This is a genomic window from Paenibacillus sp. AN1007 (genome assembly GCF_040702995.1).
Taxonomy (GTDB): Bacteria; Bacillota; Bacilli; order Paenibacillales; family Paenibacillaceae; genus Paenibacillus.
Genome location: NZ_CP159992.1, coordinates 4,686,830 through 4,744,500 on the forward strand (window position 1 = coordinate 4,686,830; position 57,671 = coordinate 4,744,500).

A 57,671-nucleotide genomic window follows, 5' to 3' on the forward strand; every position below is an offset into this window, starting at 1 on the left:
CACTCTCCTAAAGCCAGTAAACACAATATATGCCCATACTATTTCTTTTGTACATGTGGTGAGTGTGCCCACCGCCCAGGATTCCATCATTAGATTGGAACTAAATATGCACTCTAACCAGATACCATCCAGCTGCATAGAATAAAAGAAAAACAGGTCAAGAAAGGTGTTATCTCACCATAATCAACCTGTTTTTGAATCGGAATTATCATTTAGTTTTACACCGAAAAGAAGATAAACATTTAATCAATTTCTAAAATGAGTTTAATACTAAAATTCAGAATCATCGGTTACAACGGGTGTTAATGGTGACAAAAATGGGTCATGTTTTTCTTCAACATTACCTCTTTTAAGAACATATACATTAAACTCATTAAAATGTATTGGGTGTTCATCATTATACACATAGAGCATACCGTATGAGCCGGGGGCTTGGATTCCTACATTCTTCATTATTTCCACCGGATGAAATTTGGATGAAGGCTCATGATTCCATAGTCCACTCATCCAAAGATGGTATTGTCCATTGATCACCTTCATATCTAAAACATCTACATTCGGCTGTACATCCTCAATGTATTGTTCAATTGTTTCGAAAACAAAATCATGATGATACCCGATCATAATCAACTTGCTTGCTGTATCAGGATAGCGTTATTTATGGTATAGAATTAAAGCACTTGATGCGTGTATAACCGAAATGATGAAATCTTAATATGAGTATTACAAAGGTTTATTATTAGTTGAATAATGGGTGGTTCATTCGCACTGGACAGTCTCACCCTTATTTTATTGAAATTATTAATCTACCTTCAAACCTAGAATATACTCTACTCTAGATTTTGCGGAATCACTTGTTTCCCTAATTTTGTATCCCTCTATATCATCAATTAACTTTTTACATGTTTGAATGTCTCTCGTTAGCATTTCAATGTCATTTTTATCGATATGCTCTTCAAATTTATCATTTTCCAAATAACTATTCAGTTTAGAGTATATAAAATCAGCAATTTCTTTATATTTCAAACTCTCTATTGCAATAGAAACAAAATATAGTGTTTCAGTATACAAACTATTGTTTACTATTCTCCAATCTTCTTCGAGTATCTTTGCTGAAACCTGTGCTACATTTAATCCATCTTCCTCAATATATTCCTCAAAGTCTAACACAATAGATGATTTTATTGATTCATAACTTGCTAAGTTCATGTCCAACACTCCTTATTTCATACTTTTAGAATAAACATTCAACTCAATATTCGGGAACTTACGTCTAAATTCCATGATTAGATTGGAACAACTTTGACACGCATCTAATTCTGTAAACAAATCAATTCGCCCTTTAACATTAGGGTCTTTTATTTGAGAAGCAATATCTTCGAGAATTTTTGCTTCCGTGTCATTAAATCTTGGAAATTCATCATCTACATAACTTTTTAATGACTTATCAACTTTAGAATAACTGAAATCCCCGATATTACTACCAACGCTATCAGCAGAATGGATCTGACTGTGTGCTTGAAATTCTTTTTTAATACCAGGCATACTCACATCTGCCACTGCGACATTTCCATTACTTAATTTTCTTAGTTTTCTATCAAGTTTATCTCTCTGTGTTTTTGAAAGATCTTTATATTCGTCGGAATTTCTTATTTTTTCTATTTCTCTGTTAATATCACCTCTTGCATTTTGAACCTTTTCATGTAGGCTGTCTATTTTACGATTAGGTAATTTAGTATTACCCGTTCCCTCTTTCCCACTCCCCTTCTCCGGTTCCTTCTTACTTTCCCATGACCCACTTGATCCACCCGATCCGTGATGATCCTTCGAATGCAAAGCCTTGCCAAAGAGAAAATAAGAAAGTGCTTGGCCTACTACTGCCCCTTTATAGTACCCTGACTCGTCCTGACCCAGCTGTTTTTTCTGCTCGTTTACAAACTGCTCGATGTCGGATCTTGCTGTTCCTGTGCCCCACGCGGTATCCCAGGCAAATCCTATTCCGCGTCCAACGTCGATGATTTTACCAACCGTCAGATTATAGCCCAGGCTGCCCAATGTACTGAATGGATTATAGAGGAATGCCTCTATGGTCTCGCCAATGCCTGTAACCGTATCGCCAATGGCTTTATCAATCAATCCCGCAGCAAAATTGGGCTCCAGCTTATCCGGAATTTGCAGCATTTCCGGGATTTGCAGCATTTCCCCTTCTGAATGGTCTGCTTTTTTGAATGCACTTAATGTCTTCTTTATCTTATTCTGAAATATATCCAGCAGCCCAAGTGTAGAGGGAAATACATGCTCTTTAATATTCATAAAATCCCAAAAAAACTTCTCGCTGGTCACACCCGACCATTCCGATTGTAACAAATACATCGTCTTGTCCAATTCATAGACAATTTTGCCGAGCTGCTGTTTACTCTGCTGCAGCAGACGGGCGTTTTTTTCAGCTCATCCGGGTGCACCTGAATCCGTGTCATGCCATCCCACCGCCAACCTGATCATAGTCGTTTTACCTAAATTTTAACAAACTCAAATTAACATTGGAATTGAACAGAAGAAGCATTTTTCCTTCATCTATTCGGTATTTAGGTAACTACTTCAGGCAGCCAAGCTTGCACATGTGCGCATACTATAATCTACTTGCTTCAAGAATAAACTATAAACTCCTTATCAGAAAATAGAGCCCTAGTATCGTTATCGCCCATTACATATTTTTCACACGGATCACTCAATAATAGAATAACTTTTCAATTGCAAGTTGAATTATTATAGGCAAAAAAACGGCTTCTATCACAGATAGAAGCCGTACAATGCTTTTTTTAAATCACTACAACCAATCCTTATGACACTACAAATTGTACAACAATGGGAGTACCATCATTTAATGCATCTCCACCCGGGATTGTAAGTGTAGTGGTGGTAACCGAGGATGTGTCTGCTGTCTGCATAAGGCCATTAATGTAGAGATTATAGTAATTGAACGTGCCTGGAAAAGCTGTTGCGGCCGTACCTGCATCGTCTGTAAAAGCTGTCGCAGCAATGGCAAACGTTGCTCCGGTTCCTGTTCCATCACCAATAGTCGCAGCAAATCTCAAACTGTTCTGAAATGGTGTAACAAGCGGCATGTTTCTCACCTCCTACCTGACATAGTATATGTAGTAGATTTGAGAGTAGTGAAGGCAGAGGTAAGAGGTAATATAACCATTTTCAATTGTTAAGGATCACCGCCGTTAATTGAACAATTTCAATAATGACAGGTGTTTCAGCAAACAGGACACCGATTTGAGATGGAATGAATAAACCATCCGCAGTTAACACATACGAATTGCCAGGCTGTACGATCCCATTAATATAAAGATTGTAGTAACTCGTCATGCCGATCCCTGCAAATTGAGATATGCTTCCTCCCTCATCATTAACAAATTCAGCAGCAGCAACCGTAAGCGAGTTCGACAAATCCAAATCAGTGTCAGGAAAATAAAAGTAGCGGTCTGATGTAGGAATGATCTGAATTCCGGGGACACTGCCCGGTGGGCCTTGCTCACCCGGAGGCCCCGTTGGTCCCTGCACTCCGGGAGGCCCCTGCTCACCGACGACACCTTGAGGACCAACCGGACCTTGGGCTCCCGTGCTTCCCGGTTCGCCTTGTTCACCACGAGGACCAGCAGGTCCCTGCACTCCGGGAGGCCCCTGCTCACCGCCGACACCTTGAGGGCCAACCAGACCTTGAGCTCCCGGACTTCCCGGTTCGCCTTGTTCACCACGAGGACCAGCAGGTCCCTGCACTCCAGAGGGGCCTTGCTCACCTGCGACACCTTGAGGGCCAATCAGGCCGTGGGCTCCCGCTCTTCCCGGTTCACCGCGTTCGCCGCGAGGACCAGCGACACCTTGTACTCCTGAACTGCCTGCTTCCCCCTGCTCACCCCGCGGGCCTGCCAGGCCTTGGGAACCTTGTTGTGAGATCAGTCCCTGTGTTTCGGGAGGAGTGAATGTACTATTTCTGTGTCTGCGGGATACCTTCTTTTGTCTCACACGCTGCTTACAAGCACATTTTGTTCTTCCCAAAGCTTTACGTATCGCATACCGTTTCTTACGTTTTCTCGGAATATTATTACAGCGTTTAGCTGAAGAATGTCTCTTTCTTAATGAGTGAAGAGTCGTTTTCACCTTGTTCGTATGCTTCAAAGTCGCCACCCTCCTTAGGCCAGTAAACCACAGTATATATGCCCTATACTATGTCTTCAGTAATTGCGGAGAGTGTGCGAATAACTATGACCACAGCCCAATAAAAAAGAACTACAGCTTCTGCTATAGTCCTCCCTCTTACCTATTCCACCCTTATTTTCTTTAATCGTACCTGGGATTCAACGCATCTCTCCAAACGTCATCTTCCACGAAATCAACATTTTTCGCCTTAAAATAAGATCGTGTCTCTTGCTCCAGATCATATAGGATCTGAGGCCAGTCCTTCTCTTCGATCACTGTCGTTTCAAAGTCTCCGACGAGATTCAACCACCGATGATTTAACTCCTGGTAGTCCTGTATTCTGTCTTTTAGTTCAGCGGATACAGGATAATTGCTGATATCCAGCCTTTCGAATGTCATCTGCATCCGGCGAAGCGCCTGCGGCCATATGTCTCCTACTTCTATATGATTGATAAATAACGGCGCAGGTTTAGCCAGCCAATTCGCTTCCTGACTTAAAGTGAGATTCATAAAGTTATATTTATTGATGATTTGCATCATATCTATTAGACCGTAATAGACTTGCCTTGCCTGCTCTCCGTCCTCAACCATCTCGTTTATGATTTTGCCATCCTCCAGTATGCGGTTAAACATACGATCATTCGTGATAATCGCACTTTTCATATCAACCAGATCTTGACGGATATTCGAGGTCAGGTATTGTTCATACATTCTTTTTTCTCTATAGAAACTGTAGGTTAGAACAAGCAAGATCACAAACGCAAGGCAGCAACCGATCTTGAAAATCCGTTTTTTAAAGATCATGGCGAAATATTCTCCTTGGATTTTATAGTAAGAAGCACCTCTACGTTTATGTGGTAGAAGTGCCTTAAGTCTTTCAAAATTTCAGTTGTGAAATTTCATCTAGATGTTTCTCGGATCCATGTAACACCAACGATTACTTCGTTATCTTGTATTTGATCAGATGATATTGGCCGTCGCTAACCACGGTACGATAGACCACATTTTCAGACGCGTCATATGTGAAGTTACTCTTATGCACATCATCTAAAACAAAGTATGTACTAAGCAACATGTCTCCATTATCTTTCATTAGTGTATACCTCTCTCCCCATTTGCCATTAATGGTTCCAAAGTCAATGTACTCAATATAGCCATCGTTACGATAGAAGCTCATTAAATGGTTAGCATTAAGCTCTCCTTCGTAATCATGTGAAAACAGCTTTTTGAAGTTATGGTCGTACACCGTGAAATTGTGTTCAGATTGGTTATCAATTAAAAGTTTACTTCCGGTTGAGTGCGTAGACATGCTCATGTTTCTATCCAGCACGGTGTCCCATTTGAGTTTACCATTCAATCCATAAGCCATTAATTTCTGTCCACCATCTGAATTGTTTCTAGCATATTCTATAATCAGTGTACCGCCACTTAATTGATGATACTTCGTAGCGTAGAATCCACTAAACTTTTGAGTGTTTATCGTAAATAATGGCTTTTTCAACGATGTTACATCTTTGAAAACCTCGATTTTATTCTCACCTTTAAAATGAAGTACATAACCGGAATTCAATACCTTCGTTTTATAACCTAATACCGTTTCGCTTGTCGTTATTCCTTTGGAATTTAATGTAATAAAACGAGATTGATCTTTAAGACTATCCGTTTGTTGCAGAACAATTCCATTTTTATACGGATAGATATTGGAGAAACCTATATCCTTCTTCTCGAATAGACGCTTTCCTTTCCCATCTAAACTGAGAATGTTAAACGTTTTTCCGCGATTCGTAGAATACTGATAGAATATACTGCCGCTTCCGTTATAGAACCAAGTATGATTCAGAGGGTAAAAATTCTTCACTTTATTTTTAATGTCATATGTCCAAGCTAGTTTCCCTGTCTTCTTATTTATCGTGTATAGGCTGAAGTTATTACCAGATACCTTGGCGGGATTTAACATCACAAGTTGAGCAGCACGATTAACAATGTCTAGTGGAGTGTAACCCAGATCAAAGCTCAGATAATCAATTTCTTTCGGAAACGTATGTATCCATTCCTGCTGCAACCCTCCATGCTCTTCTAAACTTAATTCGTTAAATGCTGCATACATCTGATTTGTACTGGCTAAATACAATGTTAAAACTACGAAAATCGCTATTAATCTTTTGGTTACTTTACCTTTCAATACGACACAGCCCTTCTCTTATTTTATGTTTACTTTCATGTACACGAAGAAAAATGAATTCATACTAATCCATTTTCAGATCACGTGTTGCATTTATACATTCAAATACGATAAAAGATGAGATACTCATTCATTCTCCATCCCTCTTAACTCAAATAACTTTTTCACTACACCACTTAGGGTTATAAGGTCTTTGACTTAGTCTAAAGATATCATCAGCCTTGTAGCACCACTCAGCATCATCAAACCACAAGTAATCTTCTGGATTATCTTTAAAATACTCCACTACAAACTTGTACATGAATTCCTATTGATGATTGATATTCACAATATCCATCGCCCAAAAATAATCCGTTGATTGTGTGAGCCACGTGAAACTATCATATGAATTTTCAACAACTTTGTTTACGTTAAACGTAAAGTACCTAATTGTATCTTCATTTTTTCAGAACTTAATAAGGTCTCTTCATCTACTTTGGATAAGGTGCCTTCTGCAGATTGAAAGTTCTGATCTGTATCAAGTACTGTAATGTGAAAATAGTACATATTCGCTCTCCGCGCTGCCTTCTTGAAGTTCTCTATATCTCCTGATAGTTTCGAATTTGAATGAACGTTCTGTACTCTTCCCGATTCCAAAATCCCTCTTCGTTATTAATTCTCAGAATTCCGTCAATTCTGTAGAGACATTCATTATCGTTATGGAGGAAAAGTAGATTACGATCTGTGAATCAATGATTTCGAAGTAATGCTATCCCACTCATTATCTAGGCAAAAATTTAAATTCTGAGTATATTCAAAGTCACTAGAGAGGAATTTTGACTCGTATCCAAAGGGATCATATGACGTATCAATTAAAGAATTAGAGAAGCCATATCTGCTAATCGTTTCATCAATCTCAATTCCTTTCTTTAACTGGATCACCTCGTTACAAATAAACCCAATCTTATTTAATTTCTTTATTAGCGCTTCATCTATAAATACAACGTACAGACATTCAACACAAGAAGTCCCTCTTACATTTACATGGCAGAAGTGCCTTTAAATCTAACTTTAACGTTCCATAAAGTTCTCATATTCAATATGCTCAAGAAGCTCTCCATAATTCGTCTGAAGCATTTCAAGATAAGTTATGTTAAACGTATACGTTCCTTCTGCATAAAAAAATATTTCCTCTCCCGATGTGTGATAGAATATTCCACTTACTTGGAGCGATTCTAGAATTGCAAATGAGATTTCGTACATCATTTTATAACAGATTTCATAATGTTGATTGTTTTTTAATTCGTAAGATATAGTCTGTTCATATATAAAATCCTCTTCTTGGAACATCGTTTCATAAGAAGCGGCTGGATGATTTGGCGGAAAATGATTATCATATATATTTATTTTCAAACCATTGCCCAGATCATACTCATCATTGATTTCATTTTTTTTATAACTCACCTTAAGATTTTTACTTATTAATAGATTCTTCATCCGTAAGGCATTTTGTTTTCCGTTTAATTTAAGTGAATACTCCATAGACTTGTCTCCTCTACTTTTTATGTAGTAGAAGTTATTCACTGATATTATAAGGCTCCGTTGTTGAAAACGTATCATACCAGTTGTTTAATGGTATATACTTCACATTTTGTATTTCTAATTCTTGTGGCCTAAGGACGAAAAATCCTCCTTTTTCCAATATTCTGATTAATGGCTCATATACATGTAAATAAACAGTGTATTCCGGTTTTTTTTCAACAAATATTGATAATTGTATATAAAATTCAAATATTTTTTTTAAATACTGGTAATCATCAATAAATTCCAGAACCTCTGGATTGCAATACATGGCAATCGGAAATTCATTCTCAGTATCACCAAGTAATTTGGCTATATTAGTAAACATCGGTGGTTGGGGTCTAAGACCCTCATTTTTATAAAATAAAGCCAACCTTCTTAGAAATTCATAGCCTAAATCTGCATCTTCATTAGACACAATAGTACCAACTTTTCCCCAGTTAATTTCGTTTATTCTGCATACCGTATCATTTAAGTACATTTTTTTCACCTCTAAATTTAATAGTCCAGGTCCTTATCAATATTCTCTTCATATTCCTTATACTTGTCATAACCCGGGAAATCACGTGTAGGTTGTTTATCAGTTAAATTTGCCTTATCATGTGCATTCTTCTCAGGTTGTATATCAAACCCTTTTCCATTCCAAGTGGATGGGTCTCTTAAAGGCATACCTCCATCCATTAGTTCTTTTTCTTTCAATTCATGGTTCGCAAGCTCTCTAAACCAGGTTTTCTGTTTGTCATTTAGTTCTCCCTTTTGAGCTAACTGCCATGCATGTGCAACATCAGGATCTGCTTGGAAATATAAGTTTTCATAAGGCTTACCACCTACAGATAAATCCTTTGTATCTAAAAACAAATGCTTCTTCATGTTCAATACCTGTTCGTCTGCCAATCCTGTATTTTTAGCTACTGTGCTAATATCTTCAATCCCTGATTTTCGTATATCAATATACTTCCTCTCAAGAAATGCTTGAAATCCATCTTCTGGTGAGATGATGTGCTTTTTCATTTCAGCAGGATTGGTTATATAACTTGATTTACCCGTTCCCTCTTTCCCACTACCTTTCTCCGACTCCTTCTTACCTTCCCCTGACCCACTTGATCCACCCGATCCGTAATGATCTTTCGAATGTAAAGCCTTGCCAAATAGAAAATAAGAGAGGGCTTGGCCTACTACCGCTCCTTTATAGTACCCTGACTCATCCTCACTCAGCTGTTTTTTCTGCTCGTTTACAAACTGCTCGATGTCGGATCTTGCTGTTCCCGTCCCCCATGCGGTATCCCAGGCAAATCCTATTCCGCGTCCAATGTCGATGATTTTACCAACCGTCAGATCATAGCCCAGGCTGCCCATTGTACTGAATGGATTATAGAGGAATGCCTCTATGGTCTCGCCAATGCCTGTAACCGTGTCGCCGATGGCTTTATCAATCAATCCCGCAGCAAAATTGGGCTCAAGTTTATCCGGGATTTGCATCATTTCCCCTTCTGAATGGTCAGCTTTTTTGAATGCGCTTAATGTCCCCGTTATCTTATTCTGAAATTTATCCAACAGCCCAAGTGCAGAGGGGAACACACTCTCTTTGATATTCATAAAATCCCAAAAAAACTTCTCGCTGGTCACACCCGACCATTCCGATTGCAACAAATACATCGTCTTGTCCAATTCATAGACAATCTTGCCGAGCTGCTGTTTACTCTGCTGCAGCAGACGGGCGTTTTTTTCCAGCTCATCCGGGTGCACCTGAATCCGTGTCATGCCATCTCACCGCCAACCTGATCATAGTCGTTACCCCTAAATTTTAACAAAACCAATTTCACATTGGAATTGAACAGAAGAAGCATTTTTCGCTTCATCTATTCGGTATTTAGGTAACTACTTCAGGCAGCCAAGCTTGCACATGTGCGCATACTATAATCTACTTGCTTCAAGAATAAACTATAAACTCCTTATCAGAAAATAGAGCCCTAGTATCGTTATCGCCCATTACATATTTTTCACACGGATCACTCAATAATAGAATAACTTTTCAATTGCAAGTTGAATTAGTATAGAGTAAAAAAACGGCTCCTATCACAGATAGAAGCCGTACAATGCTTTTTTAAAAATCATTTCAGCCAATCCCTATGACACTATAAATTGTACGACAATGGGAGTGCCATCATTTAATGCATCTCCGCCGGGGATTGTAAGTGTAGTGGTGGTAACCGAGGATGTGTCTGCTGTTTGCATAAGGCCATTAATGTAGAGATTATAGTAATTGAACGTGCCTGGAAAAGCTGTTGCGGCCGTACCTGCATCGTTTGTAAAAGCCGTCGCAGCGATTGCAAACGTTGCTCCGGTTCCTGTTCCATCCCCAATAGTCGCTGCAAATCTTAAACTGTTCTGAAATGGTGTAACAAGTGGCATGTTTCTCACCTCCTACCTGACATAGTATATGTAGTAGATTTGAGAGTAGTGAAGGCAGAGGTAAGAGGTAATATAACCATTTTCAATTGTTAAGGATTACCGCTGTTAATTGAACAATTTCAATAATGACAGGTGTTTCAGCAAACAGGACACCGCTTTGAGATGGAATAAATAAACCCTCCGCAGTTAACACATACGAATTGCCAGGCTGTACGATCCCATTAATATAAAGATTGTAGTAACTGGTCATGCCTATTCCTGCAAATTGGGATATACTTCCGCCCTCATCATCAACAAATTCACCAGCAGAAACCGTAACCGAGTTCGATAAATCCAAATCAGTGTCAGGGAAATAAAAGTAGCGGTCTGACGTAGGAATGATCTGAATCCCGGGGATACTGCCCGGCGGGCCTTGCTCACCCGGAGGCCCTGTTGGCCCCTGTACTCCAGGAGGTCCCTGCTCACCAGGCACACCTTGAGGGCCAACCGGTCCTTGGGCTCCCGGACTTCCCGGTTCGCCTTGTTCACCCGGAGGCCCTGTTGGGCCCGACACTCCAGGAGGTCCCTGCTCACCAGGCACACCTTGGGGGCCAACCGGACCTTGGACTCCCGAACTTCCCGGTTCACCTTGTTCACCCCGAGGGCCAGCAGGTCCCTGCACTCCGGGAGGTCCCTGCTCACCAGACATACCTTGAGGACCAACCGGACCTTGGGCTCCCGGACTTCCCTGTTCGCCTTGTTCACCCCGAGGGCCTGCCAAGCCTTGGGAACCTTGTTGTACGATCAGCCCCTGCGCTGCAGGCAGACTGACTGTTTTTGTTTCTTCAATTTTAGCTGGGCCAGATTCAAAACCAAGCTCAGGACAGGCCGGATGAACATCGCTTCTTCCAGGGAAGGCAGTAATTTTGCGGCTGCGGCATGCTTTCTTTTGTCTCACGCGCTGCTTGGAAGCACTTCGCTTTCCTCCCAAAGCTTTACGTATCGTATACCGTTTCTTACGTTTTCTCGGGTTATTGTTACAGCCTTTCGTGGAGGAATGTCTCCTTCTTAATGAGTGAAGAGTCGTTTTTGCTTGGTTCGTATGCTTCAAAGTCGCCACTCTCCTTAGGCCAGCAAACACAGCATATATGCCCTATACTATGTCTTTTGCACATGTGGAGAGTGTGCGAATAACTATGACCACCGCCCAATAAAAAAACTACAGCTTCTGCTGTAGTCCCCCCTCTTACCTGCTTTACTTCAGCAGTTACCCATTTCCCTTCATATCTTGCATCGATCCTCTCGTTCCGTTTCATATCCATATCCTTATTTTCTTCAATTATACCTGGGATTCAGCGCATCTTTCCAAACGTCATCCTCTACAAAATCAACTTTTTTCTCCTTAAAATAAGCACGTGTCGCCTGCTCCATATCATTTAAGATTCGAGGCCAGTCCTTCTCTTCGATCACTGTCGATTCAAAATCTCCGACGATATTCAACCACCGCTGATTTAACTGCTGGTACTCCTGTATTCTGGCTTTTAGTTCAGCGGATACAGGATAATTAGTTATATCCAGCCTTCCGAACGTCATCTGCATCCGATGAAGCGCCTGCGGCCATATGTCTCCTACTTCCAAATGATTGATAAATAACGGCGCAGGTTTCGCCAGCCAGTTCGCTTCCTGACTTAAAATGAGATTCATGAAGTTATATTTATTGATGATCTGCAGCATATCTATGAGACCGTAATAGACCTGACGTGCTTGTTCTCCGTCCTCTACCATCTCATTTATGATTTTGTCATTCTCCAATATACGATTGAAAATAACGTCATTATTGATAATTGCACTTTTTAGATCAACGATATCTTGACGGATATTCGAGGTTAGATATTGTTCATACATTCTTTTTTCTTTGTAGAAACTGTAAGTCAGAAGAAGCAGCATCACAAATGCAAGGCAGCAGCCGATCAAGACAAGTCGCTTCTTTAAGATCAAGGCAAGATGTTCCCCTTTCTTTTATAATAAGAGACACCTCTACGTCTGTGTGGTAGAAGTGCCTTAAGTCGCTCATAGTTTTAGTAGTAGGATGTTATCTAGATCGTTTGGGATCAGTATAACACCAATTACTACTGTATGAACTTTTTATCCTATTAAGTTAGCCTACAAACCTATAAATGAACTCAGATTCGTCGTTTTTTATATTTTAGTTTCTTTATCAGTTCCTCTGTTAAAACATTTTCCTCGAACTTAGAAGAACAGTCCGTCGCCATTGAAATTTCTCAACAGGTAACACAGGAATTTGCGTAAAATCATATTCTGTTTCAGCTAATACTTTTGCTGCTTATTCGCACCAACTGAGGCTATAGCTCCCTACTATTCTTCAATTATATAGACTTTACTAACAGTATTATCCTCGTTAAAAACATAAATTCTACCACAATTAATACATCTCCATACTTCCTTCTTCGGGTCGGGTATTGAAAGCGGGTCTATAGAATCTCCCATGTTTATAATACAATCCCACTCTCGGTCAGTATAAACATGCAATTGAACATCATTTGGAGCTTCTACAGTGGACAAATACTCCCCACATTTACATTGAAATCTAGCCATACCTTAAATACCTCCTAGTTAGTTATCTTCCCATCTTTTATCCATATTTCTACTTTTCCCGGAATCTGCTTATCAGCATAAGTCCCCTTAGCACGATTAAGAATCTGCTCTGCTTGTTCTTTCGTAAGTCCGGCTTCCCTACCATCAATAACAACTATTTCAGCATGTTGTTTAAATCCTTCTTTAATCCTTCCTACCCCAGTATTAACATTAGGGTTTTGAAGAGATTTAAGCTCTGTTAAAACTCCATCTACTTTAAAATCAGGAGTCTTTTCGCCATGTTTTGTTGATTCTGGAATCCTTTCAACCGTCTTGCCTTCTGCAATTAAATCATTTGCAACTTTTCTTTCTGCTGGTTTTAATTCGTGAATATCCCCTACAAATTTCCCTTGAACCCCTGATGCTCTATTCGTACTTTCTTTTCCCCCACCCGATCCGTGATGATCTTTCGAATGCAAAGCCTTGCCAAAAAGAAAATAAGAAAGTGCTTGGCCTACTACTGCTCCTTTATAGTACCCTGACTCATCCTCACTCAGCTGTTTTTTCTGCTCGTTTACAAACTGCTCGATGTCGGATCTTGCTGTTCCCGTCCCCCATGCGGTATCCCAGGCAAATCCTATTCCGCGTCCAACGTCGATGATTTTACCAACCGTCAAATTATAGCCCAGGCTGCCCAATGTACTGAATGGATTATAGAGGAATGCCTCTATGGTCTCGCCAATGCCTGTAACCGTATCGCCGATGGCTTTATCAATCAATCCCGCAGCAAAATTGGGCTCCAGCTTATCCGGGATTTGCAGCATTTCCCCTTCTGAATGGTCAGCTGTTTTGAATGCGCTTAATGTCTGCTTTATCTTATTCTGAAATATATCCAGCAGCCCAAGTGTAGAGGGGAATACATGCTCTTTAATATTCATAAAATCCCAAAAAAACTTCTCGCTGGTCACACCCGTCCATTCGGATTGTAACAAATACATCGTCTTGTCCAATTCATAGACAATTTTGCCGAGCTGCTGTTTACTCTGCTGCAGCAGACGGGCGTTTTTTTCCAGCTCATCCGGGTGCACCTGAATCCGTGTCATGCCATCTCACCGCCAACCTGATCATAGTCGTTATCCCTAAATTTTAACAAATAAAATTCACATTGGAATTGAACAGAAGAAGCATTTTTCGCTTCATTCATTCGGTATTTAGGTAACTACTTCAGGCAGCCAAGCTTGCACATGTACGCATACTATACTCTATTTGTTTCAAGAATAAACTATAGATTAAAACTAAATACGTACTCTAACCAGATACCATCCAGCTGCATTGAATAAAAGAAAAACAGGTAAGAAAGGTGGTATCTCACCATAATCAACCTGTTTTTGAATCGGATTTATCATTTAGTTTTTTCCACCGAAAAGAAGATAAACATTTAATTATTTTCTAAAATGAGTTTAATACTAAAATTCGGAATCATCGGTTACAACGGGTATTAATGGAGACAAAAATGGGTCATGTTTTTCTTCAACATTACCTCTCTTAAGAACATATACATTAAACTCATTAAAATGTATTGGGTGTTCATCATTATACACATAGAGCATACCGTATGAGCCGGGGGCTTGGATTCCTACATTCTTCATTATTTCCACCGGATGAAATTTGGAAGAAGGCTCATGATTCCATAGTCCGCTCATCCAAAGATGGTATTGTCCGTTGATCACCTTTATGTCTAAAACATCTACATTCGGCTGTAAATCCTTAATATACTTTTCAACTGTTTCAAAAATAACTACTTCTTCATAACACGTCTCATCACCTGTACTTGCTAAAACAACTGCCCAACCATGGTATTGATACATACTTTCACCTCTTTAATTCTTATTGAATGGTGAGATATCAATTATAATCTCAACGTTGTATCTCTTCTCATATTCTCTTAATTGTCTAATTACTTTATCAGCTGGGGCTGTCTCGAAATGAAAGTATGCCTTTCTACCTGTTTCCACAGCAGCCTCAATAGTGGCCTTTGCCTGTTCCCTAAATTGAGAGCTTAGATTATTCATTGATGTTTTAGTCTGACCGATGTATTGGTCAGAAACTGTATCAAATTCTCGATTTTTGGGGTCATTATTAAATATCATACGCGACTGTCCACCAAGTTTTTCTGCAAGCAAATCGGCTCCAGCATCTTCTTTAGACGCCTGCTTTAGTCCACCTGAATACTGCGTATAGACACCTGAACCCGTAACTAATCTTGAAGCAGCGTCACCCGCCCCCTCTTTCCCACTCCCCTTCTCCGGCTCCTTCTTACCATCTCCTGACCCATTTGATCCACCCGATCCATGATGATCCTTCGAATGCAAAGCCTTGCCAAAAAGAAAATAAGAGAGGGCTTGGCCTACCACCGCTCCTTTATAGTACCCTGACTCGTCCTCACTCAGCTGTTTTTTCTGCTCGTTTACAAACTGCTTGATGTCGGATCTTGCTGTACCTGTGCCCCATGCGGTGTCCCAGGCAAATCCTATTCCGCGTCCAACGTCGACGATTTTACCAACCGTCAGATCATAGCCCAGGCTGCCCAATGTACTGAATGGATTATAGATGAATGCCTCTATGGTCTCGCCAATGCCTGTAACCGTATCGCCGATGGCTTTATCAATCAATCCCGCAGCGAAATTGGGCTCCAGCTTATCCGGGATTTGCAGCATTTCCCCTTCTGAATGGTCTGCTTTTTTGAATGCGCTTAATGTCTCCGTTATCTTATTCTGAAATTTATCCAGCAGCCCAAGTGCAGAGGGAAATACATGCTCTTTAATATTCATAAAATCCCAAAAAAACTTCTCGCTCGTCACACCCGACCATTCGGATTGTAACAAATACATCGTCTTGTCCAATTCATAAACAATTTTGCCAAGCTGTTGTTTACTCTGCTGCAGCAGACGGGCGTTTTTTCCCAGCTCATCCGGGTGCACCTGAATCCGTGTCATGCCATCTCACCGCCAACCTGATCGTAGTCGTTATACCTAAATTTTAACAATTCTAAATTCACATTGGAATTGAACAGAAGAAGCATTTTTCGCTTCATTCATTCGGTATTTAGGTAACTACTTCAGGCAGCCAAGCTTGCACATGTACGCATATTACATCCAATAGATATAGCTTCTAATTCTTCTGTTTTTGTTTAAAATACTGCATGATCTCTTCGGGCCGCTGCGTCTCTAAAGTGATCTGACCGTTCTCAAACAGGATCATGTACGGATACGTGTGCAGATCAAAAATGTCCTCATAATCAAATGGATGTTTGTCTCTAACATTATAAAAGTTAACGTTGGTAATAGGTCCCTCGGCTCTCCAATGGTTATTGTTCACTTCATTCAGCTGCGTTTGTAAATCCACGATAAACGGCCGTTCTGCTGTCTGATCGGTAAATACAGCCAACGAAGCACCACTGCTCTCATGTTGAGTCAGCTCCTCAATTGCTTTCTCTCTATTGTGCTGCCCGCATCCTGTGATTACGAGAATAAACGTACATAACAGTACTAACTTCTTCATTAATAGGAACCCCCACAATATGGTACACTACCTCACTAGGCATATCCTGATTTTTATTTTCTATGATTCTCCACAATCTTCTATCTGAAAGGAGCATCCGTCTTGAACAAAAAAGGAATCATTATCATTATGGCTATCCTGCTTGGCATGATCATTTTTGCACTTCCGATTATTCTCTATCTCACTGTCGCCATGAGTACATGAATTGCTGCATACCTTCAATCTCCGCCGCCGCCCGAGTCCCCGCCACCGCTTGAATCTCCACTATCTGATCCGTGATGGTGGCTGCCTGAACTATCGTAATCGTGTGAATGCTTGCTGCCGCTTCCACTATAACTATCCGTATAGACCGGAGAGCCCCCGCTTCCTCCCGATCCCGGGAAAACCGTTCCAAAAATATAATTGTAACGATCGTACGGAAACTCTGCCGCAGACATTGCCCGGTATATCCCTCTCAGGTGCAGAGCAAGCACCAATAAAGGGGTCTGCTTCAACGCTGTTGATCCAGGCAAACTGTCTGCCCTCGCGGGCTCACGATCTGCCAGACGTCTAAGCTCAGGATCAGGGTGCTGCTGAAGCACGGACCAATCCGTCTTACGCACACATCGTGAGCCGATTCCCAGCACCAGCGCAGTTTGAATGATCTGCTCCAGTGTCTCTGCCGTATCACTCAGCCGTCCGGCTGGAATGCCTTTTTTATAGCGTCTGCGCCAGCGAAGCATAGAGGCCTCCCAATCTTTGAAAGATGGAACGACTTCCCTTGCAGGCAGCAGGAGCCTGACAAACAGTGACATAAAAATGATCGTGTAGAGCCATGAAGTGTACTCGGAATTACCAGAGATCGCCAAGCTTAAGCTGATGATTAGTCCAACACAGGCGATTTGGTAGAGCAGGCGTACATGAATTTTGCGAATAACGAATAACCAGATTACTGCCGTAACGGCCAAACCGATTACTCCCGGTACTGAGACACGTTCTGCAAAGCATACGATACCTGTCAGCAGCATCATCACAGGGAACATTACATATACAAGCCACCTCAGAAGCAGCGGCGTTCGAATCAACGGTTCCCAGCTTCTCGTCTCTACTACTCGTTCTTTCCACGACTGTATGTCTTCGAGCTGCTTCTTTTCCTTGGCACGGTAGTATTTCATATCTTCTGGCCGTTCACTTTCCTCTGAGCTGGGTCCAGCCAAAGCATCCAGCCTGAGCCGTTGTTTACCGAAACCGTATTGGGAGAACAACCACTGCATGAAGTGCTGCTCATCCGGCGATCCGGCAGCACCCGCAGATTGAACGCTGTACTCCAGCGTTGTGTTCGGTGCAGAGGAAGCATTCGACTGTCCTCGGTCTTTCCGATAACGCCCTTTGGATTTCACAATTCGCATCGACAAAATGCCTTGACGAGTCAGATGGAACAGGGACGCCTGGGTATCCTTCAGCTTCAGCTGTCCCTTACTGCGCAGATAAGCCAGTAACAAAGGATCTGCCTGCTCTACTTCTTCGTCTGTATAAGGTCCCTTCACCAAGCGAACCCACACCCGGAGCAGCAGTTGAATCACAACTATACCGAGAAGCACCCACATCACCAGCTCTTCCAGCTGTTTCAGCCACTCCTCCTGCAAGATTGGAGCCTGCTGTCTCTGGATAAGGAATGAAGGAAAAATCTGAGATGCAGCATGCCATTCGGTTAGTACATTTCTCATATGTTGACCCCTTTCTTCGTTGTTCGTCAAGCTTCAAAAAATGCGATGATACCTACCTTATATAAACCTGTTCACGGGATAAAAGAACCCATTAGGAGCATGCGCCTTTGTAACGCATCATGCTCCTCATTCATAACAACACTCACTCCCCTAGCTGCTGGGGATGGAGAATATATTTTCTTTTTCGCAGCCAGTCAGGATATAGAATGTGCGCCAAGGTTTATCTTTTGTTGTGCCGATCCCTTTACAGGTATTCGTCTTTTCGGTCTCGTCGGAACCATACATATCTCTTGAGTTGTCGTACGTGGTCTGAATCACCCTGCCGTCATAGATCAGCTCATGAATAATCGGTCCACCCTCGATGGTATATGTCGTTACACGAACTTGATCCGGTTGATGTCTTTTCACATTTTTCATGAAATTCTTCCATGTATCGCGATTTCGCATTTCACCCAACAGAACGACGACATCTCCACTGTCTTCGGCCTGCTCCGGGTTGTGCGGCTCGATCACAGCCGGAAAAGGACTGCTGTTCTCACCCGATTCAGCGATTTGCTGCGGAGTATTCGAACTACAGCCTGCCATGAGTACAGCCGCCAGACACAACATAGGTATGTATTTATTCAAAGAAATCACCTCAATATGTACAACGTAAAGATTACTGGATAGGTTACGTTTTACCAAGAGATTACCCGCTTATGAATGATTGACCTTGAAATTTTTTTATGGACTTTCCTGCCTTCTGTGTAACCTTCGTCCCTTTTCCTGCGTTTATTTAACAGTACTTCCATATTTCCTATCACTTCAAAAAAGAGGCGATTTCATGTATTCAAATGTCCCGGCCAATCATGTAACAACAGAAAAAAGTTCCTCCTCTTCATATCCCCAGCCAATGAACACGCCAAAGAGCAAATCGTTCCGCCGTCTTACCAAGGCAGTAGTATCTGCTGGAGCTGTATCCTGTCTGCTGTTAAGCCTGCTGTCTTCGGTGACCAGTACGGATGCATCAGCTGCAGCCGTTGAAGGGCAGCCTTTCACAGGGAATGCTTCGGACCGCCCGGTCTCGGCACCCGCTGTATCTCCTGTATCCTCCAATACAGAGCAAAAGCTTCACTACACAGCTGTAGAAGGAGGTTACTATTATACTGTGGCGTTAAGAAGTGACGGATCGGTGTGGTCCTGGGGTCGTAATCTGTTAGGGGAACTCGGGATCAGTGAAACGATACGGTATCGTCACACATTTAGTCCCGTACGTATTCCGCATCTATCTGACGTTACAGCCATCTCCACCTCCGGCGGGGGTTACAGTGCAGCGGTTCAAGCGGATGGATCGGTCTGGCACTGGGGAGCTGGCAGAACTCCACGCGCGGTCCCCGGGATTACCAATGCTGCTGGTGTTACCGCAGGATCTTCTACAAGTCTGGTTCTGCTGCGGGATGGGACCGTTCAATCCTGGCATAATCCAACTGACAAGTTACCGGGTACTTCAAGCCATGAGGCTGAACGGGAGCCTGTACTCCACCCGATTCGTGGATTGAATAATGTTGTTCAAACTGCGCTTGCAGGTATGGATGGGTACGCATTGAAGAAGGACGGCTCGGTGTGGACGTGGAAGGAAGCAGATAAAACAAACGCCGGTCCATCCAAGCCAAAACAGATCAAAGGACTGACCCGTATCTCATACATCACCGATCAAAGCGGAGATCTGCTGGTGCTCGACGCTAAAGGAAAAGTGTGGAGAGTAGATTCAAAAGGGAAACGAACTCCCTATCATCATGAACTCACCGTGAAAAAGATGGATGCCAGCTCGAATTACGTCCTTCTGGTGACTGCAAAAGGTGAGGTATACAGCTATGGGAACACCGTAACGGGCAAACAAGGGAAAATAAAGCAGTTATCGGACATTACGGATGTCTCAGCCGGTTACTACCACAGTCTTGCACGTTCCTCCAATGGAACCGTCTGGGGATGGGGCGGGGACAAATATCAGGAGGCAGGTGCACCGGCAACGTCTTCGGGAGGTATGGTGTACACTCCTGTTCAGGCCAAACTGGGTACAGATCTGATTGTAAATGGCAAACTGCTCCCTTCCATGTATCCTGCTGTTGAAACATCGGCCGCACTCCAGCTTCCTATCAAGGTCATTGCGACAGCACTTGGAGCACAATTTCAAGTGCATACGACGGAAGGACAACAAAGTCACTATACGTTAACCTATAATGATCGGATCATTACAGTCAGACCAAACGAAGCCCAGTATACGGTAAGCAGCAGGAATCAGAATAAACCTAAGGAAGCGCAGGTTATAACGTTGAGCGAGCCTATAGGCAATTATTCGGGAGCGGTCACAGCGCCGTATGAAATGTTCCAGGGACTCGGATTGAATGTAACCTGGGATCGCAGCAGGGCTGCATTGAACATGGATGACACGAATCAGGCTGCATCAGCACATTAATTACACCTGATGAACATCTGGGACATAGCAGAAACTTAACCTAACCAGAACAAAAGAAAAATCCTCTTCAAATCAACAGCGGTTCTGAATAAACAACTGTGATTGGAGGAGGATTTGTTTAACTCATTTTGATTTGTGCTGCAGCTGTATATTATTTCTCGAACCGGAACCAGTCAAAATCAAACTGACTGCCTGGCAGGAAGATAAAAGTCACTTTTTGCTCCCCGCATACGCGCTCCAGTTCAAATGTACGTTCCTCATATCCTGCGGATTGGGTGAACTCCACGAGCTGATTATGCTGTCCGTCCGCACCCGAGAAGCGGATATGAATGGTGTTTTTATCAATCGGCGAAGCCCCGCAGATCACCAGCTTTGACGCGCCTTCACTCGCAAAATCCATCTGCTCGAACTCCAGGGATACGTTGTTCCCGATGCCTTCCACGCGATCTTCTTTTACCGTGAACGAATCCCCATACAGATGATCACAGGAGGCTGCCGTATTTTGTTCAAAGGCCCGACTTTGGCGTTCAAACGAAAAACCTTTAATATGAATCTTCTGTTTCACTACAAAGCAGATTGACGTAATGCCCTTCAGACGTTTGGATAGACGATACGTCTCCTCCTGATACACATTCCATATGGATTCCTTGTCATACACGACATCAGCCACCATGGTACTTCCCTCTTCATCCGGCATGCCCTCCCAGATCTGAATGAAGTATTCTTCAGTCGACAGGGCGAAAATCGGGATCGTAATCGTATCCGAACCGTACGGTCCGAAGTCGATGCTGCGGAAACCCACATGAGTCTCGCCATCCCGGCTCGTGGCTGCACCTCGCTCATTGCCATTGCCGACGTCACCTTTGCTGTAATCATACAGGCCGCCAGTGATAAATGAGTACGGGTCTTTATAGGCTGTCCCTAGACCTTCCGCTTTAAATTCCAGCTGGGAGATCAGTTTGATTTTGTCTGTACCATTTTTGCTGGCAGCACGCAAACGGAACGTCCCGTCGCCCATGGCAGCTATTTTTACGATATGCTGATGTTCGTTTATGCTCCGTGCACCTGTGCCCTCTCCCGGAAGGGCATCTACAGCCTGCACTTTGGCGATGTTCGACACGATGCCGGCATCATTTACTGCAGACCATTCGATATCCCGGTAAGAGGTATTCTCCGGATACAGTTTGGCTGTAACGATCAGTTCCGGGGTGGACGGATCGAGCAGCTGGCCTGATTCACTGATGATCTCGATTTTCCGCAAAGGAATCTCCTGAGCGCTGCCTGTCAGCACCGGACGCTCCTCATTTTTCATAAAGACCGGTTGTTGGTGGTTTCGGACAGGAGCGGCATCCGTTTGAACACGGCTCCCTCTTCCTTCCCGATTCACACTTGCTGTTATGGATTCTCGCCCCTCATCCGCGGCCTTAGATTCAAATGAAGCTGTCTCTCCCTGCAATCCTGCTGAGGTCACCTCAATCTGAATGGTCCCCGCTTCCTGCGTAGAACCAATAATCGCCATCAGTTTGCCGCTGAACAGTCTGCGGCTGAGCCCTTTATATGGGTCATAGTCCGTGCTGTCCCCGTTATCCAGACCCAACAGACGCCCGGCACCCGACACCTTCACCTGCACTCGGTTGTTTGCATTCTGCACCGGATTTCCCACATCATCTTCCACTGTAATTTCTACAAAAGTGAGATCTTTACCGTCCGCCCGCAGCTGCTGCCGATCCGGCTGTAAACGAATCCTGCTCGCGTCGGTAAAGGAACGCTGGACATCGGTGGCAATAACCGTACCGTGCTCATCATAAGCGATCGCTTTCAGCTCGCCCTCTTCGAACGGCACTTTCCACCAGCCCGACAGCTGTGTTCCATGAGCATGATCAATTTCGTACGTTCCGATGCTCCTGCCATTCAGCTGCAGCTCAATCTTAGGTGCATTGCTGCATACACGCACATCAATAATCTGACCCGGGCTGAAGTCCCAGTAAGGGAATAGGTGCACCATCGGGCTTTTCTTATAATCCGTCCAAGCCGCTTGGTAAATATAATAGGAGTCTTTGGGGAACGTGGCCGTGTCCAGCTGTCCAAAATACGAGTTTTTCGTATGATACGGTGTCGGCTCCCCGATATAATCAAATCCGGTCCAAAGGAATTGTCCCAGGGAATACGGATGATCGCGTTCAGCCAAAATGCAGTATTCCGGCGACTTGGCTCCCCAACTCGTTGTACTGTTCCCCAGTGCCGAGCACTGCTCATCATCGTCGTCGAGTACAGGCTGTTCATACGGGAAATGATAGATGCCCCGGCTCTGAACAACGGAGGATGTTTCGCTGCCATAGATAATCCAGTCCGGATGCTCTGCGTGGTGCTGGTCATAATATTTCTCGGCATAGTTATATCCGGCCAGCTTCACAATATCTGCGCATTTCTGGGCATTCTCCCAAGGCATGTAGTTGGAACCGATGGTTACGCGTGCATTGCCTTTCGGATCAAATTGCTGCACGTACTCCATCAGCATTCGCGTCACTTCCTGTCCGCGCTCGTCCGCATGGGTATCATAGATTTCATTCCCGATACTCCACATAACCAGGCTGACATGATTTCGGTCCCGCCTCACCCAGCTGCGAACATCCCGATATGCCCACTCAGAGAAAAATCGTGCATAGTCGTACGGTGTTTTGGCTCGTTCCCACATATCAAACGCCTCGGACACCACCAGCATGCCCATCTCATCGGCAAGTTCCATGAACTCTTTCGCTGGCATGTTGTGCGCCGTCCGAATGGCATTAACGCCCATCTCCTTCAGCAAAACAAATCTTCTTCTAAGCGCCGCCACGTTAAAAGCGGACCCTAACGCCCCGAGATCATGGTGTTCGCAGACACCGTTCATTTTCATTTTGACCCCGTTCAGATGGAAGCCTTCAGCGGCATCCAGTCTGACATGTTTAAAGCCGATTCGTTGTGATACAGACTCAATCACCTGTTCCCGCTGATGATCCGTGATCAGCCGCAGTTCCGTTACGAGATCATATAACTGTGGTGTATCCGGGCTCCACAATTCGGGATTCTGCATTTGTAGCTGCTGACTGTTGATGAAAACATCGTTAGGTGCATTTGCCTGAACCTCCGCCTGAGACGAAGCCGCAACTTGGCCCTTATACAGCACTGTATGCACCAATTGTGCACGCTGATGCTGTTCCAGATGCAGCTCCGTATCTACCTCTACCTGCCAGCCATCCGCCTGCTGCTGTACGGATACGTAGATGCCATCCGAGACAATGTGGCTGCGGTCCCGCGTTTTCAACCACACATTACGATAGATGCCCGCGCCGGAATACCATCTGCTGTTCGGGCTTTGATGCACGACTTTGACCAGAATTTCATTATCGCCTTCCACCAAAGCATTCGTAATTTCATGCTCAAACGCAGCATATCCATACTTCCACTCGCCAACAAACTGCCCATTCACATATACGGACGAATCCATATATACCCCGTCAAAACACAAAAGTACCTGCTGCTCATTTTTCGTATATGGATACGTCCTGCGGTACCAACCTATGCTGTTCTCGTATAGATCAAGTGTATTGTAGACCAGCCAGTCGTGGGGAAGCTCAACCGGTTCAAAACTCAGATCTCCCGGCTCCGTAACACCGAGTCCGCTTTTGGCAAACTGCCATCCGTCATTAAAAAGTCTCTTCTCATTCATGTCGTCTCTCACTCTCTTCTGGTTGAATATTCATTGTATTGAACAGTCCCATTTTCCCTGTATACCGAAAACCTTTTCGAAATAAACCAAAAATGATCTATTACAGCAGTAACAATACACCGATTATACCATTTGTCTCTCTTTTGTAACGTCATTTCACACAATTAATTAAGCAATAAAGTGAACGTTTTCATTAACACTGCTAATCTCTACTCGCAGTATCCTAATAACACCCGACACAGACCAAACGTCAAATAAAGGCAGCCCGACACTCGGGCCACCTTCTCATTTATACACTCCACCTATCCCTTATAAAAAGGGTTCCCCCCTTGGCCTTTGCCCGACGGCATCGCACCAGGCACACCATCCGCCTCAAGCAGCGGACGGACAACCAACTTCACAGGCCATGTCTCGCTCTCGAAAATGACGCGAGCAAGCGCGGCCTTGTCCGCCTCGGGAAGCTGCACCTGCTGCAGCGCTTCCCGCCAGGCCTGCTCCGTGATCGCCCAGAACTTCGTTTCCGGGATGCCGTACACTTCGCTCAAGGACTCCATGACCGCAGCCAGATTCACCTGCGTCCCGAGAGACTGCACATAAAAGATCAGCTTCTCGATCGTTTCGTTATACAAGCTGTTTGAATAACCCGGCCGAATGTGATACGCCGGATCGGCAATTCCGTGCTGGTCCAGATACGGCTGATGCAGACGGACCGAATCATGATCCCGGAATAACAATCCTTTTACCTGATTATTCTGTAAGACAAGGCAGCAGTTCTGACCATGAATCTCTGGTACAACACCTACCTTGAACAGCCGCATGACGATATCATAGAAGGCGGCAGTCATCTGGCTGTAGAACTCCAGCACGTCTTCGGCACCTATACCTCTACCTATGATTTGACTTAACAGATGATGACCGTTTAGATTCACACCCAATGCAGCCATCGGAATGACTTTATAAGCATCATCCAGCAGTTCTGCGGGATAGACACGAATCTGTGCCGCCAGATGCCGCGGGTGATCATCATACAGTCCCATCGCCTTGGGCATATAACCCCACCAGTTCCGCTCCTCACACAGATATACCTTGTCTTTCAACGACTCGTCACAAGCCACCGCGTGCCTTAACATATGCTCACCTGCAAGTCCGTTGAGCAGCTTAACCACTGGAAGATAACGCGCCGCACCCAGCGACAGCACACTGACAGGCAGCTTGAGCATCAGAGCTGATTCGGCGTTTTGAGCCATCGACCGCAGGGAAGAGGTGGCGAAGACATCTCCAATCTGTACATCCAGCACAACGATGGTACCTTCTACGATTTCTTTGGTGAACCGGGGCAGGACCACATGCTCCAGCTGCCACGGATGAACGGGCATCGGCAAATATGCATCCATGGATAAACCTCTGCGAAGATACTCATGCTGCATCTCTTCACGCTGCGAATCGTACAATACATCCATGATAGCCAATCCGTCTTCGCATCCCTGCTGCACCATATCCCGCTTGATCGCCACCCAGCGCAGCCGAATCGCCTTCCCAAACTCGGCTGCGTACTGAGTGACATCACTCGCGCTAAACCCTATTTTCGCTTTGGAAGATGGATGAAACGGCCGATCCCGGAGTGCGGCAATACGTTCACTGTGGACAAACCATTCATATGCAGACTTCGGAGTATGGGTGGATAACTGCTCTACTTGATCCCATCCGAGCGCATACTGCTGCACAGCGATATCCAGACCTGCCAGAAAATCCGCTGCTCCTGGCTGTGCATAGGCATGCTCGGATAGCGCGTGCTGCAGCACCACGCGCCCCACTTCTGCCGGAGTAAGAAGCCGCGCCCGGCTGCCATCCGGCTTCGTCTCATAGATTGGTGATCCGTGTACCCACTGAATCGCCTGCCTTACTCCTTTTTCCACCAGGCACAATACACCTTCGATATGCAGTCTGTAACGGGATACTGCAGCAGCAGGCTGATCCTTCGTCGAATCCGATCCGCTGCCGCTGCGGTCCCCTTCTGCTTCGTATCCTTTGTACAACTGCCGAAGCAGTGCCGGGGACGCAGCTAAATCCACAAACGAATCATCGTTCAGCGGAAGCAGCTGCTCCGCCAGCAGGCTGTTCATCAGATCGGACATCACCCGTAGTTCAGCGGCCTGCCGACTGGAATACTGCATGAGTAGTGTTGACATGTTCATCGTCCTCCGTCACATAGTGGAATGCCGGATGCGGATGTCCCAGAAAATCATGATGCGAAATCGTCCAGGAGTACGCACCGGATTTTACAAACACAATGATATCGCCCACTCGTAACAGCTCGACTGCTGCATCTGAATGCATGCGATCCTTTGGTGTACATAACTCACCTGCAATGTGGACTCGTTCTTCCCTTATTTCGGGTCTACCGAATGCATGCTTCCATCGATCCGTATGCACAATCTGAAATGGATGATTATGCCCCCAGGATGCAGGCAGGCGATGATGATGGGTACCTCCTCGCAAAATGGCAAACATCTGTCCGTGCGAGCGTTTGATGTCCGTCACCTCGGCTGCATAGTACCCGTGATCTGCCACTAACAAGCGGCCTGATTCGAAGAACAGCTCTCCCCCGCTTGAAGCTAAACGCTGCCTTCGCTCGCTCTGGTGCAGAAGGGCCGTGAACAAAGGCCAGTCGAACCCTGGACTGCCGTCGTACGTTACACCGAATCCGCCGCCCGCATTTACAACTTCAATATGCAGGTTATACTGCTGCTGCCAGTGCTCTACTTTTTGCAAATACAGGTCGATCATCTCGGCATGCAGCCTGGCATCCATATTGTTGGACAAGGAATGGAAATGGAATCCGCTCAGTTTAACTGCGCCCTTGCCTTCAAGGCGAATCAGTTCAATCGCTTCCTCCACATCCTGCTCATCGATACCAAACGGACTTGGCCCCCCGCCCATCACAATCTTCGTATGAGGCAGCGTACTGCTGCGCAGGTTGATGCGAAGAAGCACACGAACCTCTGGCAGCTGTACCTCTCCTTCTCCCCCTCTCCCTTGCTCTGACTCTCTTCCGGGCTCTATCCCTTGTTCCTGCTCTCGCTCTTTCGCAATCAGCAGGATGCGTCGCAGCTCCAGCAAGCTCTCCACATGAATAAAGCTCATCCCGTGTTCTACTGCCAGCCTCAGCTCGCTTTCTTTCTTGCCCGGGCCGCCAAACAGAATCGGAACCTCGCGGTTTACCGCCCGAACTTTGAGCAGTTCGCCAATGGAAGCTACCTCAAAGCCCTTCACCAATGGAAGCAGCGCTTCAATGATTCGCGGATCGGGGTTTGCTTTGATCGCATAGAATAACTTCGTGTTTGCCGGCATCGTGTGCAGCATGCCGCGCACCTGCTCCCGGATACCAGCCAGGTCATAGATATATGCGCAGACCGGTTCGTCCATTTCTTCACAACATAGTGCATGCAGCGCCTGCTGTATACTCGGTTTCATGTTGGTCCACCTGCACTTCCGTAGTCATTCCGCTTCTGGGCGTAAGCTCGAAATGCCGTATTGCGGTCATCTCCAAGCACGTAAATGTGTACGCCCCGCTCACGCCATAACGTCATGTCTTCTATTCCTCTCGTTACCGCGGCATAGGGTACCCCTACCTGCTGCGCAGTCTCATGCAGTGCTTTCAGCGCTTCCCTTACATCCGGGTGATCCGTCTGCCAAGGCACACCGAGTGATTGCGACAAATCTGCCGCCCCTTCCAGCACAAAGCTCACCTGAGGATGAGACAAAATCTCCGAACTCTGCCGCACACCCTTCACACTTTCGATCATCGGCACAATCATGACCTGCGCATTCGCTTTCTCGATGTAATCTGTCAGCGGAAACTTCCCGAATATTCCTGGACGCCCGCTGTTTAGACTGCGCATCCCCAGCGGATGATAAAACGCATGATGTGCGGCTTCCTTCACTTGAGCCAGCGTTTCCACATGCGGAATGACGATCCCCTGTGCCCCGCAGTCCAGCACTTTCAGAATCTCGGCCCGCTCCACCTTCGAAATTCGTACCAGAGGTGTAAGCTCTGCCAGCTCGGCAGTCCGAATCAACTCTTCTACGGATTCCATAGACGTCGCAGCATGTTCCAGATCAATAATGACAAAGTCATATCCCGCATGACCGATCATCTCGAGGATGACAGGATGCGGTATGGAGACGAATAGGCCAAATACGTCCTGTTTTCGCGCAATCTTGTCTTTAAGTGTGTTAACTCTCATTGCATGCCTGCTGTCTGTTCAAGCATGTCCTTAGCCAGCTTGAGCGGATTGCTTGTCCTGCGGAAATGCAGCTCGCTATCGCCATACAGCCTGCGCTTCGTCATCTCTTCGATCAGCGCATCGGCTGCCAGAAGATCATACATCTTAAACCGCTCTGCATACTCGGGATGCTGCCGCTGATAGTCCAGAATCACACCTGTACACAGCTGCCAGAATCGTTCCTCCGATAGGCCGAATCTCTCCAGCACCAGTGCAGTATCCGTCATACAGATGAAAAAAAATGCATCATACGTATAGTCGCGAACCTCCGATACATCCTCCGCGTAGATGAACGAATACCGATTGAATTTACGGTGAGTTTCCGGTTCAGGATGCAGCTTCGGTGCCCGTTCCGGGTGCATGAGCCGATCCGGGACATAACGGACGCCATCGTGCAGGTCCTTGATAATGATCCGTTTCGGCAGATGGTCCTCCAGCACCAGAATGATATTCTGCGCATGGGATTCAAGCGCAATCCCGTGTGCATACAGCAGATGAATAATCGGCAGGGTGAGCGTACGAACCAGTGCCTCTCCCCAATTCTGTACACCATGCTGCTGGATGGCCTCCTGTATAAAAGGAATCCCGTTTCGCTGCACCAGCATGAGTGCGTTCAGCGGCCAGGCCGTTTCACCTTCGTTCAGGTGAACGGACACATTTTCGCGCCAGATCGCACCTAGAGTCCCATAGGCACGCCCGTACTGGGTTACAGGTAGTTGTTCGTAACGGAACGAACAGCCCATAATTTCTTTTAAAATGGCAAACTGCTCCTGCTGCAGCAGCTCATCTTCCTGTACCAGCTGAGCCAGCCAATCGCTGATCAGGGGTGCATTTTGCGTGGTATGCTGGGCAAGTATACGCGTGCTTGACGTGTTCGTAATACTTAGTGCCAGTTTGATATAAGGTGCCTGTGAATCGTTCCGGTTGGAGAGCGAGCGAATCGACTGCTGCGCACGATAGGTTGAGGCCGAGGCACCGAGATAGACGATGTCCCCATCCATCAGCTGCTTGGCGAATATCGACTCCACTGCATGCTCCCACTGCCATGGATGAACCGGCATCAACACATAAGAACTGCTATCCCATGAGCCGCCCTCTTCCTCCAGATCATACGATTTATCGCTCTTCGTCACGGTATCTGTATCCAGTGCTAATGCCTGCTCAACGTAAGCACTCTCCGAATGATGCTGCTGAAGTGAATGCAAAACCTGACGGAACTGCTGCAGATCCTCCTCGGTCAGCTGCTGTTCCAACAGGGTAGAAGAGTCATATCCGCGGGATACAGCCGTTTGGGCCAGTTCTTTTCTCACCGCAATCCAGATGAGCGGCATGTCTGCATTAAACTCGGGACCGTAGACCCGGTTGTCTCTGAGTGAAAACCCCAGCCTTGACTTGTAGCTCGGATGGTATAGATGACCGTCGGTCATGTGACTTTCGAGTGCATCGTAATGCCGATCCTGAAGAGGAATGCTCTGAGGCAGTGCTGCACGGCACTGGCTGTCTTTTGCCATCGTTTCCTGCAGCTCCTGAATGAAGGCCGACACATGTGCACCCTGCAGGCGGTTGAGTACCGTTTCCTCCAGAAACCGATCCAGATCGGTGCAGACGCTGCCTTCCCGTTTAATGGAGCCTTTTCTCACCTTCACCCGGCCAAACGAAAACTTGCGCTCCGCTTCACAGGAGTACACCACAGGTTCGCCCGATGCTGTAACTCCGCTGGTGCACCATTTCCCGCCACTGACCTGACTGTCCAGAATATCCTCATACCACATTGCCTCCAGCGTCTGCCGCATAATCCGCTCCTGAACTTCCACATATACCGGGTCCGTGCGGTTGCTCTGGTTCTTGTTTACTTTAGCTGCTGAAGTTGTTTTGGTTGCTATATGATCTGCTGCTTGTGCCGCTGAATCCCCTGTAGTGGCTGTGTGATCTGCTGTCTTCTTTCCGTCTGACTCAGTTCCGAATTCCACGAATCTCACCCGCTTCACTCCCTAAACGTTTCATGACGTTACTTACCGGCACGTAAGCCGGAGTCTGACTAATGCCCGTAAGACAGCTCACCAGATTTTGTTTGGCCAGAAAAGCGTCTGCGGTCAGCAAATGCTCCACATAAACGTTACCGGTTCGTGTCAGTTCTTCCTCCAGCATCTCACGCACCAGCATCCAGAAATACTCCTCCGGCACATCCAGATCCCGGGCCAGCACATGGATTAATGAACCCAGATGGTTCACGATAAAATAATACGATGTCCGCGCCCATGCTTGCTCACGTGCATAAAACAGAAGCCCGGACGGTTCCCTTTTTGGACCCGGATTTGAATGCAGACCATGCCATTCATACTGATCCTGTAATTCATACTGATCCTGCAGTTGGTCCAAACCACAGTTTCCCTTATGCTTTTGCTCGGATATTGGTCCAAGTTTCTGGTCGGCCTGCCGCCCTGTTCCCGAGCTTCGAACCTCTCTCTGTTCCACAGACAGTTCCTTGATTAATTCCCGGTCGACACTGACCCCTTCCAGATCGCGCACGATAAAAGCCACCGGCATGTCCTGCTCCAGCGTCACCAATGTATTCTGCAAATGGGCTTCAAAATGAATGCCTTTTTCCCCAGCCGCCCGTACAAGCGGCAGCAGCGAGCAGGCCAAGTATTGTGACAACCACTGCTCGACCTTGTCACGATTGGCATCATTATGTTTGGCAGTGCCAGCAGAATGTACTGCCTTCCACTGTCCATCAGCTGCACTCTGGATATATTCATGATTGGCGTATTCAAGTTCGCTCGGTTCATGTCGGGTAGGCTGTCCAGATTCCGTTTTGCCGGAATTGACGTGATCCCGTCTATCCCCAAGCATGATCGCTAACCGGGACGGTGCTCCGTGCCATGGCGACTCGACCAGACTGGACAATACGTATGTATTGGCAGGATCAAATTCGATTGGACGAAAGGCCACGGTGAACAGACTTGTCAGCTTTTCGTCTCCAAACCTACATGTCGCTGCTCCTGTCTCATACGCAATGTGGGTCTGCGGCTCGGCATCAAAACATGCCTGCTGCCGTACATATCTGGACGCATCCAAAGTCCGCCGCATCTGCTCGGCACTGTTCGTCCGGATCATATTGGTAATCTGCATGTTCAGCGACAGCTTAATGCTGCAGTTCCAGGCTGGAACATACACTGTACGTACAGAAGAGGTCGGGTAGGCCAGCGGGCCTGCAGTGCCCAGCAGCAGCAGCTTCTCTTCACGGATATAGGACTGCACCTCATCCAGATGCAAAATGTGTGCATACTGCCATGGATGAACGGAAGCAGCTCGTACAAACCCATTTTTCCTTTTGACACAGGCCATTCCTGGCTTGCCAGAAGCTGTTTCAGGTCTATTTTATCCGCATGCTCTACCCATTCCGCTGCATACACATCCTGTCTCACGGCGATATAACAGAGCTGGAACGAGGTTCGCAGTTCCGGACTGTACCGCTGCACATCCTGTACGGTGAAACCTTTGGAGTTTTTCGGAAACGGGTGAAACGGATGACCATACAGCACAGATTGTTCGGATGTGGTGTAGTCCTGCACCCCGAAGCCGGATGCCTGTTCGATGTACATCGTCAGGTTGGCTGCGCTGTTTTCAACCTTTTGCATAAAATCGGTGAGCCGATCTGTGACTTGTTTTGCTTTCGTTCCGATGTCATGTTCCTCTTCAACTGCTTCACGCTGTACATTGTCTGGACTGCCGTCTCCAATCATCTCATATGAAATCCAGCGCACCAGATCACGGTAATGCACGGTTTGTCCGTTACTGTTCATACTGAGATATTCATGCTCACCCATAGCGGAGTAATAGGACAGCAATCCCATCACACGAACACCGCTGGTTGGAAATGTAATCGAATACGTCAGCGTATCCGGGTTAAGCTGCATATAATCTGCTCTTTCCGGCCCTAGTTCACGGATATAACAGTTCAGCAGCAGCTTGCAGGAATGTTCATCGGCCCGCTGCTCCGCCTTGGACCGGAGTTTGTTTTCCATTTTGAACAATGAAGCCAACCTTCTTTCGGGTTATAAGTAAGACCAGAGGTAATGTCAGCAGAATGGCACAGCCCAGACCTGTGCAGATCTCTTGGAGTGCTGCCCATTTGGCCATTTCAACCGTTCTGCCAGTTCCGGCAAGAGCCTGCCAGCGCATGTCGTAATACAGCGTCATACCCATGACTGCAAACGAGGAAGCGAGTCGTTCAATCATGGTGGACAGAACCGAACCCTCATGCATATCATCATCAGGCAGCGCCTGCAGCCCAATAGCAGAGATGCTCATACCGGATAGCCCTACGCCAATGCCCCGGCATACCATCAGCATCCCGATGATCCAGATGGACGCCCCCATAGGCAGCCATGCAAACGACAGGATGGATACCGACACCAGCAGCGTCCCCCAGATGATGAATCGCAGCGAACGGCCGCGATCCAGCAGCTTGCCCCCGATCCACATGAACAGGCTGGTTGAGACCGAGAGTGGTATGAACAGTGCACCGGAAAGCGCTGGTGACAGCTGAAACACTTCCTGAAAAAGCAGCGGCAGTGCGAAAATCACCCCAAACATCACGCAGTCCTGAAGGGTTGAGATCAGAACCGTAAGCGGAAAAACCCCCTTGCTGCGCAGCAGCGTATATCGGATCAGCGGCTCCTCACGTCCATTCTCCACGTGTATGAAACGCATAAGCAGCAGCACCCCAAGTGCAATCAGTGTCCATGGTATCCACGGAGCTGCTGCCGGACTGGCATATATCTGTACGCCCAAACTGAGCGCACCCACGGCACTAACAAGCCGAAACACACTGGACGGATGCCACGTTTTCCTACGAGCTGGCGTGTAAGCTTGAATCACTTTGCCGCACCCGATGAATGAAAAAACAGCCAAGGGCACATTGATCCAGAACAGCATCTCCAGCCGTCCATACTGAATGATGAACCCGCCCAGCGTGGGTCCGGCAGCAGGAGCCAGCATCAGCAGCAGACCCCACGCTCCCGTAATGCGTCCTCTAACCTCCGGGCCGTAGACATCAAACAGCAGCACAAGAGATAACGGGATCATCAGACCAGCGGCTGCTCCATGCATGAATCGTACAAGCAGCAGCATTTCAATCGAAGCATGAAACACGGCCCCTATCACAGAAAATACGCCATAGATGCAGATGCCCAGCATATATGTCCGTTTGCGCCCCAGCCGGTCTACAATCAGCGAAGCCAGCGGCATCGTTAATGTCATAGCAAGCATGTATACAGCGATGATCCAGCCGCCCGCTGTAGTGGAAATATCATAATATTCGATGAAATAAGGCAGCAGCAGGTTAAACGCGCTATTGGTAAGCACAAGTGTGAAAGCACCCAGCAGAATGGCAAGTAAAACCGTATGCCGCCGAAGCAGCGATAGACCTAACATGCTGCTGTCGTTAACGCAGCCGCTTCCGATAGCGATTGTTCAAAGATCGCCAGCACCTCGTCTGCTTCCTTCTCTGTAATATTTAGCGGTGGCAGAAAACGTACAACTGCTGAATGGCGTCCCCCAAGCTCCACAATCAGCCCGTTACGGAAACACTGCTGCTGAATGACAGACGCCAGTTCGCCATGCTGCAGATAGTGTCCGAGTCGATCCCTGCCTCCTGACGGGTTCACCACTTCAACCCCAATCATCAACCCACGTCCGCGAACATCGCCAATCTCGGCAAAACGTTCTTTCAGCCCGTTCAATCGTGTCATGAACTGCTCACCGCGCAGATGCACGTTGTGCAGCACATCATGCTCGCGGATGTAGCGAATCGTGGCGAGACCCGCAGCCATAGCCAGCTGATTGCCGCGGAATGTACCTGTATGTGCTCCCGGCTTCCACTGGTCCAGCTCTTCCTTGTAAATCACTACAGACATAGGCAGGCTGCCTCCTACAGCTTTGGAACAAATAATGACATCCGGCACTATACCGGCATGTTCGAACGAAAACATACATCCCGTCCGTCCAATCCCCGTCTGCACTTCGTCAATAATAAGCGGAATACCGCGTTCAGCCGTGATACGCCGCAGCTCCTGCAGCCAGTGAATATCTGCCGGGATGGCTCCCCCCTCGCCCTGAACCGTTTCCACAATCACAGCGCATGGCGCCGCTATGCCGCTCTCACAATCATCGAGCAGGTTCTCAATGTACTGTGAACTTAAACGGGCAGTCATGCCTTCTCCAACTCCGAACGGACAGCGATATTCATACGGAAAAGGCAGGAAATGCACATCTGGCAGGAGGCTCTGCAGCTGTTCCTTTTTACTCAGATTGCCGCTCATGGACATCGTCGCCTGGGTTGAACCGTGATATCCGCCTTGAAAGGCCAGAATGGATTTCCCTCCTGTCGCATGCTTCACCAGCTTGATCGCTGCTTCCACCGCATCTGCCCCCGTTGGACCGCAGAACTGAATTCTGGATGTATCCCGCATCTCTTCAGGCAGCATCGAAAAAAGCTCCTGCATAAACGAAAGCTTCAGCGGTGTGGCCAAATCCAGTGTATGTAATGGAATCTGCTGATCCAGCACATTACGAATGGCGCTGACGACCGTCTCATGGTTATGCCCGAGTGCCAATGTTCCTGCACCTGCCAGACAGTCGTAGAACTCACGGCCTTCCGTATCCGTAAGTTTAATGCCTTGGGCCTTACTGATGACGAGCGGAAAATGCCGGGGATAAGCTCGTGCATTGGACTCCTTCTCCTGCTGCAGCTTCAGGTATTCCGTCTGTACCTCTACTGACATAACTGTCTAACGCCCCTTATCATCGATTCAGGCATAGAACTGCCTGTACACTCGTTATTTGAATGTTCCATTCTCCGATGCAGCATGTGCCATGTACGCTCCAACCAACCGCTAACCCTGACATAGATATTCCAGATAGTGCCGCACAACATCCCTGGTTGTCCCGCCATGAGGATAAACGTGGTGAGTCAGATCTGGCAGTGCGTTGACTTCCAGAATGCCTCCTTGTGCCGCTGTAATCGGTACTCGAATATCCTTACAGCGAACGTCCACACCTGCAACATCGATCTGAAGTGTCCTGGCGGCCTGAATCAACATGCGGGCATTGTCAGCATGAATGTCATCTGTGCAATCCCTGTAAAACTCGCTAATCTTCCCGGCTGCTGAATTCTGCAGGTCATACAGCTCAATCTCTATCCCCGCAGGCGGCACATCATTTAAGCCAGTACCTTGTTTGCGCAGCGTTTCCTGCAGACGCATATCATTGGCATCAATTTCGGGAAAAGCTTCATACACCCCTATGGCCGTTTGCTCTATTCGGCTGTAGTTCAGCCTCTCAATGAGTTGAATTACAGACGAGCTGCCGTCGCCAATAATATATACGGGGCGGTATTCATTGACCGCCGCTACCTGATCATCAATAATCAGCACCCGATAGTCGGTCCCGATTACATACCGCTGCAGCAGTATGCTGCTGCCGTACTTGGCCGCGAGGTGAATTGCAGTTTCCAACTCGGCACTGGTTCGTACATCGAGCGTAACCCCCCGGCTGCTGCTGGCATCAAGCGGTTTGACCACGATCGAGTGATGCTGCTTAAGAAAAGCTTCAGCTTCCTTCCCTATGCCATCGACTACAACATGTGAAGGGACCGGCATGCCCCGCTCCTCCAAAAGCAGATTGCACACCTGCTTGTTTTTGGCGAGCAGTCCGGCAATCAGCGGCAGCCGGTGGGTCCTTGTTTTATTAATGATGATCTGCTTATGTTCCAGGGACAGCTTCAGAAAATCCTCACATCCATCTACAAGCGGCTCGCAAGCAATGCCCATTTCTCTTGCTTTATTCAGAATCAGCCGATTCTGCAAATTTTCAATACCCTTCGGAAATATGGAACCTTCTGGACCGTGTAATCTCATATCCAACCTTCCTATCGGTTAATTTATTGATAATGATTATCAATATCATGCAAAACCTATTTTAGGGTACCTGTTTGTCTTATGTCAATATAAAACTTTAAAGGAAAAAAAAGTTTTAATCGAGGGGTGTTTTATTGGGCACATGAGTAGAGAAAAAAAGGGCATAACAAACGGGCAAGCAGCGCCATTTGCACTCTTCTGCTTGCCTGTTCAGTTATAAATCATGGGGGAAAGTGCAGTAGGTGTAGGACGTAAATGAGCTCCGGTATCCAGCAGCACGTGTGTATGAATCTCCGTTCCTCAGGCCAACTGTGTATATCGCTTCTGTTCCTCGTTCAGCTTCCTGCCTCTTCCATGCGGGATACAGGTTGGCGTGCCAAATAGCGGGTCTACAGCGATATCACATTCCATCTGAAAAACGCTGCGCACGAGGTCACGAGTAATAATGTCCTCTGGTTTACCTTCTGCATAGATCGACCTGTTATGTACGGCCACAATATGATGTGCGTAGCGGCAGGCCAGATTCAGGTCGTGAAGTACCATCACGATGGTACGGCCTTCCTGTTCATTCAACTCAAACAGCAGATCCAGAATATCAATCTGATGTGTCATATCCAGATAGGTTGTAGGCTCGTCCAGCAGCAGCGTTTCTGTCCCCTGCGCCAGCGTCATGGCAATCCACGCACGCTGACGCTGACCGCCGGACAGAGCATCCACGGGCCGATCAGCCAGTGCAGTCAGATGGGTGGATTCCAGAGCCATCTTAACCATGCGCTCATCCTCACGTGACCACTGTTTAAGCCATGTCTGGTGAGGGTAACGTCCCTGACGAACCAGCTGGTTTACCGTTAGGCCCTCCGGCGCGGTTGGGCCCTGCGGCAGAATGGACATGCGTCTTGAGATTTCTTTGGTAGGCAGCTTGGCAATCTCCTCACCATCCAGCAGCACGGTTCCCGAGCTGGGCTTCAACAGTCTTGCCATCGTCCGAAGCAGTGTCGATTTACCGCAGCCATTGCTGCCAATCAGGACCGTAATCTCTCCTTTGGGGATGGTCAAATTCAGGTTTTCTATAATGGGATCGGCTCCATAGGAGATGGTAAGCTCCTTTGCTTCCAGAATACTCACGACGTTCTCCTCCTTAATAGTGGTTTCGATTTTTGAACAGCAGATACAGGAAAAACGGTGCACCTATCCCCGCGGTAAAAACGCCGGCAGGCACATCGAGCGGTAGAAATGCGGTGCGGGCAGCAAGATCAGCAGCACATACCAGCAGCGCACCAACGAATCCGGACACCAGCAGCAGACTGCCAAACATCCGTCCTACCAGCTTTCTTGCGATATGCGGTGCAATCAGACCGACAAAACCAATCGTGCCGGCTGCTGACACCGCAGTTCCGGCCAGCAGCACACTGCATAACAGGAGAACTGTTCGATGCCGCTGCACTGTAACGCCGAGGCCGGCAGCAAGATCATCTCCAAATTCCTGTGCATTCAGGCTGCGCGCAAACCAAAGAGCTATAGGTACAACAATCACAATGACGGGTAGTATGGTCTGAATGTCTGTCCAGGCTGCTCCATAGATGCTGCCTGTCAGCCAGATATAAGCCTGACTTGCCGTATAGAACGGGCTTAGAATCAGCATAAAGGTCGTGCCAGCCCCCGTTACAGCCGATACACCTATTCCGATCAGCACAAGCCGGATCGGACTGATTCCTTTTTTCCATGCAAGAATATAAATGATGAATGCCGTTACCATCGCCCCAAGAACAGCAAACAGCGGCAGCAGCTTGATACTCACGGTTCCGCCCAGCAGGGTTACAAACCCTACAGCAGCTGCTGCAGCACCACCAGTTATACCGATGACATCTGGTGAAGCAAGTGGATTACGAATAATCCCCTGCAGCAGTGCACCCGACATTCCCAGTGCAGCACCTACCAGCAGTGAGAGCAGTACACGCGGCAGCCGCAGTGTCAGCACGACAAAGTCATGCTCCCCTGTGTTCAGTCCAAAGATCGTTCGAACCACATCCAGTGGGGAGATAAAGTCACTGCCTAGACTTGTACCGATCACTCCGGCTGCCAGGAACAGAATGATGCATATGGAGATGACAGTCACAGACCTGCGCTCCACCTGCATGGAGACAGTATCTTTTTTATTCCGATACACCAGCGGTTTCCTCATATCTTTGTCACCCCCTTGCGAGCGATATATATGAAGAAGGGGCCGCCAATCAAAGCGGTCATTACACCAAGCGGAACTTCCTGCGGCATAATCACCAACCTTGCCACCACATCGGCTGACATCAACAGGATTGCTCCACCTAAGAAGCAGTAAGGTATAAGCCAGCGATAGTCATTGCCGACAAAAATACGCATGATATGGGGTACAATGAGCCCCACCAGACCGATGGAACCAGCTACTGCGACAGAACCGCCAGCAAGAAGTACCGTTACGACCCCCATCATCACTTTGACCAGAAGCACATTCTGTCCCATACCTCTGGCAATGTCATCCCCTGTTAATAACAGATTGATTGGCCGGCCCATGAACAGCGCCACCAGCGCAGCTGCAGCCATGTATGGCAGCACCGGATACAGCATCTCCAATGTCCGTCCGCTTACCGAGCCGGCGAGCCAGAACAATACATCCTGCAGTCCTGTACCGTCGAGCACCAGAATCGCCTGTGTAAAGGAGGCAAACAAAGCAGAAATCGCAGTGCCCGCAAGTACAATTTTAATCGGCGTCAATCCGTCACGGCCCAGAGAGCCCAGCATATACACAACGGCTGCAGCAATCGCCGCTCCCGCAAATCCAAACCACATCATCGTTGTCAGGGACGAAACGGATAATACCACGACCGCAATAACAATAAAAAATATGGCACCGGAATTAATTCCGAACACACTTGGGGATGCCAGTGGGTTACGCGTCAGTGCCTGCATTAGTCCACCTGCTGCAGCCAGACTTGCACCTACAACGGCTGCAATAATGGTGCGCGGCAGTCGTTCCGTCAAAAGCACGACATGTTCTACCGAAGTTTCATCATAGGACCGATACGCATCCCACAGCATGTGAAACGTAATAGGTGTGCGTCCTAAAATCATGCTGGCAGCTGCGGCGGTAATCATAAGAACCACCAGTCCAAGCAGCCCGTATAGTTTGGCACTTGCCTTGTTAAAAAGGGGAAACATACACTCACTCTTTCATCGATAAAGTGAAACAGGACCTGCCTGCCCATACACTTCGCTAACGAATGTTCTGGTGCATGACAGATCCTGCTCCTATTATTTAGTCAGGTTAAACTGTTTGTATAGATCGTCCAGCATCATGTTAGCCGATGTGTATCCGCCCGCCATGTTCCAGGCCACTTCATCGACCTGAACGAGTTGGTTATTTTTCACGGCGTCTAGGTTTTTCCACAGAGGACTGCTTGTCCAATCTTTATAGTTTTTCTCAATTGCAGCTGCATCCGTACCTGAATTGAAGTTGAAGATCATGTCTGCATTCATATCCGGAATAGCTTCTTTGGATGTCAGTTCAACGCCCCATGTATCTGCATCATGTCCTGCCGGTCTTGTAAAACCAAGCTCCTTCAGGATTTTACCTGCATAACCCATGTAGAAAATGCGAACCTGATCCGCTCTGAAGTTTGTAATTGTCGCTTCGATCGGCAGACGGTCACCCATCTTCTCTTTGAAATCCGCTACGCGCGTCTCCCAATTCGCGAGCATTTTGCCCGACTCCTCTGTTTTGTTCATCGCCTCACCAACCAGCTTTAACGTTTCTTTCCAGTCAAACAGTGTCTCGGTGACTACCGTTGGGGCGATCTGGGACAGCTGACTATAGATTTCTTCGTGTCTGATTTTGGTTGCGATAATGAGATCAGGCTTAAGCTTGTTGATCTCTTCCAGGTTAGGCTGGGATTCCTGTCCCACTTGAGGTACGCCGTCCAGATCTTTACGCAAATATTCATAGACCGGCTGCTGTACCCAGGATTCGACGACACCTACCGGTTTTACGCCAAGAGCTGCGACCACATCATTCGCACCTTGGAATAAGGTTACGATTCTCTGCGGCGTTCCCGTGATTTCCGTTTCTCCCATGGCATGTTTGATTACCCGAGTTTCATCTGCTGCTTTGGCAGTTGAATCCCCTTCCGTGCCGCCCTCAGTACTCTTGGCGCTTGCTGCAGGACTTGCTGTATTTGTCGTGCCTGAGCTTCCCCCCGAAGCACAGCCAGCCAGCAGCGAAATCATCAGGATCAGCGCTGCATAAATATATAACTTTTTGTTCAATCGGTACATGGAACAAGTCTCCCCTTTTCTTGTAAATGATATTGAATCTCATTATCAATTGTATTGTAATCGAGTTTGGTATTTTATACAAGCATTTATTTAGAGGAAAATTCATCTTTTTGAAGCAGCTGATCTCACTCAAAAACAGCTATGCCAAGCGTGTTTAGGATGAATCCATATCATATAAATAAATACCATTTCGTTTCCCACAACTACGTATGTGGAGGAGTTACTTTACTTTCTATTGTTGAGGGAGCCTCCCGTATCCATCTCCGTTGTTCAAAGTTTCATATGCATATAAACGTATAATTATTCGCACTATAGAATATCTGTTTATCCATATGGTCCTCTTAAAACTTGTACCGAAACAATATTACTAAATTATTCCTGTATCTTAACGTCCTCTTATGTTAGATTATCCCTTGGAATAAAATCACATATATAGAGACAGGGGACAGGATAACATGAGAAAAAATTGGGTTCTATCTATTTTAATGAGTATCATTTTGCTTGGCGGAACACTGCTCCCGGCAGGAGCTTATGTTTCAGCAGCCGACAGCACTACAACGACGACTTCAGATGAGTCTGTTACAGAAGATAACAGCACAAGCGAAGAAGCAGCGCTTTCTGCGGATGAACAAGATTTCCTTGATTATCTGGAAGCAATCGAAGCTCTGGCCGTTTATGAAAGCAAGGCGTTGGATGCCGCCGGAGGCAACAATTATATTACTTCCTCCAATCGCAAATCATTCTTTTTGAGATTGAACAACACGGTTATCCCGAATTACACCAAATATGTTTCCATGCTGAAGCAAGTCAAGCCAGCGAATCCCGAGCTGAAAAAAATCCATGACAAATTGATTAAAGGCAGCTATGCCCAGCTGGAAGGATATCAGTTGTTTAAACAATCTGTATCGAAAACCAAAATCAATAAAACGTTCTTGAAACAAGGCAACGACAAAATTGCAGCCGGAATCAAGAATATCAAGAAGTATCAGGAAGAAATCAGTGTTTATGCTGAAAAACTCGGATACGAATTGTAATTGGTGCTGTATATAAGCAGCAAAATTGATATTTAAGGAAAAAAAGTATTTTCTTTCGCCAAAATACTTCGTATAATATCGATATAATCAAAAGGCTATGCTGCCGAAAGGTACAACCTCGTGAACTTGAGAGGTTGTACCTTTTTTGCGTTTTCACGGCACTAATTGGCCTTATCCTGTATCTATTAATCAAGCCAAGGAGTGATTACCATGATTTTGGAAGCCATCTATCATCGTCCCAAACTGAACTGGTCCTATGCTTACAATCGCACAACCATGCATCTCCGCTTGCGTTCCAAACGAGGGGATTTGGACGCCGTCATCGCGATCACAGGAGACAAATATGCCTGGGATCGAACCATCACACACATTCCGATGCGTATTTTCGCCAGAGATGAAATGTTTGACTATTGGGAAGCGGAGACGTCTCCGCCCTATCGCAGACTGCGCTACAGCTTCCAGCTTATTCAAGGGGAAGAATCTGTCTGGATGACCGAGCGCGGATTCGTGCAGGCGCTGCCGGAACACCCGCTGGAAATGTTTGATTTTCCATTCATGAATCCCGTGGATATTTTTGAACCGCCGGCTTGGGTGAAGGACGCCGTATTCTATCAGATCTTCCCCGAACGTTTTGCGAATGGTGACCCCTCTTTGACTCCAGCTGGTGCCGAGCCGTGGGGCGGTGTGCCGACACCGGTGAATTTCTTCGGCGGCGATCTGCAGGGTGTGATGAACCATCTCGACCATCTCAGTGAACTGGGTATCACAGCCATCTACTTCTGTCCGCTGTTCGAAGCAACAACCAATCATAAATACAATACAGCCGATTATTTGAAGATTGACCCTCAGTTTGGTACGAACGAACAGTTGAAATTACTTGTGGATGCGTGCCATGCTCGTGGTATACGGGTCGTGCTGGATGCTGTATTTAATCACTCTGGAAGAGAGTTTCCTCCGTTTGTCGATGTGATGAAGAATGGGGCTGCTTCCCCTTATGCTGACTGGTTTTATATCAAGGATTGGCCGCCGCGTGTCGAGGATGGAATTCCAACGTACGAAACGTTTGCCTTTGAACCACTCATGCCAAAGCTCAACACAGAACATCCCGATGTAAAAGCCTATCTGCTGGAAGTCGCCCGTTTCTGGATTGAGGAGATGGATATTGACGGCTGGCGTCTCGACGTAGCCAATGAGGTGGATCACCAGTTCTGGCGTGAATTCAGGCAGACGGTGAAAGCGATCAAGCCCGATGCCTATCTGCTCGGAGAGATCTGGCATGATTCATTGATGTGGCTGCAGGGAGACCAGTTCGATGCGGTCATGAACTATCCGTTTACCAACTCGGTGCTGGATTATACTGTACATGGCAAACTGGATGGTCTGGGCTTCGCCAACGAGATCGGCAAACTGCTGGCGTCCTATTCTCAGCCTGTCACCGAAGCTGCATTCAACCTGCTGGGCAGCCACGACACCCCGCGCTTGCTGACTTTATGTGATGGCGATGTGCGTAAAATGAAATTGGCTGTTATGCTTCTGTTCTCCTACCCGGGTGCGCCGTGCATCTACTACGGGGATGAGATCGGGCTGGATGGCGGATACGATCCGGGCTGCCGGAAATGCATGGAATGGGATGTGACCAAGCAGAACCGCGAACTGCTTCATTTCTTCACCCGCACTATTGAGTTACGCAAGCAGCATCCTGCGCTGCGCAGTGCGGATCTCAAGATTGTTTATGCCAAAGCTGGCGATCCATGCCTTGCTGTAGAGCGCGTGGATTCGGAGACGGGTGAGCGTGTACTGCTGGTGCTTAATGCGAGTGATGAGCCCTGTTCGCTTGAACTGGCGTGGGGAGATCGCGGCATCTGGCGGGACCTGTTCACCTCCGCCCCTGTTGAAGCTGGGCTGAACAAGTTGACCCTGAACCTTGCAGCCTATGGTTTTTCCCTGCTGCAGCTTGAGGTTAAACAGCCAGCAGAAGCTTGATTTTTTCAGAAAATGAGTCTCTGGCTTGCAGCATTCATTTTGCCTTTGTTCAATAAGGCGGCCTTCCAGCTAATATGTGTTCGTCCCATTCTGCGGCATCTTTGTAAGGTGGAACTTGATATGTTTGACATTGATGGGTTAAATCTTGAGAGGTTTGAGCTTGATGGGGTGATTTCGATGGCGGTACCTTGATGGTATTGTTTTGATTGTGCTTGATTGCTTTTTCTTGAATAATGTATCTTGATCATCATTGCCCTATCTTGATTGCAATAGCCTTGTTACATCTCTTAGGTGCAGTAACTTAGTTACATCTCTTGAGTGCAGCAGCTTGGTTAATCTCGTGCCGCATTCATCTTGTGCGCGCAGTGTAACGAGTTTGGTGCATCATGATGCTCAGCCGTGCGGTCAGGTTTTCGTTAGAGTAGCTTATTGAATCTGAAAGGGCTAAACGTAGATCACGTTCAGCCCTTTTTACCTAGAGAAAAATTTCGTTAGAACAATGCCATGTATTGTGGCCCCTGTTCCAACCACGCTCCTAACTCTAACGATCACAGATGACCTTATTTCCTCCCATCCAGCACTGTTGGGATTCTAACGATCCCGAGAAACCTTATTTCACCGAATAACTTTAACATTGGTGCTTTTCTCAGTGAAATCTGCCAATTAACGTTCCTGGTGATCGTTAGAATTTGAAAAGCCATCTTTTGCTCCAAATAAGGTGTCTGGAGATCGTTAGAATTGGAGCGCGTGTTTGGACTCAACTCCCACCTACATTAACCCGAAAAAACGCAAATCCATTGGGATTATGCGTTCGGGAGATTAACGTCACTGTTTTTTTCAAATTATGCTCTTTGAATGGTCTCTGAGCGGTGATTAAATCAAGAGTGAACCAAACATATTGCTCAGTATGCCGGGACTGAGAATTTGCCTATGAAGCTGCTGTACTATCCTTTAATCCGGTGAGGATATCGGCTTTCTAACCTTTTTCATTCGCGGGCTGACCAATGCTTCCTCTGTAATGACGATCTTCTGCGGAATCTTATATGCAGGCAGTTTGTCCCGGCAGTAGGCCCAGATGGCCCGGCGCAGCTCTGCCAACGGACAGGCGGACGCCAATCGAACGACTGCCTTCACCTGCTGACCTGTAATCCCGCTTGCTTCGCCGGTTACTACTGCCGCTTCGATGCAGTCCATTTCCTCAAGCACACTCTCCACTTCAGCGGGATACACCTTCCAGCCGCCCACATTAATGATTTCGGAACGGCGACCCAATATACGGATGTATCCCTGCTCTACTAAGGCCTCATCCCCCGTTCGCAGCCATCCGTCCTCTGTGAACGGGGAAGGTGCATTCAAATAACCCATCATCGCCGTTTCCGTGTAAATCTGCAGTTCGCCATCCACAACCCGACATTTCACTCCTTCATCCTGAATCGAAAACAATAAAGATCCGGGCTCTTTGGAGCGTGTTGGCAAAATACCCAGTTCGGACATGCCATAAGCTTGGATCGTTCTGATTTTCGGAAACCGCTGGACCCAGGCATCCAGAACAGAATCGGGCATCACTTCCGAACCATAGGAGACCACCTCAAGACTGGAAAGGTCGTAAACTTCGTCACACTGCGACAGCAGCAGCAAATTCATAAAAGTTGGGGAGACCGGCAGTGCCTGTACACGATGCCTTTCAATCGTTCGGCATACTTCCTCCGGGCTGCGATTCTCCAGAATGCACAGACAGCCCCCGCTGGATAAGGATTGAAACATCGTGTTCAATCCACCGATATGATCAAACATCATAAAGGGAATCGTTCTCAAAGGACGTACCTGCCGTTGAAAAGATTGCAGAAGCCGCTCCGCCCGATGAACGGTCGCCTTACTCACCCCGGTAGAACCTGAAGAGAAAAGAACCAGCCCGCCACCCCCTTCCTGCTCAAGCTTAGTTAGAATAGGAGGTACCGTGCCTTTTTCCCGTCGATCATATGTCTGCCTTATTACCAACCGACCTGCTTCTCCCTCCAGACGCACAGCCGCATGTGCCAGCCGCACGTACTCCTGACGTTTAGCTTCGACCAAGTTCCGATCCATCGGGAGCACAATGCATTCTTCCCCGAGCAGCCCGAGCAGTGCCGATGCTGCATACGGGGAATAGTCTTCTTCCAGCGTTACAATCTGCCCGGAAAGTCCCTCTGTCCTGATCCAGTTCCTCATATGATGAACTTGACTCAGCAGCCAGTCGAAGCTGTACTCCTGATCCTGCCAGATCAATGCAGGCTGCTGTCCATAGGTTGCAAACCGCTCCAGCATAAAGTCTATGGTCACCTCGCAGCCTCCCCGTGTCCACCGATGGCCCATGAATCCGAACCACCTGCACGGTTCGTTGAAACAGCCGCATTATCCTCGAAACCATCCACGGTCCACTGCTTTGCAAGATAATCCACCAGCGAACCTACCGTCTGATATGGACTTTCGTGCAGGGAAGCAGCTGCAATCTCGGCTAGAGCACTTCCCGCACCTGTACCCCAATGCTCTTCCATACTTTGCTCCACCACAGCCAGCAAAGACACCAGTTCCAGTGAATTCAGTCGTCCATCCCGCCCATAAAGCGGAGCGTTTCCGCCCTCATCCAGTGGAATGAATGTGTTATGAAATGCATTCAATTCCTGACAGCTGTCCAGTACGATGCGCAGCAGGGCTGACCTGTGATCCTGCTCGGCGACCGTTTGGGTTTGCCGCGGATAGATGGATGCTTGAGGCAGTGCTTGTCTGAAGGATTCATACCAACGCCATTCATCTGCGGCCAGCTCTTGTACTACTCCTGACAGCTGTACTTGCCATCCTTCGCGCTGCTTCATCTGTCCTACCTGAAGCAGGTTATTTGCCTTTTCCCAGCGATGAATAATGCTCTCATATTCCCTGGCATACTGATCGAGCGGCGCGCCCAAACATTGAGCGGATTCCTTGAGCAGATCCCGGAAATAATATCGGCTCCACCGCATATCAAAAACCAGGCTCGAAATCCGTGTTTTGCTCGCTGCATCTCCTCTTATATTTGCTTCCAGCGCCTCTATCACATTCGCAGATACGGCATGTCCAAAATGAAAACGCCGCTCCCCCTCCGTGATTGTTCTGCCTGTCAGAAATTCATGCACCTGGGTAGTCAGTGCTTGAGCCAGCATCTCCCGGTACCCCTGCGAATCCAGCAGGACGTTTGCCTGAATGTCCGTCATTCCGTAGGTTCGCAGCATCTCCCTCTGTTTAACACCCGTAAGTTCAGGTATTGCCGGATGTCCCTTCCAAAATTCATGAAAAGCAGCATGTTCTACCTTGCCTTTAAACTTGTAAAACACAGGGTCGTAGACATACATATGCTCTTCATCCATGCCATACACGGCAAGCCAATGATCCACCAGATAATGTCGTGAGCCTTCTTTGACATGTTTGTTAATATACTCGGGATTATGGTAATCGTCGCAATAAGGCAGATGATAGCTGGTGCCTGTCGCCAAAAAAAGTCTGCCCGCTTCAAGATGCCGCCGTATCTGTGCTTTTCCTTCCTCGAAGCTGCTCAGTTCCCGCTCGTCATTCATCTTCCAGACCGGTTCTTCATAATCCAGCTTGTGAAAATAAGTCCTGACCAAGCCGTTATCTTCGCAAGACGGCAGCGTATATAAACGGCTGGCAGCCAGCATGGCAAGACTCGACATGGAGCCCTGCCGCTGCAGCACTTCATGAATCAGAGGAAAGCTGCATGGATAATAATAGGGGATGTCCAGTATTGGATCGAAGGATTGGATTATCATTTGGGGGAGCCTCCTATTTTGGCTTTGGCAGACGTACTGCCCCAAGCCTGGATATTATAGTGGAGAGACATGCTTTCGGCTGCACGAAAAACTCGATTGGCTATGGGATTGCCATCCCGATCGGTCTCGAACTGCCGGAATCCACGCGTAAAACGGAAGGAAAAACCGCTGTCCCTCGGAATACGGTAACAGCCCTCGTAGTGACCATCGCCTGTATGCATGAGCTTCATGCCCATCCCACCGTAGATGGATTCTTCCCGCTGCTCCGTTGACGCGAATGATGACGCGAATTCGGCCTGCATACAGACTTGTACAACGGGGGTAAGTTCAGGGATGACCCTGTAACTCCGTGCAGCCGTCAATGCACCGAATTGCATTGTGATCACTGCACTCCCTGCGGCATGGGGAATCAACGTACCATCTGCAAGTACCTGAAGAACATCAGGATGACTTGAAACATACGCTCCGCTCAGCAATGTCAGACTCAGACCATGATCATAATGGAGTCTGGCCTGAACCCTTACCTGCATCCCTCCTTTCAGCCCGATGACATTTCTGCCATACAGCTCCAGTGAAACAGGCTGACCTGTCTGGCCAAACATATACAACAGGGGCAGATGCACACGTGCTCCCCAATCCGCTTCCTGGTGGCAGGCGCCCGGCTGTTCGAAGTAAGCCAGCTTTTTCACATCCGCCTCCCGATGCAGCATCTCCTGCATGACCCTCCTCACCTGTTCAGGCAGAAACAATCCTTCGGTGTCTCCGATATCCACCCACATCTGCACATCTGGAATGGTATCCGGCAGACGGTATATGTCTTTCTCCCGCAGTCCATTGGATGCTTGTTCATCCAGCTGCGCATCCACAAAGTATGGAGACATCATGATCAGCTTGCCAAACACATCCGGATGACGCATTCCGATATGCAGGGTGCATAATGCAGCCGCTGAGGAACCAAGTAATCCCGTGTTATCTCTGTCCCTCTGTGTCCGGTACTGCCGATCAATCATCGGTTTAAGCTCGTGGATAATAAAATGCTCATATTCAATTCCTGAGCCTCCTATGCCGAGTGCTTCCTGCTCAGTGTCCACGTAGTGGTAGAATTCATTGCGAGTAACCGGACGAACGTGTGCAATGGCAACGATGATGATCGGTTCAATCCGGCCAGCAGAGATAAGTTCATCCGCTGCCAGATCAAGCTGCCACGTTTCGTTCCCGGGGCTGGATGGGCCAAAAGCCCGCTGTCCTGCATGAACGTACAGCACCGGGTAATACCGGTCTATCTGCTCCGCGTAACCTGCCGGAAGATATACGTAGATGCTGCGCCTGCTGCCAAGCTGCGATGCCTGAATGTTTTCCAGACACTCTATAACTGAACCTGTGCTCACGGCCATCAACCCCTTTCTTTTCCTTTTCCCTCAGGACAAACTAAATAAGCAAGCCTGCCGAATCCCGCTGCAGGACGCAGGTAACAACAAACAACCCCGCCTCAGAAGAGACGGGGTTGTTCCGGATAGGTTGTCGAACTTGCAAGCTGATCCGGAATGCATAGCCCTTAATTTGGTTGATTCTGCGAATAGTTTAAATCGAGCGGGATACTTTTGTAAATATAAAAATAGAAAAAAAATGCTCAGAAAAAAGTTATTGACATAAAAACCAATTTTTCTTAAGATAGCGATGTGATCATAACTCGAGGGCTATGCTTTTAAACCCCAGCGGTTTAGGACAACCCCGGTAACTCCCCAAGGAGATACCGGGGTTGCCTGCGTTTACGCCTGAAAGGAGGAATCAAATCATTTTAGTAAAGAAAACCGCACTATTGTAAGCGCTATAATTCAAAGCCAATTGGTTGTTTATCAAAAACTACTACAATCACGAAGGGTGGATTACCATGTTTCAAATGGCCAAACGCGCAATCCTCAGCACCACACTGACCCTCGGTTTGCTTGCCGGCAGCGCCCTGCCGTTCCTGCCAGCTTCTGCTGTCTATGCCGATACAGACACCGCTGTAACCAACAAGCAGAGCTTCAGTACAGATGTGATCTACCAAGTGTTTACGGATCGCTTTTTGGACGGCAATCCCTCCAACAACCCTACCGGAGCCGCATATGATGCCACATGCAGCAATTTGAAGCTGTACTGCGGCGGAGATTGGCAGGGGTTAATCAACAAAATCGATGATAACTATTTCAGTGATCTGGGTGTCACGGCTCTGTGGATCTCCCAGCCTGTCGAAAATATCTTTGCAACGATCAACTACAGCGGGGTAACCAATACCGCCTATCACGGCTACTGGGCTCGGGATTTCAAAAAGACAAATCCATACTTCGGTTCGATGGCCGATTTCCAAAATCTGATTACGACGGCTCATGCCAAAGGCATCAAAATTGTCATTGACTTTGCGCCAAACCACACCTCTCCTGCGATGGAAACCGACACGTCTTTTGCCGAGAATGGCAGATTATACGATAATGGTACACTGGTAGGCGGATACACCAATGATACCAACGGTTATTTCCATCACAATGGCGGCTCCGACTTCTCTTCCCTGGAGAACGGCATCTACAAAAACCTGTATGACCTCGCGGATTTCAACCACAATAATGCGACCATCGACAAGTATTTCAAAGATGCGATTAAACTGTGGCTCGATATGGGCGTTGACGGCATTCGGGTGGATGCGGTGAAGCATATGCCTCTCGGTTGGCAAAAGAGCTGGATGTCTTCCATCTACGCACACAAACCGGTATTCACTTTCGGTGAATGGTTCCTGGGATCAGCTGCGTCGGATGCAGATAACACGGACTTTGCTAACAAATCTGGTATGAGTCTGCTCGACTTCCGCTTTAATTCTGCGGTTCGCAATGTGTTCCGTGATAACACGTCCAACATGTACGCTCTGGATTCCATGATTAACAGTACAGCTGCGGACTACAACCAAGTGAACGATCAGGTGACGTTCATCGACAACCATGATATGGATCGCTTCAAGACAAGTGCAGTTAACAACCGCCGCCTGGAGCAGGCTTTGGCCTTCACATTGACTTCACGTGGTGTGCCTGCCATCTACTACGGTACAGAACAGTATCTGACGGGGAATGGCGATCCGGATAATCGGGCCAAAATGCCTTCGTTCTCCAAATCCACAACAGCGTTTAACGTCATCAGCAAGCTCGCTCCTCTGCGCAAATCCAATCCGGCCATTGCCTACGGTTCCACGCAGCAGCGTTGGATTAACAATGATGTATACGTCTATGAGCGCAAATTCGGCAAGAGTGCAGCCGTTGTCGCTGTAAACCGCAACCTGTCAACGCCAGTGAATATTACAGGGCTGAGCACGTCCCTGCCTACAGGCTCATACACGGATGTGCTTGGTGGTGTGCTGAACGGAAATAACATCACGTCCACGAACGGCAGCATTAACAACTTCACCCTTGCTGCGGGCGCAGTGGCAGTATGGGAGTCCACAGCAGCCGAAACGACACCAACCATCGGTCATGTTGGTCCGGTTATGGGGAAACCCGGTAATGTTGTAACCATTGACGGCCGTGGATTCGGTTCGACGAAAGGCACAGTGTACTTCGGTACCACGGCGGTTACCGGAGCAGCAATTACATCTTGGGAAGATACACAAATTAAAGTAACTGTTCCTTCCGTGGCTGCCGGCAATTATGCTGTCAAAGTCGCCGCGAACGGAGTAAACAGCAGCGCTTACAACAACTTCACCATCCTGACCGGCGATCAGGTTACCGTTCGCTTTGTTGTGAACAATGCATCCACCACGCTTGGACAGAACCTCTATCTGACAGGCAATGTGGCTGAACTGGGTAATTGGAGCACAGGTTCAACCGCCATTGGACCCGCATTCAATCAGGTCATTCATCAATACCCGACCTGGTACTATGATGTCAGCGTACCGGCAGGCAAACAGCTGGAGTTCAAGTTTTTCAAGAAAAACGGATCAACGATTACATGGGAAGGCGGTTCCAACCACACATTCACCGCTCCAGCGAGCGGAACAGCCACCGTTACGGTAAACTGGCAGTAAGAGCTTTATATCATTGAATATACAAGCTAACCCGGAATACGCAAATACAGCGTATGTTCCGGGTTTTGCTATGTAATCGGATTTGTGACAGAGGATGTTTCGTCAGCTCCTTGTTGAAAGGAATTCCTATCTTCTTTGGTATGGATATCTACGTATAGGTTCGAATGGACTTCAAGGTTGTCATTGCAATGATCCCCGTGGCAAGCAGCAGTAAACCTACGCCTTCCAATACGGCCGCAGCTCCCCAGTGATCGGCAAAGATCGAGACCACTGTCAGGCCCAGGATCGGCGCTGTACTCGTAATGGTTCCAACGACACCGTAAACGCTGCCCTGCATCTCATCGGGTACGGCTGTACGCAGCATAATCTGGGTCAGCATCGTGCAGCAGGCAAACATGGCTCCTCCGCCCATAATAAGAGGAAGCGCCATGAGAGGCGAGGATACATTGGCCAAGAGCACATAGACAGGCCCTAACACAAGCAGGCCAATAAAGACCCAGCGCCCGCGATGTTTCAATCTTTTTCCCGAAGCAATCAATACTCCTGATCCGATCATGTACCCCAGAGGAATACACGTCTCGATCAAACCAAATTGAACCGGATTTGCCTTCCATACGTTAACGGCCATCACCTGTATGAGCATCATGGCGGCCATGAAAAACAGGAGCAGCAGCGGATTGAGCAGCACAATCGAACGAATGAGCGGACTGCGATAGATGTAAGCAAACGAACTGCGCCACTCCTGTGCAAAAGATTTCGGTTCACTGCTGGCACGGATTACCTGTGGAAACTGCCCTGCCCGCAGCACACAGACTGCAGACAATAGGAAAGCTGCACCTGTAATCAGGATAGCGACAAAACCACCAAACGCTGCTACAGCGACCCCGGCAGCAGCCAAACCGCTGATACGAGCCAGGTTGTCCACCAGATGAATGGTGCCCGTGGCCTGCTGTATGTGTTCTCTGCCCACGATGCTCGCAGCGGAAGCATGAAACGCCGGAGCCTGAAACAGACTGGAAAACATCGATAGAGAGAGCAATAACAGCAAAACCGGAAAAGGTGCATGCCAGCTGAACAGGCTAACCGCAATCAGCAGAGCCAGCACACCGCGAAACACGTCCGAAGCCAGCATCAGCTTCCTCCGATCGAGCCGGTCAGCCACCGTACCGGCCACTGATCCAAATAAAAAGCTGACCGCCATATTGCAGACCTGCACAGCAGCCATGCTCTTGGCGCTGCCTGTCGTCTGCAGCACCCACAGACTGATGGCAATGCTGTTAAAACAGTCGCCAAAAACGGATATGCCATACCCGTACAGGATTCTGCGGAACGTCTTGTTACGCCATAGGGTCTGTGGAGCTTCACTGCTGTGCAAAACAGCTTGTCCCCTTGGGTAGGCAGCAGCCTCAGGTTCACTGGAAGGGTTCATGCCCATAAATCACGTTCCTCCTTTTTCTTCATTAGAAGCCCTGACCCTACAAGCAAAGCAGACACTTCCGATGCGCTGCCAAGTCGACGAAGACATGACGTTACGGAAGTGCCTGGTTGAAGTGCCGCATGTGCGGCTTATCGAGCGCATACTGCGACTGTCTATGCTGTTGACAGCAAGCATGAATTTACGCTAATCCTGCCTAGAAATGATGTTAGCCTTTGGACGCCCCTGTCGTCAGACCCTGAACGAGGAAACGCTGCAGGAACACAAACAGCAGGGTAATCGGGATAGCAATTAATACAGCTCCCGCAGCAAACATCGTAAAGTTACTGTCCTGATACCTATTTACGAGATCCCACATGCCCACGGCCAGGGTCCAGTTCTCCTTGGTACGCAGCACGAGCCGGGCAAAAATAAAATCCATCCATGCCCCTGTGAAGCTGGTTAACGCGACGTATGTCAGCATCGGTTTGGATAACGGTAAAATGATGCTGGTGAACACACGCAGATGGCTAGCACCATCGATGCGGGCTGCTTCATCCAGACTGCGCGGGATGGTGTCAAAAAAACCTTTGACGATGAATCCGCCCAGCACTGCGCCTGAGGAATAGACCAGAATAAGCGCAGCGTGTGTGTCAAGCAGTTTGATTTGCAGCAAAATAATATAAATCGCAATCATGCTCATGAAGCTTGGAAACATGCCCAGAATAAGCATGGTGGACAGAATCGTTTTACGCCCCCGAAAACGGAACCGGGATAGCGCGTACATGCCCAGCGTCACCATTAATGTAGAGAAAATCATCGTGAAGAAGGCGATCTTCAGCGTATTCATATACCATCTGCCGTACATAAAGGACGGATTGTTAAACAGCTCTCCATAGTGAGAAAGAGTGAAACTTTCCGGCCATAAGCGTTCACTGAACAATGCCGCGCCAGGACGCAGGGACGACAGAAAAATCCACAAAACCGGATAAACGGATACAACGGCAATGATCAGCAAAAGCACATAACTGAGGATCAAACGAATCGGATTGCTGCGTTTCTTCATTGGATCATGTCCTCCTCCTTGAATGATTTGGAGCGGCGGAAATTCCAGATGGAGAAGGTAGCGATAATCAGGAAGATGATAATACCTACCGCAGAAGCCATATTGAATTTATTATTGTCGAGTGTTAGTTTGTAGAGCCAGGTCACCAGCAAATCCGTTGCCCCTGCATACTGATAGTCTCCGCGAAGCGGGTTACCGTTCGTTAACAGAAAAATGACGTTGAAGTTGTTGAAGTTTCCGGCAAACTGCATGATCAGCACCGGTGTCGTGGCAAATAAAATGAACGGCATCGTAATAATTTTGAACTTCTGGAACGCGGAAGCACCGTCTACTTCAGCTGCCTCATACAGATCACGGGGAATAGCGGTAAGTACACCCAATATGAGCACCATGCTGACCGGAATACCTATCCACATGTTGACGACAATGACAGTAACTTTGGCCCAGAACGGGTCCGTCAGCCAAGGCAGCCCTTCCAGTCCGAACGCTCGCATATACGTATTGATCGGCCCAAACTGACCGTTGAACAGGTTGCGCATCAGCAGCAGCGAGATTATCTGCGGAATGGCATAAGGCAAAATAAAAATGGTACGCCATAACTTTTTGAAACGGATGCCTTTCTGTTCAATTAACAAAGCTACAAGCACTCCGCCAAAGTACGTCGTTACTGTCGCCAAGACTGCCCAGATGACTGTCCAAGTGAGCACCCCGTAGAACGTCTGGCTCCAGGATTTGAGCTGGATTAGGTCCGTAAATGTTTTGAACCCTACCCAGTCCACCAGTTTGGCTGGTGGAATATGATCCGGTGCAGAGTAGTTCGTAAACGCAATCGTAACGGTGAACAGAATCGGCATGATTGTAAAAAAAAGAATGCCGAGTGCCGGGATGGACAAGAACAGATACGGAAAATTTTTGTCCATCACATTGCGCATCGTTGCCGCGGCTCCCAGCGTCGGTTTCCCCTGCTCTCTTGCAAGTCCGGTCATATACGCATCCCGGATGTTCAGGATGTAAACGAGCACAAACACAAAAAAGACCAGCAGCACTATAATTCCGTCAAGCAGCAAAAAGATGGAATGGTCGCCCTTTTGAAGCACCGTTGAACCATTCACTTTCACAAAACGCTGTGTATTCTCCCCCAGTGTCCATATTCCCCATACCGCTTGGGACAGCCTTGGAAGCAGGTACGCAAGTCCTGCTCCCTCCAGCAGCAGCAGCACAATGCCTTTAATCCACTGCCGATTGTATAACTGTCCGAGACCCTGCAGTATGATGGAGCATATGGCTGCTGTCATCCGGTGCTGCTTTTCCCTATTGGGCTGGGCAGACACCGGGACATGCTGTTGCCGCATATGCTCCCTCCTCTCCGTTTGGTATAATTCATCGTGTCATCGCAGTTTCGTCATTATTGTGTGGTTGCCAAACTCTCCTTGATCTGTTTCACAGCATTGTCGAGTGAGGCCTTCACATCCTTGCCGCTATCCCAAATATCGGTAATGGCTGACGAAATCGGCCCCCATACACTGTCCATGGCTGGAAGGGAAGGCATCGGTGTCGAGTTGTTGAATTGTTCAAGGAAGGCTTTGTTGATCGGATCTTCCTGTACTTTGGCGTCAGCCGCCACATTTTTGTTTGCTGGAAGCGTACCGTTCATGTCAAAGTTCTCCATCTGGGCTTCTTCGTTCGAGAGGAACGCGGCCAGCAGCTTGGAGGCATTCGGGTACTGGGTAAATGCATTGACATAATAAGCTTTTACACCCGAGAAGGAGGTCATTGGCTTGCCATCAATAGCTGGAAGTGGAGCAACTCCGAAATCAATACCGGCACTGCGATAGTCGGCAATGGTCCAAGGGCCGTTAATATCCATCGCCAGCTTGCCGCTGGAGAACAGTCCTTTTTTGATATCATAGTTCACATCGCCCATCTTAAGCGGCAGCACTTCAGCCTTCAGCTTTTGCAGGAATTCTCCGCCTTTCTGCGCTCCTTCGTTGTTCAAACCGAGATCACCGCTGTCCATCCCATTGTCCCCAAAGATATATCCGCCCTGGGATGCCAGGAAGGCGTAGTTATAGTAGAACTGCTGTAATTCCCACATCAGCGCATACTGATTGGATTTGGCATTGTTGAACGTCTTGGCAAAATCGATAATTTCATCGAAGTTTTTCGGTGCTTCCGGGTACAAGGCTTTATTGTAAAAAAGGGCATATGTTTCGACGCTGTACGGATATCCGTATAAAACGTCTTTGAACGTCACCGCTTTCAGCGCATTTTCGCTGGTATTGGCTGTAGTTTCAGCTTCGAAGATATCATTAGGCAAAATAAGTCCTGCTTCCGAGGCGCTGCCAATCTTGTCATGCGGGAACACAACGACATCCGCAGCAAGCCCGGCAGGACCATCTGTTGTTAATTTGGTCACCTGATCTGTAGGCGGCAGTTCCTCCATTTTGACCGTGACACCATATTTTTCTTCGAATTTTTTAACTCGCTGCTCGATAAAGCTGCTCTGGTTTTTGTCTTCCCATATCACCAGTGATGCGCCTTCCTCCGGCTGGAGATTCTCTGCGGTCAGCTGAACCGTATCCTCCGGATTATCACTTGACGCTGCCGGAGATGGAGTGCCGCCTCCCCCAGTGGAGCATGCAGCCAATGTAAACGCCATTCCGATGGACAATACTGCGCCTTGCCATTTTCTCATGTAAAATGTCCCCTTTCCCTCTGCGTGATGCATCCCATTGTTCGCGCTTTTCGCCCTTTAAAAGGTGTAGATTGTCAGGAGCTTGTATTCCATGTGAACTGTTGTACAAACGTTTGCTCAAAATGGAGGTCAAGATCACTTCGATATCCAGTATGTAGGGAGAATAAAGTTAAAAATATGTAATTCCAAAGATGTAAGCGCTGTAATATCTTCCACATCATACAACACTAAACTTTCTTTGTACAAACGTTTGCACAAGCTGTATTCTTTCAAAATTAACCATATCCCGAATTCAGATAACAGTATTTTCCTGTTTCCTTGATCTAACTCTTTCTTCCTTTATTTTACTCCGCTTGCATTCTGGGTCATTTCGTAAACAATTGATTTATGACACCCTTTGCATTACCATAGGAGAATGTTGAAATGATTGAATCAGAAGGGGTTTTTTACATGATTACGATCAAGGATATAGCCAAATTGGCGGGTGTTTCCCCTTCTACAGTGTCACGGGTGATTTCGGATCATCCTAGAATTAGTATGGAAACATCTCTTAAGGTTAAACAAATTATGAAAGAGCTTAATTATCATCCTAATATGATGGCAAAGAGCCTTGTATCTAAAACAACGCAAACGCTTGGCATTATGCTGCCGCGTCCTGCGGAGGAGCTTTTCCAAAATTATTTCTTTGGTGAGCTGCTGCGCGGCATTATCACTCATGCCACTCGTAACAACTATGAACTGCTGCTGTCCACC

The 57,671-nt window shown here is 47.3% G+C and carries 46 protein-coding genes (1 of these 46 cut by a window edge); 5 read left to right on the forward strand and 41 right to left on the reverse strand.

Annotation, left to right across the window (positions count from 1 at the left end; genetic code table 11):
• Positions 1-270 precede the first annotated feature (270 nt).
• From ABXS70_RS21180 to ABXS70_RS21275, 20 genes are all read right to left on the reverse strand, one after another.
• Positions 271-624: an Imm7 family immunity protein gene (locus ABXS70_RS21180; RefSeq protein ID WP_366290631.1), complete on the reverse strand. Its 354-nt coding sequence runs from the start codon at positions 622-624 to the stop codon at positions 271-273.
• A gap of 177 nt (positions 625-801) precedes the next feature.
• Positions 802-1,209 carry a hypothetical protein gene (locus ABXS70_RS21185; RefSeq protein ID WP_366290634.1) on the reverse strand — a complete coding sequence of 136 codons (408 nt, stop codon included), beginning with the start codon at positions 1,207-1,209 and terminating at the stop codon, positions 802-804.
• Positions 1,210-1,221: 12 nt separating this feature from the next.
• Positions 1,222-2,343, reverse strand: coding sequence for a deaminase domain-containing protein (locus tag ABXS70_RS21190; protein WP_366290637.1), 1,122 nt, complete (start codon positions 2,341-2,343; stop codon positions 1,222-1,224).
• Positions 2,344-2,840: 497 nt separating this feature from the next.
• The gene (locus ABXS70_RS21195) at positions 2,841-3,125 is read right to left on the reverse strand and encodes a DUF4183 domain-containing protein (protein ID WP_253496935.1); all 285 of its coding nucleotides are present in this window, start codon (positions 3,123-3,125) and stop codon (positions 2,841-2,843) included.
• Between the two features lie 82 nt (positions 3,126-3,207).
• Positions 3,208-4,185 carry a DUF4183 domain-containing protein gene (locus ABXS70_RS21200; RefSeq protein WP_366290640.1) on the reverse strand — a complete coding sequence of 326 codons (978 nt, stop codon included), beginning with the start codon at positions 4,183-4,185 and terminating at the stop codon, positions 3,208-3,210.
• 162 nt (positions 4,186-4,347) lie between these two features.
• Entirely contained in the window at positions 4,348-5,010 is a 663-nt protein-coding gene (locus ABXS70_RS21205; RefSeq protein ID WP_366290643.1) for a hypothetical protein, read from the reverse strand.
• 133 nt (positions 5,011-5,143) lie between these two features.
• Entirely contained in the window at positions 5,144-6,388 is a 1,245-nt protein-coding gene (locus tag ABXS70_RS21210) for a hypothetical protein (protein WP_366290646.1), read from the reverse strand.
• Between the two features lie 1,050 nt (positions 6,389-7,438).
• The gene (locus ABXS70_RS21215; RefSeq protein ID WP_366290649.1) at positions 7,439-7,909 is read right to left on the reverse strand and encodes a hypothetical protein; all 471 of its coding nucleotides are present in this window, start codon (positions 7,907-7,909) and stop codon (positions 7,439-7,441) included.
• Positions 7,910-7,943: 34 nt separating this feature from the next.
• Positions 7,944-8,429 (reverse strand): hypothetical protein, encoded by a 486-nt coding sequence (locus ABXS70_RS21220; protein ID WP_366290652.1) that lies wholly within the window; start codon positions 8,427-8,429, stop codon positions 7,944-7,946.
• 17 nt (positions 8,430-8,446) lie between these two features.
• A complete protein-coding gene (locus ABXS70_RS21225) occupies positions 8,447-9,709 on the reverse strand; it encodes a WXG100 family type VII secretion target (protein WP_366290655.1) in 1,263 nt (420 codons plus the stop codon).
• A 366-nt stretch (positions 9,710-10,075) separates the two neighbouring features.
• Complete coding sequence (locus tag ABXS70_RS21230) at positions 10,076-10,360, reverse strand: DUF4183 domain-containing protein (protein ID WP_366290658.1); 285 nt, start codon at positions 10,358-10,360, stop codon at positions 10,076-10,078.
• Positions 10,361-10,442: 82 nt separating this feature from the next.
• Positions 10,443-11,450 carry a DUF4183 domain-containing protein gene (locus ABXS70_RS21235; protein ID WP_366290661.1) on the reverse strand — a complete coding sequence of 336 codons (1,008 nt, stop codon included), beginning with the start codon at positions 11,448-11,450 and terminating at the stop codon, positions 10,443-10,445.
• A gap of 224 nt (positions 11,451-11,674) precedes the next feature.
• Positions 11,675-12,337 (reverse strand): hypothetical protein, encoded by a 663-nt coding sequence (locus ABXS70_RS21240; protein WP_366290664.1) that lies wholly within the window; start codon positions 12,335-12,337, stop codon positions 11,675-11,677.
• A gap of 378 nt (positions 12,338-12,715) precedes the next feature.
• On the reverse strand, positions 12,716-12,955 hold the full coding sequence (locus ABXS70_RS21245; RefSeq protein ID WP_366290667.1) for a hypothetical protein: 240 nt from the start codon (positions 12,953-12,955) through the stop codon (positions 12,716-12,718).
• A gap of 14 nt (positions 12,956-12,969) precedes the next feature.
• On the reverse strand, positions 12,970-14,037 hold the full coding sequence (locus tag ABXS70_RS21250) for a hypothetical protein (protein ID WP_366290670.1): 1,068 nt from the start codon (positions 14,035-14,037) through the stop codon (positions 12,970-12,972).
• A gap of 363 nt (positions 14,038-14,400) precedes the next feature.
• Positions 14,401-14,802: an Imm7 family immunity protein gene (locus ABXS70_RS21255; RefSeq protein WP_366290673.1), complete on the reverse strand. Its 402-nt coding sequence runs from the start codon at positions 14,800-14,802 to the stop codon at positions 14,401-14,403.
• 12 nt (positions 14,803-14,814) lie between these two features.
• Positions 14,815-15,930, reverse strand: a complete 1,116-nt coding sequence (locus tag ABXS70_RS21260) for a restriction endonuclease fold toxin (RefSeq protein ID WP_366290676.1) — start codon at positions 15,928-15,930, stop codon at positions 14,815-14,817.
• 175 nt (positions 15,931-16,105) lie between these two features.
• On the reverse strand, positions 16,106-16,495 hold the full coding sequence (locus ABXS70_RS21265; protein ID WP_366290679.1) for a hypothetical protein: 390 nt from the start codon (positions 16,493-16,495) through the stop codon (positions 16,106-16,108).
• Between the two features lie 218 nt (positions 16,496-16,713).
• Entirely contained in the window at positions 16,714-18,201 is a 1,488-nt protein-coding gene (locus ABXS70_RS21270; RefSeq protein WP_366290682.1) for a hypothetical protein, read from the reverse strand.
• A gap of 150 nt (positions 18,202-18,351) precedes the next feature.
• Positions 18,352-18,828: a DUF4362 domain-containing protein gene (locus ABXS70_RS21275; RefSeq protein ID WP_366290685.1), complete on the reverse strand. Its 477-nt coding sequence runs from the start codon at positions 18,826-18,828 to the stop codon at positions 18,352-18,354.
• A 196-nt stretch (positions 18,829-19,024) separates the two neighbouring features.
• On the opposite strand from ABXS70_RS21275, the gene ABXS70_RS21280 reads away from it, so the two are divergent.
• Positions 19,025-20,656: a stalk domain-containing protein gene (locus ABXS70_RS21280; protein ID WP_366290688.1), complete on the forward strand. Its 1,632-nt coding sequence runs from the start codon at positions 19,025-19,027 to the stop codon at positions 20,654-20,656.
• A 151-nt stretch (positions 20,657-20,807) separates the two neighbouring features.
• Here the strand turns inward: ABXS70_RS21280 and ABXS70_RS21285 are convergent, their stop codons facing one another.
• The 14 genes from ABXS70_RS21285 to ABXS70_RS21350 all read right to left on the reverse strand — a co-directional run bounded on the left by ABXS70_RS21285 (position 20,808) and on the right by ABXS70_RS21350 (position 40,878).
• Positions 20,808-24,365 carry a glycoside hydrolase family 2 TIM barrel-domain containing protein gene (locus ABXS70_RS21285; protein WP_366290691.1) on the reverse strand — a complete coding sequence of 1,186 codons (3,558 nt, stop codon included), beginning with the start codon at positions 24,363-24,365 and terminating at the stop codon, positions 20,808-20,810.
• A gap of 302 nt (positions 24,366-24,667) precedes the next feature.
• A complete protein-coding gene (locus ABXS70_RS21290) occupies positions 24,668-26,554 on the reverse strand; it encodes an IucA/IucC family protein (RefSeq protein WP_366290693.1) in 1,887 nt (628 codons plus the stop codon).
• Entirely contained in the window at positions 26,511-27,839 is a 1,329-nt protein-coding gene (locus ABXS70_RS21295; protein ID WP_366290695.1) for a siderophore biosynthesis PLP-dependent protein, read from the reverse strand. The genes ABXS70_RS21290 and ABXS70_RS21295 overlap by 44 nt, the downstream gene beginning before the upstream one ends.
• Positions 27,836-28,612 carry an aldolase/citrate lyase family protein gene (locus ABXS70_RS21300; RefSeq protein WP_366290697.1) on the reverse strand — a complete coding sequence of 259 codons (777 nt, stop codon included), beginning with the start codon at positions 28,610-28,612 and terminating at the stop codon, positions 27,836-27,838. Before ABXS70_RS21300 ends, ABXS70_RS21295 begins: the two co-directional genes overlap by 4 nt.
• Positions 28,609-30,630, reverse strand: a complete 2,022-nt coding sequence (locus ABXS70_RS21305; RefSeq protein WP_366290700.1) for an IucA/IucC family protein — start codon at positions 30,628-30,630, stop codon at positions 28,609-28,611. Before ABXS70_RS21305 ends, ABXS70_RS21300 begins: the two co-directional genes overlap by 4 nt.
• Positions 30,605-31,900 (reverse strand): IucA/IucC family C-terminal-domain containing protein, encoded by a 1,296-nt coding sequence (locus tag ABXS70_RS21310; RefSeq protein WP_366296721.1) that lies wholly within the window; start codon positions 31,898-31,900, stop codon positions 30,605-30,607. The genes ABXS70_RS21305 and ABXS70_RS21310 overlap by 26 nt, the downstream gene beginning before the upstream one ends.
• Positions 31,786-32,679: an IucA/IucC family protein gene (locus ABXS70_RS21315; protein ID WP_366296723.1), complete on the reverse strand. Its 894-nt coding sequence runs from the start codon at positions 32,677-32,679 to the stop codon at positions 31,786-31,788. The genes ABXS70_RS21310 and ABXS70_RS21315 overlap by 115 nt, the downstream gene beginning before the upstream one ends.
• Positions 32,636-34,090 carry an MFS transporter gene (locus ABXS70_RS21320; protein WP_366290703.1) on the reverse strand — a complete coding sequence of 485 codons (1,455 nt, stop codon included), beginning with the start codon at positions 34,088-34,090 and terminating at the stop codon, positions 32,636-32,638. Before ABXS70_RS21320 ends, ABXS70_RS21315 begins: the two co-directional genes overlap by 44 nt.
• Positions 34,084-35,439: a diaminobutyrate--2-oxoglutarate transaminase gene (locus ABXS70_RS21325; RefSeq protein WP_366290706.1), complete on the reverse strand. Its 1,356-nt coding sequence runs from the start codon at positions 35,437-35,439 to the stop codon at positions 34,084-34,086. The genes ABXS70_RS21320 and ABXS70_RS21325 overlap by 7 nt, the downstream gene beginning before the upstream one ends.
• Positions 35,440-35,550: 111 nt before the next feature.
• On the reverse strand, positions 35,551-36,573 hold the full coding sequence (locus tag ABXS70_RS21330; RefSeq protein ID WP_366290709.1) for a hypothetical protein: 1,023 nt from the start codon (positions 36,571-36,573) through the stop codon (positions 35,551-35,553).
• Between the two features lie 300 nt (positions 36,574-36,873).
• Positions 36,874-37,698 carry an ABC transporter ATP-binding protein gene (locus tag ABXS70_RS21335; RefSeq protein WP_342554383.1) on the reverse strand — a complete coding sequence of 275 codons (825 nt, stop codon included), beginning with the start codon at positions 37,696-37,698 and terminating at the stop codon, positions 36,874-36,876.
• Between the two features lie 13 nt (positions 37,699-37,711).
• On the reverse strand, positions 37,712-38,755 hold the full coding sequence (locus ABXS70_RS21340) for an iron ABC transporter permease (RefSeq protein WP_366290712.1): 1,044 nt from the start codon (positions 38,753-38,755) through the stop codon (positions 37,712-37,714).
• On the reverse strand, positions 38,752-39,765 hold the full coding sequence (locus ABXS70_RS21345; RefSeq protein ID WP_342554381.1) for an iron ABC transporter permease: 1,014 nt from the start codon (positions 39,763-39,765) through the stop codon (positions 38,752-38,754). The genes ABXS70_RS21340 and ABXS70_RS21345 overlap by 4 nt, the downstream gene beginning before the upstream one ends.
• 93 nt (positions 39,766-39,858) lie before the next feature.
• A complete protein-coding gene (locus ABXS70_RS21350) occupies positions 39,859-40,878 on the reverse strand; it encodes an iron-siderophore ABC transporter substrate-binding protein (RefSeq protein WP_366290715.1) in 1,020 nt (339 codons plus the stop codon).
• Between the two features lie 455 nt (positions 40,879-41,333).
• Between ABXS70_RS21350 and ABXS70_RS21355 the strand changes: the two genes are divergently transcribed.
• Positions 41,334-41,912 (forward strand): hypothetical protein, encoded by a 579-nt coding sequence (locus ABXS70_RS21355; protein WP_342554379.1) that lies wholly within the window; start codon positions 41,334-41,336, stop codon positions 41,910-41,912.
• Positions 41,913-42,122: 210 nt separating this feature from the next.
• Positions 42,123-43,895 (forward strand): alpha-glycosidase, encoded by a 1,773-nt coding sequence (locus ABXS70_RS21360; protein WP_342554378.1) that lies wholly within the window; start codon positions 42,123-42,125, stop codon positions 43,893-43,895.
• Positions 43,896-44,846: 951 nt separating this feature from the next.
• Here the strand turns inward: ABXS70_RS21360 and ABXS70_RS21365 are convergent.
• From ABXS70_RS21365 to ABXS70_RS21375, 3 genes are read right to left on the reverse strand one after another with little or no spacing between them, the layout of a single operon-like run.
• Positions 44,847-46,247 (reverse strand): fatty acid--CoA ligase family protein, encoded by a 1,401-nt coding sequence (locus tag ABXS70_RS21365; protein WP_342554377.1) that lies wholly within the window; start codon positions 46,245-46,247, stop codon positions 44,847-44,849.
• Entirely contained in the window at positions 46,211-47,695 is a 1,485-nt protein-coding gene (locus ABXS70_RS21370) for a hypothetical protein (protein ID WP_342554376.1), read from the reverse strand. The genes ABXS70_RS21365 and ABXS70_RS21370 overlap by 37 nt, the downstream gene beginning before the upstream one ends.
• Positions 47,692-49,083 carry an alpha/beta hydrolase-fold protein gene (locus ABXS70_RS21375; protein ID WP_366290720.1) on the reverse strand — a complete coding sequence of 464 codons (1,392 nt, stop codon included), beginning with the start codon at positions 49,081-49,083 and terminating at the stop codon, positions 47,692-47,694. The genes ABXS70_RS21370 and ABXS70_RS21375 overlap by 4 nt, the downstream gene beginning before the upstream one ends.
• 512 nt (positions 49,084-49,595) lie before the next feature.
• Between ABXS70_RS21375 and ABXS70_RS21380 the strand changes: the two genes are divergently transcribed.
• Positions 49,596-51,743, forward strand: a complete 2,148-nt coding sequence (locus tag ABXS70_RS21380; RefSeq protein WP_366296725.1) for an alpha-amylase family glycosyl hydrolase — start codon at positions 49,596-49,598, stop codon at positions 51,741-51,743.
• A 148-nt stretch (positions 51,744-51,891) separates the two neighbouring features.
• Here the strand turns inward: ABXS70_RS21380 and ABXS70_RS21385 are convergent, their stop codons facing one another.
• The 4 genes from ABXS70_RS21385 to ABXS70_RS21400 all read right to left on the reverse strand — a co-directional run bounded on the left by ABXS70_RS21385 (position 51,892) and on the right by ABXS70_RS21400 (position 56,918).
• Entirely contained in the window at positions 51,892-53,178 is a 1,287-nt protein-coding gene (locus ABXS70_RS21385) for an MFS transporter (protein WP_366290723.1), read from the reverse strand.
• A 208-nt stretch (positions 53,179-53,386) separates the two neighbouring features.
• On the reverse strand, positions 53,387-54,223 hold the full coding sequence (locus ABXS70_RS21390) for a sugar ABC transporter permease (protein WP_366290726.1): 837 nt from the start codon (positions 54,221-54,223) through the stop codon (positions 53,387-53,389).
• Positions 54,220-55,575 carry a sugar ABC transporter permease gene (locus ABXS70_RS21395; protein WP_342554371.1) on the reverse strand — a complete coding sequence of 452 codons (1,356 nt, stop codon included), beginning with the start codon at positions 55,573-55,575 and terminating at the stop codon, positions 54,220-54,222. The genes ABXS70_RS21390 and ABXS70_RS21395 overlap by 4 nt, the downstream gene beginning before the upstream one ends.
• Positions 55,576-55,628: 53 nt before the next feature.
• Positions 55,629-56,918, reverse strand: a complete 1,290-nt coding sequence (locus ABXS70_RS21400) for a maltose ABC transporter substrate-binding protein (protein ID WP_342554370.1) — start codon at positions 56,916-56,918, stop codon at positions 55,629-55,631.
• Between the two features lie 450 nt (positions 56,919-57,368).
• Between ABXS70_RS21400 and ABXS70_RS21405 the strand changes: the two genes are divergently transcribed.
• Positions 57,369-57,671 carry the 5' end (the start) of a LacI family DNA-binding transcriptional regulator gene (locus ABXS70_RS21405; protein WP_342556235.1) on the forward strand. The gene runs 732 nt beyond the window's last position, so 303 of the gene's 1,035 nt are visible here — the first part of the coding sequence; its start codon is at positions 57,369-57,371; the stop codon falls past the right edge of the window.

Excerpts from the sequence above, each read along its gene's own strand:
- ABXS70_RS21350 (WP_366290715.1), bottom strand. The coding sequence starts at position 40,878 with ATGTACCGATTGAACAAAAAGTTATATATTTATGCAGCGCTGATCCTG.
- ABXS70_RS21340 (WP_366290712.1), bottom strand. The coding sequence starts at position 38,755 with ATGAGGAAACCGCTGGTGTATCGGAATAAAAAAGATACTGTCTCCATG.
- ABXS70_RS21185 (WP_366290634.1), bottom strand. The coding sequence starts at position 1,209 with ATGAACTTAGCAAGTTATGAATCAATAAAATCATCTATTGTGTTAGAC.
- ABXS70_RS21385 (WP_366290723.1), bottom strand. The coding sequence starts at position 53,178 with ATGGGCATGAACCCTTCCAGTGAACCTGAGGCTGCTGCCTACCCAAGG.
- ABXS70_RS21360 (WP_342554378.1), top strand. The coding sequence starts at position 42,123 with ATGATTTTGGAAGCCATCTATCATCGTCCCAAACTGAACTGGTCCTAT.
- ABXS70_RS21290 (WP_366290693.1), bottom strand. The coding sequence starts at position 26,554 with ATGTCAACACTACTCATGCAGTATTCCAGTCGGCAGGCCGCTGAACTA.
- ABXS70_RS21270 (WP_366290682.1), bottom strand. The coding sequence starts at position 18,201 with ATGAGAAATGTACTAACCGAATGGCATGCTGCATCTCAGATTTTTCCT.
- ABXS70_RS21260 (WP_366290676.1), bottom strand. The coding sequence starts at position 15,930 with ATGACACGGATTCAGGTGCACCCGGATGAGCTGGGAAAAAACGCCCGT.
- ABXS70_RS21195 (WP_253496935.1), bottom strand. The coding sequence starts at position 3,125 with ATGCCGCTTGTTACACCATTTCAGAACAGTTTGAGATTTGCTGCGACT.
- ABXS70_RS21225 (WP_366290655.1), bottom strand. The coding sequence starts at position 9,709 with ATGACACGGATTCAGGTGCACCCGGATGAGCTGGAAAAAAACGCCCGT.
- ABXS70_RS21320 (WP_366290703.1), bottom strand. The coding sequence starts at position 34,090 with ATGTTAGGTCTATCGCTGCTTCGGCGGCATACGGTTTTACTTGCCATT.
- ABXS70_RS21230 (WP_366290658.1), bottom strand. The coding sequence starts at position 10,360 with ATGCCACTTGTTACACCATTTCAGAACAGTTTAAGATTTGCAGCGACT.
- ABXS70_RS21370 (WP_342554376.1), bottom strand. The coding sequence starts at position 47,695 with ATGATAATCCAATCCTTCGATCCAATACTGGACATCCCCTATTATTAT.
- ABXS70_RS21215 (WP_366290649.1), bottom strand. The coding sequence starts at position 7,909 with ATGGAGTATTCACTTAAATTAAACGGAAAACAAAATGCCTTACGGATG.
- ABXS70_RS21220 (WP_366290652.1), bottom strand. The coding sequence starts at position 8,429 with ATGTACTTAAATGATACGGTATGCAGAATAAACGAAATTAACTGGGGA.
- ABXS70_RS21400 (WP_342554370.1), bottom strand. The coding sequence starts at position 56,918 with ATGAGAAAATGGCAAGGCGCAGTATTGTCCATCGGAATGGCGTTTACA.
- ABXS70_RS21255 (WP_366290673.1), bottom strand. The coding sequence starts at position 14,802 with ATGTATCAATACCATGGTTGGGCAGTTGTTTTAGCAAGTACAGGTGAT.
- ABXS70_RS21205 (WP_366290643.1), bottom strand. The coding sequence starts at position 5,010 with ATGATCTTTAAAAAACGGATTTTCAAGATCGGTTGCTGCCTTGCGTTT.
- ABXS70_RS21265 (WP_366290679.1), bottom strand. The coding sequence starts at position 16,495 with ATGAAGAAGTTAGTACTGTTATGTACGTTTATTCTCGTAATCACAGGA.
- ABXS70_RS21325 (WP_366290706.1), bottom strand. The coding sequence starts at position 35,439 with ATGTCAGTAGAGGTACAGACGGAATACCTGAAGCTGCAGCAGGAGAAG.
- ABXS70_RS21300 (WP_366290697.1), bottom strand. The coding sequence starts at position 28,612 with ATGAGAGTTAACACACTTAAAGACAAGATTGCGCGAAAACAGGACGTA.
- ABXS70_RS21380 (WP_366296725.1), top strand. The coding sequence starts at position 49,596 with ATGGCCAAACGCGCAATCCTCAGCACCACACTGACCCTCGGTTTGCTT.
- ABXS70_RS21280 (WP_366290688.1), top strand. The coding sequence starts at position 19,025 with ATGTATTCAAATGTCCCGGCCAATCATGTAACAACAGAAAAAAGTTCC.
- ABXS70_RS21355 (WP_342554379.1), top strand. The coding sequence starts at position 41,334 with ATGAGAAAAAATTGGGTTCTATCTATTTTAATGAGTATCATTTTGCTT.
- ABXS70_RS21315 (WP_366296723.1), bottom strand. The coding sequence starts at position 32,679 with ATGGAAAACAAACTCCGGTCCAAGGCGGAGCAGCGGGCCGATGAACAT.
- ABXS70_RS21345 (WP_342554381.1), bottom strand. The coding sequence starts at position 39,765 with ATGTTTCCCCTTTTTAACAAGGCAAGTGCCAAACTATACGGGCTGCTT.
- ABXS70_RS21390 (WP_366290726.1), bottom strand. The coding sequence starts at position 54,223 with ATGAAGAAACGCAGCAATCCGATTCGTTTGATCCTCAGTTATGTGCTT.
- ABXS70_RS21365 (WP_342554377.1), bottom strand. The coding sequence starts at position 46,247 with ATGGGCCATCGGTGGACACGGGGAGGCTGCGAGGTGACCATAGACTTT.
- ABXS70_RS21285 (WP_366290691.1), bottom strand. The coding sequence starts at position 24,365 with ATGAATGAGAAGAGACTTTTTAATGACGGATGGCAGTTTGCCAAAAGC.
- ABXS70_RS21395 (WP_342554371.1), bottom strand. The coding sequence starts at position 55,575 with ATGCGGCAACAGCATGTCCCGGTGTCTGCCCAGCCCAATAGGGAAAAG.
- ABXS70_RS21245 (WP_366290667.1), bottom strand. The coding sequence starts at position 12,955 with ATGGCTAGATTTCAATGTAAATGTGGGGAGTATTTGTCCACTGTAGAA.
- ABXS70_RS21250 (WP_366290670.1), bottom strand. The coding sequence starts at position 14,037 with ATGACACGGATTCAGGTGCACCCGGATGAGCTGGAAAAAAACGCCCGT.
- ABXS70_RS21330 (WP_366290709.1), bottom strand. The coding sequence starts at position 36,573 with ATGAGATTACACGGTCCAGAAGGTTCCATATTTCCGAAGGGTATTGAA.
- ABXS70_RS21295 (WP_366290695.1), bottom strand. The coding sequence starts at position 27,839 with ATGAAACCGAGTATACAGCAGGCGCTGCATGCACTATGTTGTGAAGAA.
- ABXS70_RS21180 (WP_366290631.1), bottom strand. The coding sequence starts at position 624 with ATGATCGGGTATCATCATGATTTTGTTTTCGAAACAATTGAACAATAC.